Here is a 56,675-nt window from a genome sequence, read left to right as displayed (position 1 = left end):
TGGTCGACGTGCTCTACGACGCCGATCTGGAACTGTCCGTGTACGCCCGGGTTCCGCTCGCCGATATGGGTGCTGACGTGGCCCGGGTGCCCGATCTCTATCGCACGCTGAGCCGCCTGGGCGAGCTCTCGGTACCGGCGCGCGACGCGGTGGCGACGCTCGGGTGAACACGTCGACTTGATCGACGGGAACGGTTCATGTGCCGTCTACGCGGAAGGGTGCGTGCGTTGCAAGTGACTTCTTACCGTGCATTCAGGAGGCAGCACCGAACCGGAGGGGACCGATGCGAATCCGCGAGCAGGCCAAGGGCACAGCGCCTCGCCACCCGAGCATCCCCGGCGGCCGATTGCGCGTGCTGGTGGTCGCCGAATCCTTCCTTCCCCAGGTCAACGGCGTCACCAACTCGGTGCGGCGGGTGCTCGATCACCTCGCCGCCAAGGGGCACGAAGCAGTTCTGATGGCCCCGACGGGTCCGGCCAAGTACGCCGGATTCCGGGTGCACGTGGTGCGCGGGGCGCGCCTGCCGTTCTATCGTGACTTCCGGATCGGGCTGGAGACGCGGCGCCGATTGCGCAAGGTCATGCGGGAATTCGAGCCCGATGTCGTGCATATCGCCTCGCCCGCGACGCTGGGATATCAGGCGGCCCGGGTGGCCGGGGAGCTCGGCGTGCCGACGGTCGCCATCTATCAGACCGATCTTGTGGGTTTTGCCGAACGCTATGACCTGCCCGGTGGTGTGCGCACCATGACGGCGCTGACCCGGCGCATCCATCTGCAGGTCGATCGCACGCTCGCGCCGTCCACCGCAAGCCTGCGGCAACTCGAGCTGATGGGTGTGCCGGGTCTGGCGCGCTGGCCGCGCGGGGTCGATCTGGAGCAGTTCGGCCCGTTCCGGCGCTCCGCCGAGCTGCGAAAGCGGCTGGCCCCCAACGGGGAACTGCTCATCGGCTATATCGGCCGCCTGGCTCCGGAGAAGGAGCTCGAACTGCTCGCGCATCTGCTGCCGCTGCCGAATGTGCGCCTGGTCATCGTCGGCGGCGGTCCGGAGGAGAAGCGCCTGCGAAAGTTGTTGCCGGGCGCGGCTTTCCTGGGCGTGCTGCACGGCGAGGAACTCGGCGCGGCCTACGCCTCGCTGGATGTGTTCGTGCACACCGGACGTCACGAAACCTATTGCCAGGCAGCGCAGGAGGCCCTCGCCTCCGCCGTGCCGGTGGTCGCGCCGCGCTCCGGCGGCCCCATCGACGTGGTCGCGCCCGGCGCCGGATTCCTTTATCCCCCGGGCGATGCCGAGGCTTTGACAGCCCTGGTTCGCCGTCTCGTCGACGATGCCGAGTTGCGCGCGCAGACCGCGCAGACCGCTCAGCGCAGCGTGCGCGACCGCTCCTGGGCGGCCGTGAACGATCTGCTGATTCGCCACTACCGCGAAGTGATCGCGGAACGCCGCCGACTGCCAGGCGATGGCGACCTCCGCAGCCCGCTCTCCAAGGAGGCATCCTGATGCTGCGCATCTCCGTCATCGGCACCGGTTATCTCGGTGCCACGCACGCCGCGGGCATGGCCGAACTCGGCTTCGAAGTGCTCGGGGTGGACAACAATCCGGCCAAGGCGGCCGCGCTCTCGGCGGGGCGGGTGCCCTTCCACGAGCCCGGACTGCCGGAATTGCTTGCCGGACATGTGGAATCCGGCAGGCTGCGGTTCGGCACCTCGCTGGTGGCGGCCGCCCGGTTCGCCGATGTCCATTTCCTCTGTGTCGGAACGCCGCCCGGAACCAACGGCGCGGCGGACCTGTCCCAGTTGTACGGGGCCATCGAGGGTTTGGTGCCGCATCTGACCCGCAATTGCCTGATCGTGGGCAAGTCGACGGTGCCGGTCGGCACCGCCGAGGCGCTCACCGCCCGCATCGCCGAGCTGACCCCGGACGGCATCTCGGTGGATCTGGCCTGGAATCCGGAGTTCCTGCGCGAGGGTCACGCGGTGCACGACACGCTCAGCCCGAATCGGCTGGTGTTCGGCGTCACCACGCCGGACGCGGAATGGGCGCTGCGCCAGGTGTATTCGACCCCGATCGCGGGTGGCTCACCGGTGGTGATCACCAATCTGCCGACCGCCGAGTTGATCAAGGTCTCCGCGAATGCCTTTCTGGCGACCAAGATCTCGTTCATCAATGCCATGGCCGAACTGTGCGAGCTCACCGGCGCGGATGTGACGCTGCTGGCGGACGCGCTCGGGCACGACGATCGGATCGGCCGCAAATTCCTCGGCGCCGGACTGGGTTACGGCGGCGGCTGTCTGCCCAAGGATGTGCGCGCGCTCATCGCCCGCGCCGGTGAACTGGGCGCGGCCGAGACCGTGGACTTCCTGCGCGATATCGACACCATCAACCTGCGTCGTCGCGAGCGGGTGGTGCGCGAGACCCTGGATCTGCTGCACGCCACCGGTTCCCATCGGGTGGGCATCCTCGGCATCGCCTTCAAACCACTGTCCGACGATGTACGCGATTCGCCCGCGCTCGATGTGGCGGTGCGGCTGCAGGCCGCCGGTGTGCAGGTCACCGCGTTCGATCCGGCGGCCACCGTCCCGGCGCGCGCGGTCGCCCCGCAGCTGATCTACGCGGCCACCGCGGCGGCCGCGCTGCACGAGGCCGATGTGGTGCTGCACCTCACCGAGTGGAGCGAGTTCAGGGACCTTGATCCGGTCTTCCTGCGCACGGTGGCGCGCGGCTGCACCCTGATCGATGCCCGCAATACCCTCGATCCGGAACCGTGGCTGGCGGCCGGGTGGGATTTCCGGGCGCTGGGCCGTCTGGTCGAATCCCGGAATCCGGTGGCGCGACCGGAATCCCGGGCACCGCTGAGTGCCGCCGCGCCGGAGCCGTTGCGCCCGGGTGCGTTGCGCGGCTCCCGGCGGGGCGTGGAAGCACCTGCCACACTGGCGGATTCGGCGCTGACCCGATTGCGTGCCCGGGTGCGCCGTTCGGCCTGACACCCCCGTCATCCCGGCGCGCCTTTGGCCGGGATCCACACGGTCCAGGCATCACAGCCCGGTGTGGATCCCGGCCAAGAGCATGCCGGGATGACGAGGAGACCTCGGGCTCGATCGATTCAGTGCGGTTTGTTATGGGTCATAAAGCTGGTTTGTCCGGCTTGCGACCTGGGGACGTGCGGTGCGGTTGCCGAACCTCGAGCGCGAATATATTCGGGATTCGCATGTAATCGGTGTTTCGCAATTCCCCCCAACCGGACCTACCGGCATGTAACTATGTGCCTGATTTGCAGGACTCTGGTTAGGGGTACACGTGACTGGGGTGGGGACGCTGGTATCGCGGGTGATCGGCTTGATCGCCCTGCTGATGCTCGCCGTTTTCGCGCTGCGCGGCTACATCCCCGGCACCGGCGGACCGTCCGCGCCGGGTGCGCCGTCGGCGGTGACGCTGGCGCTCATGCCGGTATTGCTGCTGGTCTCGGTGGTCATCCTGGCCGCGGGTGTGATCAATAGTCAGCACCGGCTGCCACTTTCGATGCCCGAACTGGATCCGGATCGCGAGCGCGAACGCACCGGACTGCCCCGGCTCGGACTGCTGGTGCTGGTCGCGCTGGCCGCCATCGCGCTGGTCGCCACCGCGGTGCTGTCCATCTACCTGGTCGGTCCCGGCCGCAAAGAGCCAGCGGATCAGACGTTTTCGACCCAGCCGCCCACCTCCGGCGCGACCCAGCCGGTCGACACCCTGTCGCCGCCACCGGAAGCGCTGTCCGATCCGCCGCTCAGCGGCACCGTGCTGGTGCTGGTGGCCGTCGGCGCGGTCGCGCTGGTGCTGGTCGCCATGACCGGTCTGGTGGTGGTCGCGGTCGGCTCCACGCGCCGCCCGGAACCGAAGATCGCCGGTATCGCGCCCAGTACGCCGGAAGAGGCGGTCTCACTGGCCAAGGTGGCGGAAATGGGCCTGGCGGCCATGATCGCGCCCGGTCAGGATCCGCGCACCGCCATCATCGCCTGCTATGTCGCCATGGAACGCGGTCTGGCACAGGCGCGGGAGGTGGCGCCGCTGGCCTCGGACACCCCCTCGGAGGTGCTGGCGCGCGCCTTCGATCGCGGCTTCCTGCACGATGCCTCCGCACGAGAGTTGGTGGCGCTCTTCGAGGAAGCCCGGTTCAGTCCGCACTCCATGCTGGAGTGGCAGCGCATGCGGGCCGAACAGCTGCTGCGCATCGTCTTGGCCGATCTACAGGGACAGGCGGAAACCGCATGAACCGGATAGCGATAGTGGTCGGCGGCCTGCTGCTGGCGGGCCTGTTCGAAATGCTCGCGCTGCACAACGATCGCACCACCGTGCTCCCGATAGCCGCCATTCCGGTGGCCGGGGCGCTGGGACTGCTGGTCTGGTCGCTGCTGGACCGGGCCCGCCGGTACCAGCCGGCCAGTCCGGAAGATCACGAGATCGACAATGGCCCAGCGGAAATGCTCAATCGCTGGCAGGCTCGGGCACAGATGCTGGCCGATCGGTCCGAGGGCAGCCGCGCGGACTGGGACCGGCATCTGCGGCCGCTGCTCGCGAAGGAGTTCGAACTGACCAGTGGCCATCGGATGGCCAAGAACCGGCGCGCCACCGAGACCGCCGGGCAGTTGCAGTTCGGACCCGAACTGTGGCGCTGGGTGGATCCCGCCAATTCGGCGCTGCGTGACCAGACGAATCCGGCACCCGGCCGACCGGCGCTGGATGAGATCCTGCGCCGCCTCCAGAACATGTGAACGGGTTTTTCGATATGCGAGTACTGATATGACCTCACCGATGGACGTGACCGTCAAGCGCACCGATGCCGTGCTGCGGGAGATGTCCCGGGTGGTGGTGGGCAAGCGGGATGAACTGCAGCTGATCATGATCGCCGTGCTGTCCGGCGGGCACATCCTCATCGAGGATCTGCCCGGACTGGGCAAGACGCTCATCGCCCGCTCGTTCGCGACGGCGCTGGGCCTGAACTTCACCCGCGTGCAGTTCACCCCGGACCTGCTGCCCGCGGACCTCATCGGCTCCACCATCTACGATATGCATTCGGGCCGGTTCACCTTCCGGCGCGGCCCGGTCTTCACCAATATGCTGCTGGCCGACGAGATCAACCGCACCCCGCCCAAGACTCAGGCCGCGCTTTTGGAGGCGATGGCCGAGGGCCAGGTGTCGATCGACGGGGAAACCTTCCCGCTGCCACAGCCTTTCGTGGTCATGGCGACCGACAATCCGATCGAGTACGAGGGCACCTATCCGCTGCCCGAAGCCCAATTGGACCGCTTCGCACTGCAATTGCGGCTCGGCTATCTCTCCGAGACCGATGAGATGCAGATGATCCGCCGCAGGCTGGAGCGCGGTTCGCAGCCCGCTCAGATCGGCCAGGTGGTCGACTCCGAGGGCCTGATGGAAATGCGCCAATCCGTGGAGTTCGTGACCGTGCACCCCGATGTGGTCGGCTACGTCGTCTCCCTGGCCGCCGCCACCCGCAGCCACCCACAGGTCGAGGTCGGCGCCAGCCCCCGAGCCGAACTCGACCTGGTCCAAATGGCCCGCGCCAGAGCCCTTCTCAACGGCCGCGACTACGTGGTACCCGAGGACGTCAAGGCCCTGGCCATCCCCGCCATGGCGCACCGCATCACGCTGCGCCCCGAAATGTGGGTCCGCCGCATCCGCGGCGAGGACGTCATCGCCGAACTGCTGCGCCGCCTCCCGGTACCCCGCGCCAACCAGGCATGAGCGATCGCGTAGGCCGAACATGAACTCCCACCCCGCATTACACACCGTGCGCCGTGCGGCACCACCCCGGACGCCGGGCCCCACGGTCGCCCCGGCAGGGCTTCCCACCCTCGTCATCCCGGCATGGCCTGGTTGGCGCGTATGAAGCATCGGGATGAGAGTGCGGCCTCCTCGACCGAATTGCGGTGGCGGCCCGCGCCGTTGGTGTTCATGCTGGCGGTGGTGTCGGTGCCCGCGCTGGTGGCGGCGATCGTATTGGGGCAGTGGCAGTTGGTGGTGTTCGCCGCGCCCATGCTCGGGGTGCTGGCGACCGCGCCGTTGCAGTTGTCGCGCACCAGGATTCAGGTGGACGGGGTCGGGGTGCTGCGCTGCTTCGAGACCGAGGAAGTGGTGTTGACCGCGGCCGCGTTCGTGGAGAGCGGACACGCGTTGCTGCGCATGCATTCTCAGCGGGTGGCCGGGATGGACACCCAGGTGGAGGAGGCGTTCGATTCCGGGGCCGCGCCCGCCGGGATGCGCATCGCGCTGTCCGCGCCGCGCTGGGGCCGGTATCCGATCCCGGTGCGGGTGACGGCATTGAGTCCGGCGGGCCTGGCGGTGGCTTCGGTGCAGCTGCCCGCGGGGGACGTGTACGTCTATCCGATCACCGATCCGCAGCGAATGCGATTGCCGCGCACCGAACTTCCGGAGCGCATCGGCACGCATCTCACCCGCAGGCACGGTCCGGGCGTTGAGTTCGCCGATGTGCGCGCGTACGCCCCGGGTGATCAGCTGCGCACCGTGAACTGGGCGGTCAGCGCCCGGCGCGGGCGCTTGTTCGTGACCGAGCGCTTCACCAACCGCGCGGCGGATGTGGTTGTGCTGGTGGACACCTCGCTACAGGCCCCGGGCCCGGCCTCGGAGTCGCTGGAGCTCTCGGTGCGCGGCGCGGCGCAGGTGGCGCAGTCGGCGCTGCAGGCCGGTGACCGGACAGCCGTTGTCTGCCTGGGCCGTTCACCGCGCTGGCTGCGCCCGGATATCGGCCGCCGCCAGTTCTATCGCATCGTCGACACCGTGCTCGATGTGGGCGATGAGCATATCGCCACCCAGGGGTCGCTGGCCCCGCACGCGGGCGTGCCGATCGGCGCGGTGGTGGTCGCCTTCTCCACGCTGCTGGACACTCAATTCGCCCTGGCGCTCATCGATCTGCGCAAGCGCGGGCACGTCGTGGTGGTGGTGGACGTGCTGCGCGGCCCGCCGTTCTCCGATGGCCTGGATTCCACCCTGGCGCGCATGTGGCAGCTGGAGCGCACCTCCATGTACCGCGATATGAGCACGGTCGGCGTGGATATCGTGCCGTGGCCCGAGGACGCGCGCCTGGATCAGATCATGCGCCTGCTGCCCCAGCAGCGCCGAACCGTGCGGGTGCGCCGATGACCAGATTCCTCGCGGTGCTGTCCGGTTTGCTGCTCGCGCTGGGTGTCGCCCTGGTGTTGCCGTGGGCGGCGATTCCGACGCTGGCGTTCGCGATCGCGGGCTGGCGGTGGCGGGTGAGCGCGGTCGGCGCGGTGCTGGCCGCGTTGGCCGTACTCGCCTTCGTCGAGACCGGCGCCCTGGTTGCCGGGGCGATCGGCCTGGTCGCCACCACCTACCTGCTCAATACCGCGACGGTATCGGCACCGGTGGGGGTGGTGCCCACCACCATCCCCTCGGTGGCGGGCGCCCTGATCTTCACGGTGGCCGCCGGAACGGCGACGTTATTGCCTGCGGGCTTGTCCTGGATTCCGATCGCGGCGCCGATAGCGGTGATCCTGCTGTACGCCTTGATCATTCGAGGACTGGTGGACGAACGTTCCGGCGGGTGAGGGTTACTGCAGGGCCGGCGGCATCCGCGTCGGCTTGATGCGTCCGGCGTCGACGAGGGCGCGGAAGGCCGCACCCTTGCGATCGCATTCGCCGACCACGCAGCGGCGGTGCTGCTGCATGGTGCGGTGCGCCTCGGTCACATCGAGTTCGTGATCGGGGGCGCCGTGCGACCAGACGGAGGTGGACAGGACGGGATCGGCGGATACGGTGTGCTCGTTGCTGATTCGCTCGCGTATCCGATCCACCGACAGTCTGTCCGGATCGCGATGCGGTTGATGCAGGCTCACGAACGTGACGGCCATGATCGTGAGCATTGCCAGGGTGGCTGTGAACACCTGCCAGCCGGCCATTGGTTCACCTTCTCCATGTCTATCGGTTGTATCGGTGTGTATCAGGGGTAGTTCGCTAGATATTCACCATAAGACCGGAGCGGTCCATCGGGCCAGTACTTCATAGGTCAGAAACAGCCGAATTTCGGCCTATAACAGCAACTTACCGACCGGTTCCGGCCCGAAGTACGCCGAGAGTTTGCGAAGATTTTCCTGTGACCGACGGCCAGGCGCAGTTGCGTTCCATAACCAGTGCGGCACTGCTGGTCGAATTCGCGTCGGGACGGGGGATACCCACGCCTGCGCTGTTGCGCGGCACCGGAATTCGCGAAGGCGACCTGCTCGACTCCACCGCCGAGATCACGCTCGGGCAGGAATTGGCCCTGATGCGCAATGTGGTGGCCGAGGTCGGCGATGAACCCGGTATGGGTTTGATGGCGGGCCTGCTGTGCCATCCGCCCAGCTTGGGGGTGCTGGGCTTCGCGCTGATGAGCTGTCCGACCGTGCGCGACGCGGTCGGTTTGGCGCTGCGGTACGCGGATCTGTCCTTCACCGTGGCCCGGCATCACCTGGTCATAGACGGCGCCGATGTCTCAATTGTCCGGGACGACAGCGGAGTTCCGCGCGAGGTGCGGCGCTTCGCGGTGGAGCGCGATGTGGCGGCCATCTGGACCATCCAGCAGGATGTACTGCCCATGCGGCCGCCCATCACCCGGGTGGCGGTGGCCTTTCCGCCGCATCCGGTCTACGAGATGTTCGGGGCCATGCTCGGGGTGGAGGACGTGGTTTTCAATGCCGCGCGCTCGGCGGTGACCGGTCCGGCCGATATTCAGAGTCTGCAACTGCCGCAGGCGAATTCGGCCACGGCGCGGTTCTACGAGCAGCAGTGCGCCGATCTCATGCAGCGCCGCCGCAGCCGGGTCGGGATCAGCGGGCGGGTGCGGCAGCTGCTCATCAGCCGCGGCGGTATCGCCGATCAATCCCGCATCGCGGCCGAACTCGATCTGAGCGTTCGCACCCTGCGCCGCCGCCTCGCCGATGAGGGCACCACCTTCCGGGAGCTGACCACCGAGACCATCGGACTGCTCGCGGAGGAGCTGCTCATCACCGGAATGACGGTGGAGCAGGCCGCGATTCGGCTCGGCTACGCCAGCGTATCCGCGTTCACCTCGGCCTTTCGCGCCTGGAAGGGGCAGTCGCCCGGGCAGTTCGCGCGCGAGAACCGCGGGCGCGTGTCCCGGGCGAGCTGACGCTGTATCGGGAGCGCCGAACGCTGTATCGGGAGAGCCGAACCCGATATCAGGGGTGAGCTGAACGCTACGGCTCGCGCGGGTGCGAATCGGGCGAAGGCCCCGGCGCCCGACCCTCGAATGCACTATGGCGATTGAAAAATTCCGATCGCCCGGAATTCTTACGGTGACCCAAATCAGCAAGGGCCGCGACCGAAAATCGGTAGCGGCCCGGCTGTTTCGGGGGGTTTACGCGGTGTGCGTCAGCACCACATCGGCCAGCACCGGGGCGTCATCGCGCTCCACCACGGTCGCGGCGATGAGCAGTTCGCCGTCGGTCTCCCAGATCCGGGTGCGCAGCGTCTCGCCCGGGTAGAGAACTCCGGCGAAACGGGCACGGAATCCGGTGACGCGGGCGGCATCCGAGCCCAGCGCGGTATCGGTCGCGGTCTTGAGGACCAGGCCGTACGTGCACAGGCCGTGCAGAATCGGGTTGGGGAATCCGGCATTTCGCGCGAACTCCGGATCCGAGTGCAGCGGATTGCGGTCACCGCACATGCGGTACAGCAGCGCCTGCTGCGGCAGCGTCGGTGTCAGCACATCGAAATCCGGTGCGCGGTCCGGGAGTTCGGCCTTGGCCGATGGGCCACGATCGCCGCCGAAGCCGCCCTCGCCCTTGGCGAAGATGGAAGAGCGCGCGGTCCACAGCAATTCGCCGTCCGAGCTGGTGGCGGTGTGCTCCTGCCAGATCACCGCGGCCGAGCCCTTGTCCCAGATCTCGCTGATCCGGCGCTCGAAAACCGCCTTGCCCGAGGCCGGAATCGGCCGGTGCACCACGATTTCCTGGCTGCCGTGCACAACCTTCGCGAGGTCGATGTCAACACCCGGGAACTGCACCTTGGGTGGCTCGGTTTCGTGGAAAAACGGTGCGACGGTTGCGAAAGAGGGCAGAACTTGCGGATTGCGGTCATCCAGGTACCGAAGTTCGGCCGGTTCCGTCCAGCGCTCGCCCGCGCCCAGCGCCAGGTTGTACAGCTGTACATCCGACGGGGTCCAGCTGAAGTCGACGGACGGCAGCACCGCGCCGAGCGCGATATTCGGATCGATGGGCATTACTACTCCTCGTGAGATCGGTGGGCATAGACCCATCGGGTCCGATACTCCGGTGCACGGGCCGCGCGCGGCAAGCGGCGCGCCCGCTCGCCGGGACAGCTACCCCGGTGACATTTCAGTGTGTGATGCCCGCCGCGCCACCGGGCAGGGGGTTCCGGCGGTGCGACGGGCAGGGGGTGGGTTGGGCGCGGGTACGACGTGACCCGACTCGCGCCCAACCCGTCCTGAACTGGGTTGGGACAGTTCAGGAGTTCTGGTCGGCCGTCACGGCCGCGCCGTTCTTCGCCTTGGCGGCGATATCGAGCGCGGCGAGATAGCCGAAGGTGATCGCGGGTCCGATGGTCGCGCCGGGACCGGCGTAGGTGTGACCCATGACGGGGGAGGAGGTATTGCCCGCCGCGTAGAGGCCCTCGATGACGGTGCTGTCCTCGCGGAGCACGCGGCCGTCGTTATCGGTGACCAGGCCGCCCTTGGTGCCGAGGTCGCCCGGGTACATGCGGACACCGTAGAACGGGCCGACCTCGAGCTTGTTCAGGCAGGGGTTCGGCTTGATGGTCGGATCGCCGTAGTACCGGTCGTAGGCGCTCTTTCCGCGCTGGAAGTCCTCGTCGACGCCGCTGTCCACGAACCCGTTGAAGCGTTCCACGGTCGCGGTCAGGCTATCGGCGGGCACGCCCAGCTTCTCGGCGAGTTCGGCCAAGGTCGGCGCCACGACGATGTTGTCGTTTTCCATCCAGCGGGACGGAAAACGCTGACCGGGCTGCAGACCAGCGAAGATGTAGCGACTCCGGTAGCGCTGGTCGAAAACCAGCCACGAGGGCACGTTCTCGCCCGGACCATCACCCTGCCCGTATTCGCCGCCGTACATGGTGTGCACAGCCTCGACGTAAGGAGCGGACTCATTACCGAATCGCTTGCCTTCGTCGTTGACGATGATGCATCCCGGCAGATTGCGCTCGGCGAGTGCGAACCACGGCTTGCCCTGGCCCTTGAGCGTGGTGGGACCCCACCAGGCGTCTTCCATGAAGTCAACGGCCGCACCGGCTTCCAGGCCCGCGCGGATGGCGTCGCCGGTATTGGCGGCCGCACCGGTGGTCCATTCGGTGGTGATGGGTTCACGCTGGTACTTGTGCCGCATATCGGCGTTGTGCTCGAAGCCGCCCGCGCCCAGGATGACGCCGTACTTGGCGTTGAAGCGGACGGTCTCGCCGTTCTGCTCGGCCTCGACGCCGGTGACGACACCGTTCTCGATGACCAGTCCGGTGAGCGGAGTGTTCAGCAGCACAGGCACATTCGCGTCCAGCAGGCCCTTGCGCATACCGGCGATGATCGCCTGGCCCATGCCGACGAGCGCCTTGCCGGTGACTTTGCCCCAGGCCCAGCGGGTTCCGACGCGCAGCACGGTGGCGAAGCCGATGGGATGGCGGCGCAGCAGGTTCAGCTTCTTGTAATCCGCCTGCAGGATAACGACATTCAGCGGAGCCTTGGAGTAGGGCGGTTCCAGGTTGAAGCGTTCGGCGCCGAGGATCTTGAGGTTCAGCGGCTTGGGTTCGCAGGAGCGGCCGTCCGCCTTGCCGCCCGGTGCCTCCGGGTAGTAGTCGGAGTAGCCCGGTACCCACTTCATCTTCAGTGCGGAGTGGTCCAGCACGAAGTCGAAAGCTTCCGCGCCGCGGTCGATATAGGTATCGATCTTGTCGGCGGGCACCACGTCGCCGATGATGCTGCGCAGGTAGGTGCGCGCTTCCTCGCGGTCGTCGGGGCGTCCCGACGCCTTGAGCGCCTTATTGCCCGGAATCCAGACACCACCGCCCGAGCGGGCGGTGGATCCGCCGTAATGCGCGGCTTTCTCGATGAGCACCACGCGCAGACCGCGGTGTGCGGCGGTGAGGGCGGCGGTCATACCGGCGGCACCGCTGCCGACCACCACCACGTCGTAATCCCGATCAGTCATGTAGAACACGTTATAGAATCAATCCTGGTTTGGTCTATGTTGGTCTGGCAGGTGGGACTGCTGAGGCGATTTACTTCACAAAAACTCGTTTCAGTTTCTAGTCTCGTAACTGCTTGGCCATCACCTGGCCCCCCTGATGGAAGGAACACAGCGTGCTGACCGACGCGCTTCGTAAGGAACTCGCGGACGAACTCGCCGTCGCAGAACGGGACCGTATCGCGCTCGACCCGCTGGTCGCGCGGCATCCCGACATCGACGTGGTCGATGCCTACGAGATCCAACTGATCAATATGCGTCGGCGGTTCGCGGGCGGGGCCAAGGTGGTGGGTCACAAGGTGGGCCTGTCCTCCAAGGCCATGCAGCAGATGATGGGCGTGGACGAACCCGACTACGGACATCTCCTCGAGGAGATGGAGGTCTTCGAAGACGTTCCGGTCGACACCGCCAAGTTCCTGTACCCGCGCGTCGAGGTCGAGGTCGGCTTCATTCTGGGCGCGGATCTGCCGGGCGAGGACTGCACCGAGGAAGACGTGCTGAAGGCCACCGTCGCCTACGCGCCCTCCATCGAGTTGATCGACACCCGCATCAAGGACTGGAAGATCGGCCTGTGTGACACCATCGCCGATAACGCCTCCTCGGCCGGATTCGTCCTCGGCAAGCAGCGCGTGGCCCCGGATCAGTTGGACATCAAGGCAATCGACGCCGTGCTGACCCGCAATGGCGAGGTCATCGCCGAGGGCCGCTCCGACGCCGTGCTCGGCGACCCCACCATCGCGGTGGCGTGGCTGGCCCGCAAGGTCGCCCAGTTCGGCGTGCGCCTCAAGGCCGGAGACATCATCCTGCCGGGCTCCTGCACCCGTGCCATCGACGCCCGTCCGGGTGACGAGTTCATCGCCGAGTTCACCGGACTCGGCTCCGTCCACCTGTCTTTCAGCTGAGCTCACCGAAGTAGGAGAAAGCCGTGACCGCAAGCAAAGTCACCGCCGCGATCGTCGGGTCCGGCAATATCAGCACCGATCTGCTGTACAAGCTGCTGCGTTCGGACAAGATCGAGCCGCGCTGGATGGTCGGCATCGACCCGGAGTCCGAGGGCCTCAAGCGCGCTCGCGGCCTGGGCCTCGAGACCTCCCCCGAGGGCGCGGATTGGCTGCTCGCCCTTGACGAGAAGCCCGATCTGCTGTTCGAGGCCACCTCGGCGTACGTGCACCGGGCTTACGCGCCGAAGTACGAGGCCGCGGGTATCCGCGCGGTCGACCTCACCCCCGCGGCCGTCGGCCCCGCCGTCATTCCGCCGGTGAACCTGGACTCGCTGCGCGATGCCATGAACGTCAACATGATCACCTGTGGTGGCCAGGCGACGATTCCGATGGTCAACGCGGTCTCCCGGGTCGTTCCGGTGTCCTACGCCGAGATCGTGGCCTCGGTTTCCTCGGTGTCGGCCGGTCCCGGCACTCGCGCGAATATCGACGAGTTCACCAAGACCACCTCCAACGGCGTGGTGAGCATCGGCGGTGCCGAGCGTGGCAAGGCGATCATCATTCTGAACCCGGCCGAGCCGCCGATGATCATGCGCGACACCATCTTCTGCGCGATTCCCGAGGACGCCGACCGCGATGCGATCAGCGAGTCGATCTTCCGCATGGAGAAGTCCATCCAGGAATACGTGCCCGGTTATCGTCTGCTCAACGATCCGCAGTTCGACGAGCCCTCGCTGGTCTCCGGTGGCCTGGCGAAGGTCTCGATCTTCGTCGAGGTCGAGGGCGCGGGCGACTTCCTGCCGCCGTACGCGGGCAACCTGGACATCATGACGGCTGCGGCCACCAAGGTCGGCGACGTGCTGGCCGATCAGATCCTCTCGGCTCGGGTGTAAGGGAGAACTCAACCATGAGCAATGTGCTGAAGCCCTTCTCGGGCGAACTCGATGTGCGCGTCACGGACACCTCGCTCCGCGACGGCTCGCATCACAAGCGCCACCAGTTCACCGTCACCGAGGTCCGCGATATCGTCGGCGCCCTCGATGCCTCCGGCGTGCCGGTCATCGAGGTCACCCACGGCGACGGCCTCGCCGGTTCCTCGTTCAACTACGGTTTCTCCAAAACCCCTGAGCAGGAACTGATCAAGGCCGCCGCGGAGACCGCCAAACAGGCCAAGATCGCCTTCCTCATGCTGCCCGGAGTGGGCGTCAAGGAAGACATCAAGATCTCGCAGGACAACGGCGCGTCCATCTGCCGCATCGCCACGCACTGCACGGAGGCCGATGTCTCCATCCAGCACTTCGGTTACGCACGGGATCTGGGTCTCGAGACCGTCGGCTTCCTCATGATGGCGCACTCCACCACCCCGGAGCTGCTCGCCAAGCAGGCGCGCATCATGGCCGATGCGGGCTGCCAGTGCGTCTACGTCGTCGACTCCGCCGGTGCCCTTGTGCTGGAACAGGTTTCGGATCGCGTGTCCGCGCTGGTCGCCGAGCTCGGCGATGACGCGCAGGTCGGTTTCCACGGCCACGAGAACCTGGGCCTGGCCGTCGCGAACTCGGTGTACGCGGTGCGCGCCGGCGCCACCCAGATCGACGGTTCGGCGCGCCGCTTCGGCGCGGGCGCGGGCAACCTGCCCGTCGAGGCCTTCATCGGCGTCTGTGACAAGCTCGGCGTCAAGACCGGCGTCGACTTCTTCGCCATCACCGACGCGGCGGAAGACGTTGTGCGCCCGGCCATGCCGAGCGAATGCCTGCTGGACCGCCAGGCCCTGATGATGGGTTACGCGGGCGTCTACTCGTCCTTCCTGCGGCACGCGGAGCGCCAGGCCGAGCGCTACGGCGTCTCCGCCGCCGAAATGCTGGTGCGCGCGGGCAAGCGCAAGCTGGTCGGCGGCCAGGAAGACCAGCTCATCGATATCGCCCTGGAACTCCAGCGCGAGCAGGCGGCGGTCACCGCCTGATCCGCTGGCATAACGAACTGGGCCGCAACCACTTTCGGTTGCGGCCCAGTTCGTCGTTCACGCACCGCTCAACCGCGCAGTCAAGGAACGGCGACCGCCAGTGTCGCGTATCCGAGCGCCGCGAATACGTCATCGGCTTCCAAATCGGGATGATCGCCGAGAATCTCCTCGACCGACACCCCCGCCGCGAGCAGCTCGAGCACCAGCTCCACGGGATAGCGCATCCCTCGAATCACCGCCCTGCCACCGCAGACGGCCGGATCGAAGGTAATCCGCTCCTGATAGGACATGCCCCGAATTCTAGGGTCGCACCCTAACCGAACTCTGTGGTTGCGGTGATCCCACCCTATGACTTGTCCTCTACTGTCAACCCATGACCGACATCGTCCTCTACGGAGCCGACTGGTGCGGCGACTGCCGCCGAGCGAAAACCTGGCTCCGCGAAAACCACATCCCCTTCACCGAGATGGACGTCGAACACGACGACACCGCCCGCGAAAAGGCCATCGCCCTCGCCAACGGCCGCAAGAACATCCCCGTAGTGGTCTTCCCCAACGGCACAGTCCTCATCGAACCCACCAACGCCGACCTCGCGGCAGCCCTCGCGGATTAGCGTCGCGGCTGGTAGCGGCCATTGGCAGGAAAGTGCCAATGCTGGCGAACCGGTGTTCCCGGGGCTGATGATGGGGGTATGCGGCAGCAGAGTGTGAATGTGCCGGGGGTTGTCCGGATTCGGCCCAGTGGGGATCTGGGTGGGGATGTGCGGCGGTTGTTGCGTGGGGTGCGGAGTGAGGCCGTGGTGGCGGTGTCGGGGTCGCTGCGGGGGGAGCGGCATTATGTGTTGGGGCACAGTGCTGTTCGGCAGTTGACCGGGGCCGGGAAGCGGGTTCGGGTGTTGTATTCGCCGGACTTCTTGGAGTCTCGGGATCGGTTGCCGTTGCTGGCGGATTCGGCGGTGGGGCCGGTTATTCGGGTGTCCAGCACCGGGTTTCGCAATGCGCTGATCATCGATCGGCGGGCGGCGGTGCTGTGGAGCGGGGTGGGGGCGGTGGATCCGTATGTGGTGCTGGTGCGGGATCCGGTGTTGATCGGGACCATTCATCAGTTCGCGACCATGACGTGGGAGGCGGCGGCCCGGGTCGAAGGGCGCAGGGAGATCGGGCAGCCGAGCTTCGACGACAGGTCGCTGGCGGTGCTGGATGCGCTCGCGCAGGGGGTCAAGGATGAGGTCGCGGCGCGGGAGTTGGGGGTGTCGCTGCGAACCTATCGGCGGGTTGTCGCGGATCTGATGGTGCGGCTCGAGGTCGGTACGCGTTTCCAGGTGGGGGTGCGGGCGGCTCAGCTGGGGCTGATCTCGCTGGACTAGGGTGAGACTTGTGGATAAATAGTCGAGATTTTCAGCTATTCATCGTCTTGTTCGATCCGCATAACGTTGTCCTCGTTCGGTTCGCCGGAGTGGCCGGAGACCAGCGGTAGAGGGAGAAGACGATGCGGGCGGTAATTCAGGAATCCTTCGGCGGACCCGAGGTGCTGAAGGTGGTCGAGATCGCGAAGCCGGAACTGCTGTCGGGTGAGGTGCTGGTCCGGGTGCGGGCCAGTGCGGTGAACCCGGTGGATGTGGCGGTACGGTCGGGGGCGTTCCCGTTGTTGGGGCAGCCGCCGTTCGGGGTGGGCTGGGATATCTCAGGGGTGGTCGAGGCCGCCGGACCGGGAGCCCGGTACGAGGTCGGTGACGAGGTGTACGGGATGCCGTTCTTCCCTCGTGCCGCGACCGGATACGCCGAATACGTGGCCACGCCTTCGCGGCAGGTGGCTCGTAAGCCCAAGTCGCTCAGTCATGTTGAGGCGGCCGCGCTGCCGTTGGCCGCGCTGACCGCGTGGCAGGGGTTGGTGGACCGGGCGGGCGTCAAGGCGGGGGATCGGGTGCTGATTCACCGGGCCGCCGGTGGCGTCGGGCATCTGGCGGTGCAGATCGCCAAGGCGCGGGGTGCGTATGTGATCGCGCTGGCCAGCGCCGAGAAGCACGATTATGTACTCGGTCTCGGTGCCGATGAGGTAATCGACTACCGCACAACCAATTTCACCGAAGCGGTCGAGGACATCGACATCGTGTTCGATTCGGTCGCCGATGGCGCGCGATCGCTGACGGTGTTGAAGCCGGGCGGGGTGCTGGTGAGTATCCTCGAGCACCCGAACGCCGAACTGGCGGCGACGGTGCAGGCGGCCGGGCGGCGCTTCGCGGGCGTCTCGGTGGAGCCGGATTACGCCGCGCTGGAAGCGATCGCGGAACTCGTCGACGCGGGCAAGCTGCGCCCCACCGTCGCCGAAACCCTGCCGCTGGCGGATGCGGGCAAGGCGCACGAGATCGTCGCCGAAGGTCGCACGGTGGGCAAGATCGTGCTCACGGTCGACTGAGGATGTCCCGGACCATCGTCCGTCGAATAATGAACCCGGAGCTCGATGCGGAATCGGGCTCCGAACCGAAGGAGAACGGCATGGATGTGCTGAGCGAGGCGCTGGCCTCCATGCGAACCGGTGCGCCGAATTCGGTGCGCACCGAGGGCCGCGCCCCGTGGGGTCTGGCTCTGCCGGAGACCGCGGGCGCGGGATTCCATGTGGTGCTGCACGGTTCGTGCTGGATCTACCCCACCGCGCACAGCACCGAACCGATCGCGCTCGGCACCGGCGATGTGGTGTTCGTGCGGGACGGTTCCGGGCATGTGCTCGCCGACCATCCCGATACCCCGGCCGCGGTATCGCGTCCCGATCAGTACACCGGCCGTCCGCCGATCGGCGCGGTGCGGATCGGCGGGGATGGTCCGGTGACCAGCCTGCTCTGCGGCAACTATCACCTGGACGGGCAGCGCCCGCATCCACTGCTGCGGCAGCTGCCCGAGTTCATCCATCTGCCCGCCCGGGACGGCCGGCACCCCGAATTGGCCGCCGCCGTAACACTTTTGCGCGCCGAGCTGGATAATCCGCGGCTCGGCTCGCACGGTATCGTGCCCGCACTCATCGATTCGCTGCTGCTGTACATCCTGCGCGCCTGGGTGGAGGAGCGGCCCCGCTCGGAAGCGGTGGGATGGGCTGCGGCCCTGCGTGATCCGGCCGTCGCCCCGGCACTGGCCGCCATGCACGACGATCCGGCCGCGGCCTGGACCGTGCAATCGCTGGCCGATGCGTCCGGCCTGTCCCGCGCCGCGTTCGCCCGCAAATTCAACACCATGGTCGGCGAGCCCCCGCTGGCCTACCTGACCCGCTGGCGGCTCACCACCGCCGCGCGCCTGCTTCGCGAGGACGATCTGCCGATGGATCGGGTCGCCGCCCGCGCGGGCTACAGCTCGGAGTTCGCCTTCGGTAAGGCGTTCAAGCGCGAATACGGTGTAGCCCCTGGGCAATACCGCCGGCAAGCGCGTGCCGCGGCGTGAATTCCCCAGCTGTGCACAACTTATCCACAATGCACAGCGCCCCTGTGGATGAATTCCACAGGGGCGCTTGCGCTGTCGACTCAGCTCACAACCAGGTATCGAGCGTGGTGGTGGTGAGGAAGTGCTCCAGGTCCGCACGCCAGGGCGCGGGCACGGTCTTCTCCGGCTCGATGGCCGTGTACTGCCCGCGGTAGAAGAGCAGGGGCCTGCCGGAATCGGTGGATTCCGACAGGGCCTGCACGCGGCCGATCACGATGTAGTGATCACCGCCGTCGACGACCTGATCCACAGTGCACTGGATCGTGGCCAGGGCGTCGTCGAGCACCGGCAGCTCCAGAGCGGAAGTGCTCCAGGGAACTCCGGCGAACTTGTCCGGTTCGCGCGAGCCGAAGCGCGCGCACACCGATTGCTGTTCCTCGGCGAGGATATTGACGCAGAACTTGCCGTTGGCCTCGATGGCCGCCCACGATTTGGACGCCTTGGTGGGGCAGAACACGATCAGGGGCGGATCCAGGGACAGTGCGGCGAACGACTGGCAGGCGAACCCGATCGGCGCGCTGTCCCCGTCGAAGGTGGTGATGACGGTGATGCCGGTGCAGAACTGCCCCAGCACATTCCGGAATTGCCGTGCGTCGATCTCGGGCTGATCGTCCGTCGTTGTCATGGCCGCCTCTTCGCTTACTTGAATCCGACGGTGAAGTCGTGACCCCACAGGCTCACCGCGGTGGATTCCCGCGCGATCCAGGACTCGTCCTCGACTTCCAAACCCTCGCAGCCGAATTCGATATCGAATCCGCCCGGTGTCTTCATATAGAACGAGAGCATCTTGTCATTGATATGCCGTCCCAGCGAGGCCGACATCTTCACCTTGCGCCGCTTGGCGCGATCCAGGCACATGCCGACGTCGTCGGAATTCTCCACCTCGACCATCAGGTGCACGATGCCGGTCGGGTTGGGCATGGGCAGGAACGCCAGCGCGTGATGGCGCGGGTTGCAGCCGTAGAACCGCAGCCAGGCCGGTTCGCCGTCGGCGGGGCGGCCGAGCATCTGCGGATGCAGCTTCATCGAGTCGCGCAGCCGGAAGCCCAGTACGTCCTGGTAGAAGACCTGCGCCGCGGCATCGTCGTCACAGGTGAGCACGACGTGGCCCAAACCCTGTTCGGCGGTGACGAACTTGTGCCCGTACGGGCTGATGAAACGCCGCGCCAGGTACTGCGAGCCGTGGAACGCCTCCAGCACATTGCCGGACGGATCCTGGAACGAGATCAGCGCCTCGACGCGACGGTCGGCGACCTCCTCCTTGGTGCCCTCGCGGAACGCCACCCCGGCCTTGGAGAGCTTCTCCCGAAGCACCTGCAGTGCGGGGCCGTCGGTCACCTCCCAGCCGGAAACCTGAAGCCGGTCAACGTCGCTCGGCACGATCACCAGGCGCGCCGGGAAATCATCCATGCGCAGGTAGAGGGCGTCCGGATCGGGTCCGGTGCCCTCCATCATGCCGAGCACCTTGAGCCCGTACTCACGCCAGGCCGCCATATCGGTGGCCCCGATGCGCATGTATCCGAGTGCTCGAATGCTCATGCTCACTTCTCCTTGACGCCGAGCAGGAAGTCGGTTGCCAGGCGGTTGAATTCGTCGAACTTCTCCAGCTGCGCCCAATGTCCGCAGCCGCCGAATACATGCAATTGCACGCGCGGCACCATCTTCAGCGCTACGAGCGCGCCGTCGATCGGGTTCACCCGATCCTCGCGGCCCCAGATCATCAGCACCGGCTGGCGCAGTTTGAACGCGTCACGCCAGATCATGCCCTTGGCGAAGTCGGCTCCGGCGAAGGAGCGTCCCATCGCGCGGGTGGCTTCCAATGATTCGGGCTTGCTGGCGGATTCGAAGCGCGCGTCGATGAGTTCCGGCGTGATCAGCTTCTGGTCGAAGACCATGATCCGCAGGAACGCCTCGAGGTTCTCGCGCGTCGGCTCGTAGTTGAACTTCGACAGCAGCTTGACGCCCTCGGTGGGGTCCGGCGCGAACAGGTTGGTGGACAACCCACCCGGACCCATCAGCACCAGTTTGCCCGCGCGATCGGGGTAGTCCAGCGCGAACCGGGTGGCCGCGCCGCCGCCGAGCGAATTGCCGAGCAGGTGCACGCGTTCGGTGATGCCGAGGGTATCGAGGAGATCCTTCAGCGCCGAGGACGAGTGCACGAAGTACTGCGGGTGCTCGGTCGGCTTATCGGACAGCCCGAAGCCGGGCTGATCGACGGCCAGCACGTGGAAGTCCCGCGCCAGCACCGGAATGTTCTTGGCGAAGTTCGACCACGACGACGCACCGGGACCACCGCCGTGCAGCAGCACGATGGTGGGGCCGTTGCCGACGCCCGCCTCGTGATAGTGCAGCTTCAGGTCGGGGCGGACCTGCGCGTACTTCGAGGTCGACTCGAAGGTGATGTCTTCAACAGTGGTCATGGACTACACCATCGTGTCGGTGATCGGCAGCCCGAACGCGTGCGTGCCGTACATGACGTAGGCGCGCTCGGCGTCATTGGCCGCGTGCACCCGCCCGGCGTGCGCGTCACGCCAGAAGCGCTGCAGCGGAGTGCCATTGGCGAGCGCGGTGGCGCCCGAGGCCTCGAACAGCTTGTCGATGGAGGCGACGGCCCGGCCGGTGGCGCGCACCTGGTCGCGACGGGCGCGAGCGCGCACATCGAACGGAACGTCTTCGCCGCGAAGCAGATACGCGTATTCGTCCGCGACATTGCCGGACAGCTGACGCCAGGCGGCGTCGATATCGCTGGCGGCCTCGGCGATGCGCACCTTGCCGAACGGATCGTCCTTGGCGTTCTCACCGGCGTAGGCCGCGCGCACGCGCTTGCCCTGATGCTCCACGTGCGCCTCGTACGCGCCGTAGGCCATGCCGACGATCGGGGTGGAGATGGTGGTGGGGTGGATGGTGCCCCACGGCATCTTGTACACCGGGTCGGTATTCTGCTCCAGGCCAGGCGATTTCAGCTCGCCCATGGCGCGGAAGCTGAGGAACCGGTGCTTGGGTACGAAGACATTCTCCACCACGATGGTGTTGGAGCCGGTACCGCGCAGGCCGACCACGTTCCAGACATCCTTGATGTCGTATTCGCTGCGCGGGATCAGGAAGCTGCCGAAGTCGACCGGCTTGCCGTTCTTGATCACCGGGCCGCCGACGACCACCCAGTCCGCGTGGCCGGAGCCGGAAGACCAAGCCCAGGAACCGTTCACGGTGTAGCCCGAGGCGTCCTCGGTGACCACGCCGGCGCCCATGGGCGCATAGGAGGAGGAGATGCGGACGTCGGTGTTCTCGCCCCAGACCTCTTCCTGCGCACGCTGATCGAACAGCGCCAGGTGCCAGTTGTGCACGCCGATGATGCCCGCGACCCAGCCGGTGGAGCCACAGGCGCTGGCGATCTTGCGGACGGTGTCGTAGAAGACGACGGGGTCGGCGGCGTAGCCGCCCCACTGCTTGGGCTGCAGCAGCTTGAAGAATCCGGCGGTCTGCAGGTCCTTGATGGACTCCTCGGGGATCTGCCGGAGATCCTCGGCCTGCTGGGCCCGCTCGCGGAGAGTGGGCAGCAGGGCTTCGACCCGCTCAACTACTTCTTGCGTCATCGCGCCAGTTGCTCCTGCCTGGTGAATCGGGCGGTTCTCGTTTGTCTCTGAGACTAGAACACGTTCTTATTTCTGTCGAGAACAGGTGGCCGCTATATGCCACGCGCGCGCGTTGTTCGCCTCACGAGGCGTTTTGTCCATTGATTGGACGAACAACTGGCGTGAAGCGCCGCATTTTTGTAACGTGTTCTAGTACTTCCAGAGGAGGATCACGATGTCAACAACCCCACCGGGGCCCCGTGGGAAGGTTCGCGAGATCGATGTGGGTGCGATGCCCACCCGCTACGCCCGGGGCTGGCATTGCCTGGGACTCGCCAGCACCTTCCGTGATGGCAAGCCGCACTCGGTTCAGGCCTTCGGTACCAAGCTGGTCGTCTTCATGGACAGCAAGGGCGATCTGAAGATCCTCGACGGCTACTGCCGGCACCTCGGCGGTGACCTGTCCATGGGTGAGGTCAAGGGCGATTCCATCGCCTGCCCGTTCCACGATTGGCGCTGGGGCGGCGACGGCAAGTGCACGGGCATTCCCTATGCCCGGCGCGTACCGCCGCTGGCTCGCACCCGTTCGTGGACCGCGCTCGAGCGCAATGGTCAGCTGTTCGTCTGGCATGACCACGAGGGCAGCAAGCCCACCGACGAGGTGACGATCCCGTACATCGACGGGCCGTTCCAGGATAAAGACGGCAATGCTCTCGAGGAGCTGTCCGGCGACTGGACCCCGTGGACCTGGCACTCGATGCTCATCGAGGGCGCCAACTGCCGCGAGATCATCGACAACGTCGTGGATATGGCGCACTTCTTCTATATCCACTACGCCTTCCCGACGTACTTCAAGAACGTCCTCGAGGGTCACGTCGCGACGCAGTTCCTGGAAACCAAGGGGCGCCCCGATATCGGCGCGGCCGCCGAGGCCGGGATCGATTCGCTGCTCAAGTCCGAGGCGTCCTACTTCGGTCCGTCGTACATGATCAATCCGCTGCTGAACAGCTACAGCGGTTTCGAGGTCAAGACGGTGCTGATCAACTGCCACTACCCGGTCACGCAGGATTCGTTCGTGCTGCAGTGGGGTGTCACGCTGGAGAAGCCCAAGGGCCTGCCCGACGAGCAGGCCGCGGGCTTCGCGCGCAAGATGACCGACGGCGTCTCCGAGGGCTTCCTGCAGGACGTCGAGATCTGGAAGCACAAGTCCAAGATCGACAATCCGCTCCTCACCGAGGAGGACGGCCCGGTCTACCAGCTGCGCCGCTGGTACGACCAGTTCTACGTGGACGTCGCGGATATCGATCCGAAGTCGCAGCAGCGCTTCGAATTCGAGGTCGACACCACCAAGGCCAATGAGGCCTGGGGCATCGAGGTCGAAGAGAACATGCGCCGCAAGCGCGAAGCCGCCGAAGCCGCAGCGGCTTCCGAGGAGGCGAGCGTCTGATGACCGCCTGGGCGAAAGCACCCGATTTCGCGGACCGTCCGGAGCGGCGGGCGCAGGTGCGCGCCCAGACGGTGCTGGACAAAGAGCATTACATGGAATCCGGGATGACACCGATCGCGTGTGCGTCCTGCGGCACCGAGGTGCTGGTGCGCAAGCACAGCAGCAACCAGAAAACCGTGCAGTGGACGGTCAATCCGGCCGAACACTGCCCGGTATTCCGCAAGATGGCCGAGGCCGGTCCGACCTTCGGCAAACCGGATTCCTGCCCGAACCTCGAGAAGACCATCGACCACGCCGTGGCCGAGGGCCTGCTCGAAATAGACGACTAGTCCAGACGGAAGTCGGCGAAGTCGAAACCCGGTGCGACGACACAACTCACCAGCACGTAGTCGTCGCCCGCCGGGCGGGCGGCCTGGCTCACGCCGCCGGGGATAACCGCCTGGGGCCGCTGCCCCTGCTCGACATCGGGTCCGAGGACGATCTCCTCGCCCCCGATGTTCAGCAGCAGCGGGCCGCCCCGATGCCAGAACCAGATCTCGTCCGAACGCACCGTATGCGGTGCGGATTTCTCACCGGGCAGCAGCAGGAAATAGATGGCCGTCGCGCTGGAGCGCGGGCCGCCATAGCCTTCGGGCTCGAATTCGACCGCGCTGCGCCAGGTCTCGCGATACCAGCCGCCCTCGGGATGCGGCGACATATCCAATTCTTCCGCCAGCTTGGGCCTTTCGATGCTCATGGCCTCCACAGTAGGTTCGGCCGCCGGGTATCGCGGACCGGCTGCGCTGACGAGGTGGTTGATTCTATCCTCGATTAGGTGAAAGGGTAGGCAAACCTTAGCCGCCGAATAGCCGTGTGAATCGAGGACGACGTTGCAGCTGTCCAGGCGTCAGATGTTCCAGGCGGGTGGAGGACTCGGTGTACTCGCACTGCTCGCGGCCTGCGGAGGGAATGACTCCGTCGGGTCCGGGGAGGCGTCCGGGCCGCCCCGGCGCGGCGGCACCCTGCGGGTCGGCGCGCTCGGCCGGACCGGGGCGATCACCCGGGATCCGCACGGGTCGCAGGCCAATGAGAGCGACTATCTGATTCTCAGCCTGCGATACGACACCCTGACCGTGCCCGGCGACAAACCCGTCACCAAACCGCGGCTGGCGGCGTCCTGGCAGTCCTCGGCCGACCTGAAGACCTGGCGGTTCACGCTCGCGCCCGGTGCGAAATTCCACGACGGCAGACCGGTCACCGCCGACGATGTCGTGTATTCGCTACGGCGGCTGCGCAATACGCCCGCCGGAGCCTCCCGGCTACCCGGCGTGCGGGCCGAGAGCATCACCGCCGACGGGCCGGGCACCGTCGTGCTCGTCTCGGACTACCCGAATGCCGACTTGCCGTTGCTGACCCGGCTCACCACCTTCGTGGTGCCCGCCGGAACCACCGATATCGAGAATGCCCCGGGCACCGGGCCTTTCAAGCTGGAATGGTTCCGCGGCGGCAATGCCCGGCTGGTCCGCAATCCCGACTGGTACGGCGGCGAGGTGTATCTCGACGCCATCGAGGTGAGCATTTTCGAGAGCCCGCAGGCCATGTCCACGGCATTGCTCGCCGGGCAGATCGACCTGGCCTCCAACGTGGGCGCGGTGGCGGCGCGGACCGCCAAGGACCGCAAGGATATTCGCACCCAGCGCCGTGCGAACGATATGGCCATGCCGATCGTCATGCGCACCGCGGCGGGCAGCCCCTACGCCGATCCCCGGGTCCGGGAGGCACTGCGCCTGGCGGTGGATCGGAAAGCCATGGTGGCACAGGCACTTTCGGGCTACGGCAGCATCGCCAACGATATTCTCGGCACCGGGGACCCGGACTACGCCCGCGATATCCCGCAACGCGCTCGCGACCTGGATCGAGCGAAATCGCTACTCGCCCAGGCGGGTTTCGACACCGGCAAGACCTACCAGCTGTACACCACCGAGGACATCTCCGGTCTGGCCGAATCCGCGGCCCTGTTCGCCACCCAGGTCCGCGAGGCGGGCGTCAAGATCGACGTGGTGAAACAGGAATCCGGCGCCTTCTGGGATTCCACCTGGCTGCACGGCGACCTCTACACCGGCTACTGGGGCACCAACGACTCCGTGCTGTTCTTCGCCAGCAAGACCATGGTCACCGGCAGCGGCCAGAACGAAACCGCCTGGAGCGAACCCGAATTCGACGCCGCCTACCAGCGCGCCGTCTCCACCGCCGACCCCGCCGCCCGCACCACCCTGCTGCATACCCTGCAACAACTCGAATACGACCGCTCCGGCTACCTCCTCTGGGGCATGGCCGACGGCATCGACCTGGCCCGCACCCCCGTCCAGGGCCTCCCCACCCTCCCCGGCTACGGCCGAGTCCAACTCGAACGCACATGGCTGGCGGGCTGAACCCCACCCGGCCGACCGCCGCCGCCGCACAGCCGTCGGACGCGGCACCAACGTCGCCACTTCCGACCGGCGACGAAGCCCTCGGCGGGACAGCGTCCGCCGCCCAGTCGGCACGCACGTCGCCAGTCACACCCGCTGATGAGATACCCGGCGGGAAGGCGTCGTTCGACGACCCGACCACCGTGAGCGGCAACCCGCCCGACGCCGTGGTTCCGGCATGGGCACCGGGCGACTCGGCCTCCGATCGACCGACAGGCCGTGACCGATCGGAGTCCGAGCACGACCAAGTCGACGGGCAGCCGTCGCGAGAGAGCGCGAGCGACGGGAGTCGGCGGCCGCTCACGCCGATCGGGCGATCGAGGCTGGCAACCACCTGGCGGCTGGTGTCGGGCTTCGCGATCGTGGTGCTGAAACGGGCTGTGCTGCTCGGGATTCTGCTCGCCGTGGTGTTCGTGGCGGTAGACCTGTTGCCCGGGGATGCGGCTCGGGCGACGGCGGCACGGGGGGAGAGTGCCGCCGATGTGGCGCGGCGACGGGTTGAGTTGGGGCTGGATCGGCCGGTGCTGGAACGGTTCTGGGAGTGGATGAGCGGGTTGCCGCGCGGGGACCTCGGGGTTTCGGCGCGAGGTGTGCCGGTGCGGGAATTGGTGTCCGGGGCGTTTCCGAACACGCTGTTGCTGGGTGGGCTGGCGCTGGCGTTGACGGCGGTGTGCTCGCTCGCGCTCGCGGGTTGGGCGGCACTGCGGCCCGGGGGATGGGTGGATCGGGTGGTATCCGGCACGGCGACAGCGGTTTTGGCATTGCCGGAGTTCGTGGTGGCCATCGCGCTGGTGGCGGTGCTGTCACTGTGGACGGGATGGCTGCCCGCCGTCACCATCGCGGGATCCGATGGCGCGCCCGCGTCCTGGGACATGCTGGTGCTGCCCGTGCTGGCGCTGGCCATTCCGCAGACGGGATGGAATGTGCGAATCGCGCGGGCCACCCTCGCCGATGAGGCTCGCGAGCCGCATGTGGAAGCCGCTGTCCTGGACGGGCTCTCACCCGGGCGGGTGCTGCTGCGGCATGTGCTGCCGGGGGCGCTGCCCGCCATCGTGGCCGGTCTCGCCACCTCGACCGGCATGCTGCTGGGCGGTGCGGTCGCCGTCGAGGTCGTCTTCAACTATCCGGGCATCGGGTCGGTGCTCGCTTCCGCCGCGACCGATCGTGACGCACCCCTGGTCGCCGGGGTGACGGCGCTGACCGGTGCGGTCATCACCGTTGTATTGCTGATCGCGGATATCACCCGCGATGTTCTGGCGGGAGGCCGTCGATGAGCGGCGGGCCACGGGCATCGGCCCGGCACGGCAGCAATCAGCCGGGCATCGGCGAGAGGTACCGGCCATGAGACGAAGACTGCTCTCCGGCACAGCGATTCGACTGTTGCCCGCGCTGCTGCTGATCGTGCTCGCGCTGGTGGGACCCGTGCTGGCCCCGCATGCCATCGATACGCCGGTAACGGGACCGTATGCCGAACCTGGTGCGGGTGCGGCGCTCGGCGGGGATCTGCTGGGGCGTGATGTGCTCAGCCGATTGCTCAGTGGCGGGCGCGAACTCGTGGTGTCCGCACTGGTGGCTGCGGCCCTGGTGACCGCGATCTCGGCGGTGCTGGGTGCGCTGGGTGCGCTGCGCCCCGGGATCGGGCGGGTGATCGACCGCACCGCCGATCTGCTCATGCTGTTGCCCGCGGTGCTCGGCCTGCTGCTCATCGCACTGGCCTGGCGAGACGGTGGCCGGTACACGATCGTGCTCGCAGCGGTCCTGCTCGGCGTGCCCTACGCGGTGCGCCTGGTCGCCGGTGCGGCCGCCCCCATCGCCGCGTCCGGCTATGTGGAAGCCGCCGCCGCGGGCGGTGAACGCCTGGGCCACCTGATCTTCCGCGAGGTGCTCCCCAACCTCCGCGCCACCCTGCTGGCCCTGTTCGGCCTCCGCTTCGTAGCCGCCACCTACCTGGTGGCCACCGCCGGATTCCTCCAAATCGGCCCGCACCCACCCGCCGCCGACTGGGCCCTGATGATCCGCGAGAACGGCCCCGGCATCATGCTCAACCCCTGGTCGGTGGTAGCCCCCGGCCTCCTGATCGGCCTGCTCGCCATGAGCGTCAACCTGGCCGCCGCCGCTCTCACACCCCAACACGGCCGAAAAGCGGTGCGCCCATGACGACTTCCCGGCTGAGTCCACAGCAGGTTTCCAAGTACGGTCGCGCGATCGGCGCCGGCCACACATCGCGGCGTGACCGCAACAGTGCGTCTGTGACCAGCGGGGGCCGGGACGCCGACCCGGGCGTGATGGTGCATCCCCGCATGGAACACCGGCCGAAGCAGTCGCCGAAAAGGGCCGCACCGGTGGTGTATCCCGGATACACGACGCCGTTCTTTCGAAAGGCGGTGCGTTGGTGACGAATTCGAGCCCCATGGTGCGGGTCGATGGCTTGTCGGTGGCGGTCGACGGGGGATTCCTGTTGCGCGAGGCGAGTTTCGAGGCCGGGGCGGGGCGATTGGTCGCGCTCGTCGGGGCGTCCGGGGCGGGCAAGACCACGTTGTTGCGCAGTCTGACCGGACTGCTGCCGCCCGGTTCGGCGCGGGTAGCGGGAACTGTCGAGGTGCTCGGTCATGACATCTTTGCCGCCGATGATCGGGGACTGCGTGAATTGCGGCGTACCCGAATGGCGTTCGTGGGGCAGGACCCGGGGTCCGGACTGAATCCGCGAATGAAGGTCCGCAGCCTCATCCGTGAGCTCGCCGTCGATCCCGCCGAACTTCCCACCTTGCTCGCCGAGGTCCAACTCCCCGCCGAACCCGTGTTCACCGCGCGGCGACCCGGTGCGCTCTCCGGTGGCCAGCAGCGCCGGGTCGCGCTCGCCCGCGCCCTGGCCCGGCACCCGGATCTGCTCCTACTGGACGAGCCGACGGCGGGGCTGCACCCGACCCTCCGTGACGAAATAGGCGACCTGCTGGTCCATCTCGCCCGGACCCGCGGCCTCACCATCGTTTTCGCCTGCCACGATCCGGAGCTGGTGGCCCGTATCGCCGACGATGTCGTCGACCTGAACCCGGGTGCATCCCAGGCCGCGCCGAGCACGCCGCTGTTGGAAACCGCATCCCTCGCCTCGCTATCCGCGAGTGGTCCGGAACCGTCGGATCCCGGACCTGCGACGGCAGCGGGGGCCACGCCGACCGACGGGCGGATATACGCCGTGCGAGCGGGTATGTTCGCGGACGCGGAACCCGTTGTGGCGGAGCGGGAGCCGCTGCTCTCGGTGCGTGGGGTGGTAGTCGAGTTCCCGGGAGGCCCGCGTGTGCTGCACGATGTCGACCTGGTGGTTGCGGCAGGGTCCGCGGTTGGTGTCGTGGGTCCTTCCGGGTCGGGGAAGACCAGCTTGGCGCGGGCCGTCGTGGGGTTGCAGGGAGCGAGTTCGGGAAGCATCGCTTTGGACGGCCTCGCCCTTCGGCCGCAGTGGCAGCGGCGGAATCGGGAGCAGCGCAGGCGGATTCAGTTGGTACCGCAGAATCCTCTGGGTGCGTTGAATCCGAGTCGCACCGTGGGGGAGACGCTGGCGCGGCCCTTGCGGTTGCATCGGCGCTCCGGGTCGGTGGCGGCGCGGGTGGCCGAATTGCTGGAGCAGGTCGAGCTGGAATCCGGTTTCGCGCAACGGTATCCGCATGAATTGTCCGGTGGGCAGCGGCAGCGGGTGTCCATCGCGCGGGCGTTGGCGGCGGAGCCGGAGGTGCTGATCTGCGATGAGATCACCTCCGCGCTGGACCGCAACACCGCCGCCGCGATCATGGACTTGCTGGCCGGGCTGCGCGAAGAGCGCGGTGTGGCGCTGGTGCTCATCGCGCACGACCTGGAGTTGATAGCCGAACGCACCGAGTCGGTTACCGTGCTGGATAGCGGTCGGGTCGTGGAATCGGGCAGCACCGCAACGGTTTTCGCTGCGCCCGCGCATGCGGCCACCAGGGCGCTATTCGGGGGCGCGACGGTCGCGGGCCGCTGAGCTGTCACGGGCGCCCGCAGCGTGCCGGGGCGCTCGGATCGGTTGCCGGTTTCCCGTCAGCTGAAAGGGGATTCGGGTCGTTCCTCGCGGACGCCGTCCACCCAGATGTCGACCTTCTCGTTGTAGAAGCTGGCGAAGCCCGCGATCTTCTGGCTCTCCGCGGTGGGGGTGCGGTAGATCCAGACGATGTCGCGGTAGATGTCCTCGCCGAGTTTCACGCTCCAGTATTCGGCGTTGCCCTTGTACGGGCAGAGCGTTTCGGTGTCGGAGTCCTCGAGTAGATCCAGGCGAATATCGGTGAGCGGCAGGTAGTAGCGCGCGGGGAGGCCGGTCTCGAAGAGGATGCGCGGGTTGCGGGATTCGGCCACGGTCTGCCCGTCGATCTCGACGCGGATATGCCGGGAGCTGGAGAGGATGTCCACCCGGTGGAAGGGGTCGCGGGGATGGCCGTAGATGGGCTCGTCCTCTTCGAACCAGGCATCCATGGCCGTCGGTTCGAGCCGGACCAGGTCCTGTAGCTCGGGGGTGGGGGAGTCGAGGTAGCGCACGGCCGCGCCCGGGGCGGTATGACCGTCGGCGATGACATCGAAGCCGACAGGTGTACCGAGGTGGTTCGCGGTGCGGGTGTCGCCGGTCGGCTCGAGCTTGACCCGCAGTTCATCGGCCGGGAAGTAGTAGGTGGGGAAGTAATTGTGCTCCCACACCAGCCTGGACTCGATGGTGTCGACGGCCAGCTGACCGCCCAGATAGACGCGTACTCGTTTGGCACACGGCAGCACGCGCACCTGATCCGTCTTCGTTTCGGACATACCTCCCGACGGTACTCCGGGGCGGAAGGAGCAGGCCCGCTATGGTGTTCGGGCAACATTCGAGCAATAACCTGAAGGCGGCCAGATGTCGGAAACGCTCAGCACCGAGCAGCAGGGACTGCGGACCGGGCTGCGCCGCCGCCACATGACCATGCTCGCCATCGGCGGCGCGATCGGCGCGGGCCTGTTCGTCGGTAGCGGTTCGGTGATCGGCACCGCCGGCCCGGCCGCCATCCTGTCCTACGCCGCCGCCGGACTGCTCGTGCTCTGCGTCATGCGGGCCCTCGGCGAAATGGTGGTCGTCCGCCCGGTCGCGGGCTCGCTCGCCGAATACGCGCGCATGTCGATGGGCCCGTTCGCCGGATTCACCATCGGCTGGCTGTACTGGTACCTCTACGTCATCCTGGTCGGCGCGGAAGCCGTCGCGGGCGCGGCCATCCTCGCGAACTGGATCGATCTGCCGCAGTGGGTGCTCTCGGCCGCACTGCTGACCCTGATGACCGCCGTCAATCTGGTCTCGGTGAAATCGTTCGGCGAGTTCGAATTCTGGTTCGCCTCGATCAAGGTCGTGGCCATCGTGCTGTTCCTGGTGATCGGCGCGGCCTGGGTCTTCGGCCTCTGGCCGGACGCCGAGAGCGGTTTCGGCAACCTCACCGCATTCGGCGGTTTCGCACCCAATGGCATTACCGGCATCTTCTCCGCCATCGTCATCGTCATGTTCGCCTTCGGCGGCACCGAGATCGTGACGGTCGCGGCCGCCGAATCGAAGGAGCCCGGCCAGGCCGTGGCGCGGGCCACCAATAACGTGCTGTGGCGCGTCGGCCTCTTCTACGTGGCCTCGATCTTCCTGGTCGTGACCATCCTGCCGTGGAACGACGCCCACGTACTACAGAGCCCGTTCGTCAGCGCCCTGGACCATATGGGCATTCCCGCCGCGGGCACCATCATGCAGGTCGTCATCCTGACAGCCGTTCTCTCCGTTCTGAATTCGGCCATCTACGTTTCCTCCCGGATGCTGTATGTCCTCACCCGCGACGGTGACGCCCCCGCCGCCCTGGTCAAGGTCAACAGCCGCGGCGTCCCTTCGCGGGCAGTGCTGCTCGGCACGGTCGCGGCGTGGGGCGCGGTCATCGCCTCCTACGTCTCGCCCGACCAGGTCTTCACGTTCCTGGTGAACTCCATCGGCGTCGTCCTGGCCTTCGTCTACGTGGCGATCATGCTCTCCCAGTTGCGTTTACGCGCCCGCCTGCGCCGCGAGGACCCCTCCGCGCTCACCTATCGCATGTGGGGCTACCCCTACATCTCCTGGGCCGTGATCGTCGCCATCCTGGCGGTCTTCGTCGCTATGGCCACCAATCCGGATCAGCGAAACCAATTGCTGGCCTCCACAATCAGCCTCCTGGCGGTGGCCGCCCTGTACCCGCTCCGCAAACGCTTCGGCAAGAAGCCGCCCGTTCACGAAGTGGAAGTGCTGCGGCACTGAGTATTCCGGGGCCTACTCGATGGGCTCCAGCAGCACGGCCGTGCCGTAGGCCGCCACCTCGCTCATGGTGTTGGCGATCTCATTGCAGTCGAAGCGCATGGCGATCACCGCGTTCGCGCCGAAGTACATGGCGTGCTGGCACATTCGCATGACCGCCTCGTGGCGCGACTGATAGAGCAGCTGCGTGTATTCGTGGATCTCGCCGCCGCCCAGCGCGCGGAATCCCGCGCTGAAGTTCGCGCCCAAACCACGACTGCGAACGGTCAGGCCCGCCACCTCGCCGAAGACCCGCACGACTTTGCTGCCGGGTACGTCGTTCATGGTGGAGACCAGGATCGGGAACTGCGGCGCGGGCTGCTGCTGCGGCGGTTGCTGCATGCCCTGCTGGTACGGCTGCTGACCCTGCTGCGGGTGGGGAAACTGCTGTTGGGGCGGCATGGGCTGATTCATGATCGGATCGTACGACGGCCGCGCGCGCTCCCGGAGGGTGCGAGATGAAAGGTTCACCTGGCGGCAAGAAAAAGGGGAGCACGCGGTCGAGCGTGCTCCCCGTGGCGTTCGCGCCGACTACGCCGGGCGGGCCAGCGGACGGGCCGGGGTGCCGAAGAGCTGGGCGTCACCGTGGGCGCGCTTGAAGAACAGGTGCGCGTCGTGCTCCCAGGTGATGGCGATGCCGCCGTGCAGCTGAACGGTTTCCGACACCACCGAGTTGAGCGTGGTGGTGGCGTGGATGCGGGCCGAGGCGACGTCGATGGCTTCGGCGGTGCCGTTCGCCAGCTCCGATATGGCCAGGTAGGCGACCGAGCGGGTGGATTCCACCAGCACGTACATATCGGCCATGCGGTGCTTGAGGGCCTGGAAGCTGCCGATCGGGCGGCCGAACTGCACGCGGGATTTGCTGTACTCGACCGTCATGTCGAGGCAGCGCTCGGCCGCGCCGAGCTGTTCTGCGGTGACCGCGGCCCAGGCGATTTCGCGCAGGCGCGGCAGATCGACCGTGCCCAGCGCACGCGCCGGGGCAGAGGCGAACTCGATGGTCGTCAGGCGGCGGGTCGGGTCCATGGTGGGGACGACCGTGCGGGTGACGCCCTCGGCGGCGCCGTCGACCTCGTAGAGGCCGTCGGCGGTGAGCACCAGCAGGGTCTCCGCGTATGCGCCGTCCAGCACGTAATGCGCGGTGCCGGAGACGGTTTCGCCCTCGGCACGGACGCCGAAGGCGTCCCAGCCGGACGGTCCGGCCCAGCACAGCGCCAGGGTGCGCACACCCTCGGCGACCTCGGGCAGCAGCCGCTCATTGGCCTCGGCGTCGCCCGCCAGCAGCAGCGCCTGTACACCGAGCACGGCGGAACCGAGCATCGGCGGCGCGGACAGCGTACGACCCAATTCCTCGACCACCAGCAGGGATTCGACCAGGCCGACGCCGACGCCGCCGAACTCCTCCGGAATGGCGAGCGCCGCGACGCCCACCTGCTCGCACAGCAGCTTCCACAGCTGCTCGTCATAGCCACGCTCGGCCTCCAGCCCGCGCCGCATGGCCGCGCTGTCACCGTGCTTGGCCAGCACCGCGCGCACGGTCCCGGCGAGTTCCTGCTGCTCAGCCGTAATGCTCATGCGTCGGCTCCCATCGTGTCGAGCTGTCGTTGAAGGTGATTCACGCCGCCGCACCGTCGCGCAAGGCGGTCGCGATGCGGGTGCGGTGGAAAGCCGGTGTGCCCCAGGCGGAACGGAGCGCGGTGACCTTGGTCAACCACAGCGACAGATCGCATTCGGCGGTGTAACCGATCGCGCCGTGCACCTGGAGGGCGATGCGGGCCGCCTGGTACGCCGCCTCACCGCAGGCCAGTTTGGCCGCGGAGATATCGCGAGCGCGCACGGTGGCGTCCGCTCCGGCCTCCAGGGTGAGGGCGGCACGGTAGAGCAGCGGCTGCGCCATCTCCAGCCCGATCGAGACATTGGCCAGGTGATGCTTGATGGCCTGGTACTGGCCGATCGGCTTGCCGAACTGCTGGCGCTGCTTGACGTACTCGACGCTGGTGTCGAGCAGTGCGCGACCCGCGCCGAGCAACTGCGCGGCAGTGGCCAGCGCGGCGGTGTCGAAGGCCAGATCGATTGCGGCGCCGACGCCTTCGCCCTCGGCGAGCACCGTGTCGGCGGTCACCGGGAAGAGGCGGCGGGCGGCGTCGACGGATTTGGCCTGCTCGCCCGCGACGGCGATGGAAACCCGATCACCCTCGGCGAGCAGCACCAGATCGGCGATATCGGCGTCGAGCGCCACCGGGGTGCCGGATGCGGCGAGCGCGCTGGCTCCCGACGTGGATCCCGTGCCGGGGGCGATGGCGAGGGTGCCCAGCTTCGCGCCCTCGGCGAACTGCGGCAGCCATTCCGCCGCCGCGGCCGCATCCGGAAGCGCCTGCAGCAGTGCGGGAATCGCGGCGGCGGTCTCCACCAGCGGTCCCGGCGCGGCGGCCCGGCCGATCTCGGTGAAGGCCACGATCAACTCGACCGGCCCCGCGCCGAAGCCGCCGTTGTCCTCGGTGATGGTCAGGCCCAGCGCACCGGCTTCGGCGAGCTGTCCGAGCAGCGCCTTCCCGGACGCGGAATCGCCCGCGCCCCAGGCGCGTACGACGCCGGGCGTCTTGGCCGCCTCGCCCATTTTGCGCAGGCTGGCGGCGAAATCGATCTGTTCAGCGGTAAGTGCGAATCGCATGTCGTCCTCCGGGTGACTAGCGCGGCAGCCCGAGCAGGCGTTCGGCGATGATATTGCGCTGGATCTCGTTGGTACCGGCGTAGATCGGGCCCGCCAGCGAGAACAGGAACCCGTCGGTCCAGGCCGATTCCTGTTCGGCGGCCGCGCCGTGCAGTTCCAATGCGGTCTCGTGCATGGCGATATCGAGGTCGGACCAGAAGACCTTGTTCACCGAGGATTCCGCGCCCAGCTGACCGCCGTCGGCGAGCCGGGTGACGGTGGCCCAGGTGTTCAGGCGGTACGCCTCCGCGCCGACCCAGGCGTCGACGACCTGATCGCGCAGGGCGGTATCGGATTCGTCGGCGACGGTGCGCCACAGGTCGATCAGCTTATCTGCGGTGGCATTGAACCGGCCGGGGGAGCGCAGTGACAGCCCGCGCTCATTGCTGGAGGTCGCCATGGCGACCTTCCAGCCGTTATTGGCCTCACCGATCACATCGGCGTCCGGCACGAACACATTGTCGAGGAAGATCTCCGCGAACCCGGGCTCGCCGTCCAGCTGCGGAATCGGCCGCACCGTAATGCCTTCGGCGGTCAGCGGGAACATCAGATAGGTGAGTCCCTTGTGCCGCTGCGCTTCCGGATCGGAGCGGAACAACCCGAATCCCCAGTCCGCGAACGAGGCCCGCGAACTCCAGGTCTTCTGGCCGTTGAGAATCCAGCCGCCCTCGGTGCGCTTGGCACTGGAGCGGATGCCCGCCAGATCGCTACCGGCCTCCGGCTCCGACCAGGCCTGCGCCCAGATGTCATCCGCGCGAGCCATTCTCGGCAGGATTCGGGCCAGCTGCTCCGGCGAACCGTGCTCGAACAGCGTCGGCGCGAGCAGGAAGATGCCGTTCTGCGAAACGCGGCCGGGTGCTCCGGAGGCGTAGTACTCCTCCTCGAAGACCACCCATTCGGTCAGCGACGCGTCCCGGCCGCCGTATTCGGCGGGCCAGGCGACACAGGACAACCGGGCCTGCGCCAGCTTGGCCTCCCACGCCCGGTGCGCCTCGAAGCCCTCCTTGGTGTCCATCGACGGCAGTGGCGTCGCGGGCACGTTGGCGGCCAGGAACTCCCGCACCTCGGCGCGGAATACCTCTGTCTTGGCGTCGAATTCGAGATCCACTTACTTCGCCCCGTTCTTCTCTGCGGCATCTGTGGTTGTGGCGGTGGCCTTCATGGACTTGGCGTTCATCCCGCCGAGTGAGTCCGCGCCGACCTCGGCATTGTGTGCGTGCGCGAAGTGATGCAGCCCGAACACCGAATCCATGCCCGCGCGCATACCCATCAGGTCCTCGCACTGGTTGACGGCCTTCTTGGTCAGCGCCAGCCCGAATTGCGGCATGGCCGAGATCTTCTCGGCCAGCGCGAAGGTCTCGGTCTCCAGATCCTCGCGCGCCACAACGCGATTCACCATGCCCCACTCGTAAGCCTGTGCGGCGGTGAAGCGGTCGCCGGTGAACAGGATCTCCTTGGCCCGGCGCGGGCCGAGCACCCACGGATGCGCGAAGTACTCGACACCCGGAATACCCATGCGCACCACCGGATCGGAGAAGAACGCGTCCTCCGAGGCGACGATCATGTCGCATGACCAGGCCAGCATCAGCGCACCCGCGATGCACGCGCCCTGCACCATGGCGATGGTCGGCTTGGGGATCTCCCGCCAGCGCCGGCACATACCCAGGTAGACCTCGGACTCGCGGGCGAACCGCTGATCGCCGCCGGGCCGGTCGGTGTGGTCCCACCACAGCGCGGCCTGGTTCTCGTACTTGATGTGGTGATCGCGCCCCGGCGTGCCGATATCGTGTCCGGCGCTGAAATGCTTTCCGGCCCCGGCCAATACGATCACCTTGACCTCGGCGTCCTCGACCGCGCGCACGAAGGCGGCATCGAGCGCGTAGGTCATGACCGAGTTCTGCGCGTTGCGGTAGTCCGGTCGATTCAGCGTGACGACCGCGACCGGCCCCCGCTTCTCGTAGAGGACGACCTCGCCCTCATCGGGAATGGGCCCCGGATCAACACTGTCGTGGGCGCTCACGCCTTCTCCTCACGTAGTTGCCGCTTGAGGACCTTGCCCGCGGCGCTGTAGGGCAGCTGATCGCGGAACTCGACGAACCGCGGAACCTTGAAATTGGCGAGCAGCGTCCTGGCATGCGCCAGTACGTCTTCGACGCTCAGCTCGGCCCCGGGCTTGCGCACCACATAGACCTTGCCGACCTCGCCCATGCGCTCGTCCGGCACACCGATGACCGCGGTCTCGGCGACCCCGTTCAACCGCGCCATGGCCTGCTCCACCTCGGCGGGATACACATTGAAGCCGCCGGAGATGTACATGTCCTTGAGCCGGTCGGTGATCTTCACGTAGCCGCGCTCGTCGATCACCGCGACATCGCCGGTGTGCAGCCAGCCGTCCCGGTCGATGGTGTCCGCGGTGGCCTGCGCGTCATCGAGGTAGCCGACCATGATCTGCGAACTGCGCAGCAGCAGTTCGCCATTGTCGGCGAGGTTGACCTCGAAGCCGTCGATGGCGCGACCGCAGGTATTGGCGATGGTCTCGGCCGAATCCTCCGGACGGCACATGAGGCCGAAGCCGCCGGATTCGGTCTGCCCGTACGCGGTCAGCACCACATCGAAACGCAGTTCATCGCGCATCCGCTCGATGAGCACGACCGGCACGGTGGCCGCGCCGGTGACCGCGACCCGCAGCGTGGACAGCTCCGCATCGGCGCGCGCCGGATGCTCGAGAATGGTCTGGAAGATGGTCGGCGGCCCGGTCAGCACGCTGATCCGCTCATCGTGGATCAACCGCATGGTCTCGGGCACATCGAAGGTGGCCTGCGGAATGATGTGCGCGCCGGTGACCAGCGCGGCGAGAATGCCCGCCTTGTAACCGAAGCTGTGGAAGAACGGCGGCACCACGAGGTAGTTGTCCGCGCTGTTCAGGGTGGCGCAGTCGGCCCAGGCCCGGGCGCTGGTGAGCGCCTTACCGTGCGAGATCAGCACGCCCTTGCTGCGCCCGGTGGTGCCGGAGGTGAACAGGATGTCCGAAAGATCCTCCGCCCGAATCGATTCCGCGCGCGCGATGGCGTCCTCGAGGCTGACCGCCTCGGCCAGCTTCGGCAGTTCGGACCAGGCGATGGCGTTCTCGACGGTCTCTTCCCGCTCAGCGGGAATGACTATGACGGTCTCGATGGCCAATTCCGGTGCGTCCGCGCGCAGTTCGGCGAGCCGGTCGCGACCCAGGAAGGTACCCACGATGAACAGCGCCTTGGCCTCCACCCGGCCGAGCACATCGGCGGCCTCATCGGCCACGTACCGCGTGTTCAGCGGCACGATCACCGCGCCCACATAGTGGGTGGCCAGCACCGCGGTCACCCAGTGATGCGTGTTCGGAGCCCAGATGCCGATCTTGTCGCCGCGCTGCACACCGCGTGCGATCAGTACGCGCGCGGTCTCACGGACCGAGTCGAGCAGTTGTGCCCAGCTCAATCGCACGGCACCGTCGGACACGGCGGGTGCGGAACCGTGTGCGTTCGCGGCGGCGTGCAGCGCGAGCGGAGTGGTCTGCGGTGGGGATGTCACGGCGTCTCCGAGCGTCCGGGAATGGGTCTAACAAAGCAAGTGCTTGGTAGGTTACTCTACGGAGGTGAGCATGATCCAGACCCCCGAACCGGCCAGTGGGAACACCTCCCGCGAGGACGCCGCATTCCGCACCGAAGTGCGGGAATGGCTGGCCGAGAACCTGAACGGACAGTTCCGCGAACTGCGCGGTCTGGGTGGTCCCGGGCGCGAGCACGAGGCTTTCGAGGAGCGTCTCGAATGGGACCGCGCCCTCGCCGCCGCCGGACTGACCTGCCTGGGCTGGCCCAAGGAATGGGGCGGCCGCGACGCCACCCTCGCGCAGCAGGTCATCTTCCACGAGGAATACGCCAAAGCGGACGCACCCAGCCGCGTCTCGCACCTGGGTGAGGAACTGCTCGGCCCGACCGTGCTGGCCTTCGGCACCGAGGAGCAGAAGCGCCGCTTCCTGCCCGGTATTCGCAATGTCACCGAACTCTGGTGCCAGGGCTACTCCGAACCCGGCGCGGGCTCCGATCTCGCCGCGGTGAGCACCTCGGCGTACCTGGACGGCGACGAATGGTCCATCACCGGACAGAAGGTGTGGACCTCGCTCGCGCACCTGTCCGACTGGTGCTTCGTGGTCGCGCGCACCGAGAAGGGTTCGACCCGCCATCACGGCCTGTCCTACCTCCTGGTGCCGATGAAGCAGCCCGGCGTCGAGGTGCGACCGATCATCCAGCTCACCGGGACCGCGGAATTCAACGAGGTCTACTTCGACAATGCCCGCACCGCCGCCGATCTGGTGGTGGGCGCGCCCGGCGACGGCTGGAAGGTCGCCATGGGCACGCTCACCTTCGAGCGCGGCATCTCCACGGTCGGTCAGCAGATCCGGTACGCCCGCGAACTCGCCGACCTCGAGGCCGTCGCCCGTAAGAACGGCGCACTCGAAAACGCCGTCATCGCAGACCGTTTCGACAGGGCGTGGGTCGGACTGCGGGTGCTGCGCGCGCACGTGCTGCGCACCCTGGAGTCGGGTCACGACGGCGCGACCGTCGATGCCCGCACCGCCGCCGGATCGGCCTCGGTGACCAAACTGCTGTGGGCCAACTGGCATCGCGATCTCGGTGAGCTCGCCATGGACGTACTCGGTGCGCCCGGCCTGATCGCCGATGCCGAGGGCGATGACCTCAATGCCTGGCAGCGGCTCTTCCTCTTCACTCGCGCGGACACCATTTACGGCGGTTCGAACGAGGTGCAGCGCAACATCATCTCCGAGCGTGTGCTCGGACTTCCCCGAGAGGCTCGTCCGTGACCGACCTGTCCATCGCTCCTGAAATCACCCCGGGCCACAACCTGCTGGCCGGGAAGGTCGCGGTCGTGACCGCCGCCGCCGGAACCGGCATCGGTTCGGCCACTGCGCGCCGCCTGCTGTCCGAGGGCGCGGACGTCGTGGTCTCCGACTGGCACGAGCGTCGCCTGAAGGAGACCGAGGAAGCGCTCCAGGCCGAATTCCCGGACCGCCGAGTCGCTTCCGTGCCCTGCGATGTCAGCTCGACCGAACAGGTCGATCAGCTCATCACCGGTGCGGTCGCCGCGTTCGGGCGCATCGACGTGATGGTCAACAATGCCGGACTAGGTGGTGAGACCCCCGTCGTCGATATGACCGACGAGCAGTGGGACAAGGTCATCGACATCACCCTGAACGGCACGTTCCGCGCTACTCGGGCCGCGCTCAAGTACTTCCGCGAAGCGGGCCACGGCGGCGTCATCGTGAACAACGCCAGCGTGCTCGGCTGGCGCGCCCAGCACGGGCAGGCGCACTACGCCGCCGCCAAGGCGGGCGTGATGGCGCTGACCCGCTGCTCGGCCGTCGAGGCCGCCGAATACGGCGTGCGCATCAATGCCGTCGCGCCGAGCATCGCCCGGCACGCGTTCCTGGACAAGGTCACCTCGGGTGATCTGCTCGATCGCCTGGCCGCCGGTGAGGCCTTCGGCCGCGCGGCGGAGCCGTGGGAGGTGGCCGCCACCATCGCCATGCTGGCCAGCGATTACACCACCTACCTGACGGGTGAAGTGGTTTCCATTTCCAGCCAGCGTGCCTGATTAGGCGCGGTGCTTCCGATTTCGGTTGAACGCAACCAATTCGGATATCCGGGGTGATGTGGAAAGCCGTGTCACCCGGTTGCGGTATTTCTCCCCGGCGCGCCCAGGTATGGGCGCGCCGGTGCGTTTTTCGGGGTCTGAACGCTGCCCGAATTATCGGCGGCGCAAAATGGCTGGGGCGCAGATGGTGTCGTTGTGCAATCCTGGTTTAGGCCGGTTCCGCATAGTCGAAGGGCGCGACCCATGGGTCCGGATCGCCGACAACAACAAGCCACAGAAGAACCCAATCCCGAGGAACTCGAGTTGGTGCGCGAGGTGGTTCTCGCGCGCCGCCGACTCGACAATGTGGTTATGGCCGCGCTCACCCTGGGCGCGGAATTACTCGACCACGATTCCGAACGCGCCACCGCCATGCGCGCGGCGCAGATACTCGAACAGCATGCCGTCGACGAGGGCGAGATCCTGCGGGATCCACGAGCCGCCCTGCGCCGGGACCTGATCCGCGATCGGGAGCGAGCCCGCCGCATCGGCCTGGCCCGCGAATCCTGGCATCCGCTGTCCGAGGCCGAACAACACCGCCGAAAACAGACCGAGCTCCTGCGCGAAGTGCGCTCCGACCTACTCGAGGTGGTGCGCACCTGCGGCCGCGTGCACTACGACCGCACCACCTTCGCCGACGGCATAGCCAAGGGCCTGTGCGCCGCCACCGACAAACTCGTCGAACACGCGGATATGGAGACATACCGCGCCTGGCAACGCGGCATGGTCCTGAAAATCACCGAGGAACCCGCCCACGACGACATACCGGCCCGCGTCATGGCAACTGTGGACGCGGGTCCGGGCCTCGAACCCCTCACCGTCGAATGGGACAGCCCCGAACGAAGATTGGCCCTCGTAGCCCGCATGGCCCGCGCCGGAATCTCCCCGATAATCATCTGCGACCGATTATTGGCCGACCTGTCGGTCTCCTCGCCGCTGCGATACTCCGTGAGATAAACCCGGACTCGACCAAGCAAATGCTTGGTTGTATATTGGGGATCGTGACCCCACCCCAGGAGCCTTCGAAGTCGGCACGTCGTAGCGAGTTGCTCGGCCTGGCGGCCAGCCTGTTCGCCGAACGAGGTCTGCGCGCCACCACGGTTCGCGATATCGCCGACGCCGCGGGGATTCTATCCGGGAGTCTCTACCACCACTTCGATTCCAAAGAAGCGATGGTGGACGAAATTCTGCGCGGGTTCCTCGACGACCTCTTCGGCCGCTACCGCGAGATCGTCGGTTCCGGCCTGAGCGCGCGCGACACCCTCGAAGCCCTGGTGATCGCGTCCTACGAATCGTTCGACCAGTGGCACGCCGCCGTCGCCATTTACCAGGCCGAGGCCAAACGACTCAGCGGCACACCACGATTCGAATATATCGACGAGTACAACCGCGAGTTCCGCGAACTCTGGTACCAGGTACTCACCAATGGCGTTGCCGACGGCAGTTTCCGCCCGGAAATGGATATCGAACTGGCCTACCGGTTCCTGCGCGACACCGTATGGGTCTCGGTGCGCTGGTACCAGCCCGGCGGCCGGATCACCGTCGACAACCTCGCCAAGCAATACCTGACCATCGTGCTCGACGGGCTCACCAGCCCCGACGCGCGGTAGTCCCACCGCCACAGGCTTTCCCCGAGCCACAGCACAGCCCGCAGTCAGCAGTAGGAGCAGATCATGTCAGCACCGTCCCGCCGCCAGTATTCGCCCATGCGTGAGGCGTATGTGATCGATTCCGTGCGTACCCCGGTGGGCAAGCGGGGCGGTTCGCTCGCCGCCGTGCACCCGGCCGATCTGGGTGCGGCGGCGCTGCGCGGACTGATGGGCCGCACCGATCTCGATCCGGTGGCCGTGGACGATGTGGTGTTCGGCTGCTGCGACACCGTCGGCCCGCAGGCCGGAAATATCGCTCGCACTTCATGGTTGGCGGCGGGTTACCCCGAATCGGTGCCCGGTGTGACCGTGGACCGGCAGTGCGGTTCCTCGCAGCAGGCCATCACCTTCGGCGCGCAGGCCATCATGTCCGGCACGTCGGAAATCATTGTGGCGGGCGGCATTCAGAATATGAGCGCCATCCCGATCTCGGCGGCCATGCTCGCGGGCCAGGCCTACGGCTTCGAATCCCCGTTCGTGGGCGCGCAGGGCTGGGATCACCGCTACGGCACCGGTGAAGTGTCGCAGTTCAATTCGGCGCACATGATCGCCGAGAAGTGGGACATCTCCCGGGTGGACATGGAGGAGTGGGCGCTGCGCAGCAATGAGCGCGCCCGCAAGGCCATCGTCGACGGCCGCTTCGATCGCGAGATCGTGCCGGTCGGCGATTTCTGGATCGACGAGTGCCCGCGCGAGACCACCATGGAGAAGATGGCCGGGCTCAAGCCGCTCGCCGAGGGCAGCCGCGTCACCGCCGCGCTCGCCAGCCAGATCTCCGACGGCGCGGCCGCCACCCTGCTCGCCTCGGATTGGGCGGTGCAGGAGTACGGGCTCACCCCGCGCGCCCGCATCCACCATGTCAGCGCGCGCGGAGCCGATCCGATCTACATGCTCACCGCGCCGATCCCGGCCACCAAGTGGGCGCTGGAGAAGACCGGCCTGACCATCGACGATATGGACGTCATCGAGATCAACGAGGCGTTCGCCTCGGTGGTGCTGGCCTGGATCAAGGAGACCGGCGCCAACCCGGACAAGGTCAATGTCAACGGCGGCGCGATCGCCCTTGGGCATCCGCTCGGCGCGACCGGCGCGAAACTGTTCGCCTCGCTGCTCAATGAGCTGGAGCGGGTGAACGGGCGCTACGGCCTGCTCACCATCTGCGAGGGTGGCGGCACCGCCAATGTCACCATCATCGAACGCCTGAGCTGACACATCCGCCCGGGCTCGATCGATAGTCCTGTTGCGTAACGAAAGCGATGCGGACGCGGCATTCTCGAGGATTCACACCGGAGAATCGGGATAGTCGAAGAACGAGCCCGGCGCACCCGCCGGGCCGGGCGGATCGGCGCGGATATGAACGAGAACCTGCCGAGACGGGGGTTCCTACTCGGGACTCTCGGTGCGGTGGGTTTCGGCCTGATGGCGAAGGCGGCGGCCGCGCCGTCGCCGCTGCCACCGCCGCCCGTTCCGATTCCACCGTTGCCCGCACCGGTTTTCACACCGCTCAACTATCACTCGCCCGTGTTGCAACCGTTCGTGGACGAGCTGCCGATACCCGAGACGCGAGCGGCCGCAGGGGAATTGGCGGCCGTCTCCGGAATTCATCGGTACCACCGGGATCTACCGGAAACGCGCAGTTGGGGTTTCGGGCGGGAGGTGCTCGGGCCGAATCTGGAGGCCCGACGGGATCGGTTGGCGCGCATCGCGTTCCGCAATGAACTCGGCACCCATGTGCTTGCCCCGCATGTGGATCTGACCATGCACGGGGTCACCGAGCTGGATCGCACCGATCCGCGATTCACCGTACATCTGCACGGCGGGGCGAACGCGCCCGATGACGACGGGCATCCGCTCATCGCCTGGCGCAATGGCGGCGGACCCACCTTCAGCTACGCGAATCGGCAAGAGGCCGCCACACTCTGGTACCACGATCACGCGATGGGCATCACGCGATTGAACATTCAGGCCGGACTGGCCGGAATGTATTACCTGCGGGACGAATTCGATACCGGTCGCGCGGACAATCCGCTCGGGTTGCCCAGCGGTGAGTTCGAGCTGCCGCTGATCGTGCAGGACCGGACCTTCAATGCCGACGGCAGTCTGCAACCCATGGTCGGCACCTATATTCCGCAGGGGTTCAATCAATCCGGGCAGGTCGGGGATGTGGCCTGCGTGAACGGAATGGCGTGGCCGCGGCTTCGGGTGCGGCGCACGCTGTATCGATTCCGGCTGTTGAACGGATCCAATTCGCGCCCATACATTTTCGAATTCTCCAACGGCATGCCGTGCTGGGTGATCGGCACGGATCTGGGGCTGCTGGACGCGCCCGTGCCGACACCGTCCGTTCGGGTGAGCCCGGGGGAGCGGGTGGATCTGCTGGTCGATTTCAGTGCCTTCGGTGACGGGGCGACCGTCGACCTGATCAATACCGCCCGAAATGACTTGGGCAACACCGTTTTCATGGTGCCGGAGCTGAAGCCCATCATGCGGTTCGCCGCGGACGGTGCCGGGCCGGCCGCCGCGATCCCGGCGCGACTGCGCGGCGGTGTGGGGCTGCCCGATCCGCTGCCGCCGCCGGGGCCACCGGAATCCGTCCGCACGGTGACCCTCATCGGGCTCAATGACGATGCGCGGGCGGCGGCGGTGTTCCCGACCCTGATGTCGCTCAATAATCTCGCGTTCCTGAGCGACGATGTCGATACGGCCATGGCGGGGGCGGTCGAACAGTGGGACATCGTCAATACGACACCGTTCGACCATCCCATCCACCTGCATCTGGCGCGGATGCGGGTGATCGGCCGCCAGCCCATCCTGACCTCGGCCTACTGGTTCGCCAATCTGCCGCCCGCGTTCGGCACCCGATGGGCCCCATCGGCCGATGCCTACGCCATCGGACCGCAACAGGGGCCGCCGCCTTGGGAATTCGGCTGGAAGGACACCGTCGAATGCCCCACCGACACCATCACCAGGGTGCTGGTGCACTGGCCCGCGGTGGATGAACTGGGCTTCGACCCGGACGTCGCGCTGACCGTCCCGCCCGGGGCCGAAGCCATCGCGCCCATGGAAATGACCGGCATGGACCATGTTTCGGATGCCGCCGAGATTCGCGGCTATGTCTGGCACTGCCACAATCTCGACCACGCCGATCACGACATGATGCAGCGCATTCGCGTCATGCCGTGACGGTGCGCCGCCGCTCGGCGATATCGCGCTGCGTCTTCGCCTTTATCTCCGTGAGCAATTCGAGCTCGGGCAGGTCGGACCATTCCGCGCCGAACAGGCGCGGCAGATCGTGATAGTGCACCACGCATTCGTCGACACCGGCCGCGCGGCAGGCGTCGATCAGCTCGGCCGAAAGGTATCCGGCCACCGACAGTTCCACGCCGCGCCGCTCGGTTACCTTGCGTGCCAATGTGATCGCGGACATCAGGCCGCCGGTGGGTGCTACGCCCCGGGCGCGCAGCCGGGCGTCGACGAGCGAGGACAGATCGTTCACCCCGATCAGCGCGTGCTGTACGCCCGCGTCGATGAGGCGATCCAATTGCAATAGCGCCGAAGGGGTTTCGATCATGGAGCCGATGCGCAACCCGGCCGCGCGTTCGCGGATCTCCGCCACCGCCCACTCCACCTCTTCGGGATCGGTCACGAAGGGCAGCAGCACCCCGAGACCGTCGTCCGCCGCGGCCACCCCGGTGATCTCCGCGCGGAAGTGCTCCGGAAACCGCCGCGCCCGCCGGATGCCGCGCATGCCGAGCAGCGGGAAGGTCTCATCGTCGACGACCTCCTCCACCCCCGCGAGCACATTCGCCTCGATCGTGGTGACCTCGGTGAACCGATACCAAACCGGTTGTCCCGCAGCTTGATCCACCACCTCGCGCAGATACGGAGTCAACAGCTCGCGCACCGATTCCATCCCCGGATACCGACCCGCCCGCCGGAACACGTACTCCCCGCGCACCAGACCCACCCCGGCGAACTTCCCCGTCAGCCGCGAGTCCAGCCGCTCCCCACTCAATGCCACGCTGATTCGCATCCGAAAAACCCTACGGCGTGTTGGGGTGCGAAGCTCGCCGAGCCGATGCGCACCGCCCCTTCCCGGCCTACCGTGGTGATCATGTCCAGGTCAGGGGAGGGCCGCTTCGAGGAGATAGCGCGCAAGGCCCGGCGCGTACAACAGTCCGTCGAACTCATCCGCGCCACCGCATCCACACCGGATGTGCGCATCGAGGTCACCGCCGACGGCCGCATCACCGCCCTGCGCCTAGCCGATCAAGCCCTGGCCCAAGCCATTTCGGCCACGCACGATCTAGCGCACCGGAAAGCGTTGGCGCAGGCGGCCGAACAGCGTGGCGAACTGATCCACGATCCGGCCGTAGCCGCCCTGCTGCGCCGAATCCTCCAGGCCGCGCCGCCCGTCGCTGCCGGTTGTGCTGAGTCGGCGGGAGTGAGTCCCGAAGCCGTCGGGTACTTGCCGCCCGGCGCATTGAAAGGGGCTGACGGGCAAGGGAACCGCGGCAGTGCGTGGGCGTGGTCCGATCCGGGTGCAGCGGGGGCCGGCACCTTCGCGCGCAATGGCGGCCCCGACCTCGACTCGGCGCGCAGGCAGGACGACTCAGCGGCCGGGGGCGGCCGGGGCGACCGTCCGGTGGATGAGCGGCCGGATGCCAATCCCTACGCCCTGCCCCGGGCGGTGGCGCGGCGATACGGGCTGAGATAGGGCTGCGGTGGGACCGCGCGCGGGCGCGTGTGGTGTCAGCTGGGGATTTGCTCGGATTACTATTTGCCCGAATTGGTTTCCGGCCTCGGTAGAAAGCGGGCTGTTCATGGATTTGGGTGTCCGCTGGCGCGTGCACGGGGACGGGCGCACGCCCGCGCCGGGTGCGGTGGTCCGGCCCGATGAGCGTTTGTCCTGGCCGCGGACCTTGGGGCTGGGCGCACAGCATGTGGTCGCCATGTTCGGGGCCAGTTTCGTGGCCCCGATCCTGATGGGGCTGGACCCGAATCTCGCGATCATGATGTCCGGGGTGGCCACGGCGATCTTCCTGCTGGCCACCAAGGGGCGGGTGCCGAGTTATCTCGGATGCTCGCTGTCGTTCGTGGGTGTGGCGGCGGTCATTCGGGCGCAGGGCGGCGATAGCGCGACGGTTACCGGGGCCTGCCTCGCGGTCGGCGCGGTGCTGTTTCTCATCGGTCTGGCGGTGCAGCGGTTCGGGGCGCGCATCATTCACGCGGCCATGCCGCCGGTGGTCACCGGCGCGGTGGTCATGCTCATCGGTTTCAATCTCGCGCCGGTGACCGCGTCCACCTACTGGCCGCAGGATCAGTGGACGGCGCTGCTGGTCATGCTGTTCACCGGGCTCGCGGTGGTGGCGCTGCGCGGATTCTTCTCGCGCATCGCGATTTTCCTGGGCCTGGTGTTCGGCTACGTCTTCTCCTGGCTGCTGGACCGGGTGTTCGGCAAGATCCACTCCGCCGACGGCACCGGCGCGGTCACCGATCACTGGCGACTGGACCTATCCGGTGTCGCGCACGCGGATTGGATCGGCCTGCCGCAGCTGCACGCGCCCTCGTTCGAATGGTCGGCCGTGCTGGTCGCGCTACCCGTGATGATCGCGCTGGTCGCGGAGAACGCCGGGCATGTGAAGGCCGTCGGCGAGATGACCGGCGATAACTTGGACGACAAGCTGGGTACCGCCATCGCCGCCGACGGTGCGGCCTCGATGCTGTCCACCGCGGTCGGCGGACCGCCCAACACCACCTATTCGGAGAATATCGGCGTCATGGCCGCCACCCGCGTTTACTCGACCGCCGCCTATTGGGCCGCTGCCGGTTTCGCGCTGCTGTTCGGCCTGTGCCCGAAATTCGGTGCGGTGGTCGCGGCCATTCCGGGCGGTGTGCTGGGCGGCATCACCGTCATCCTGTACGGCATGATCGGCCTGCTGGGCGCACAGATCTGGACCAATGCCGGTGTGGATCTTCGCAATCCGCTCAATCTGGTGCCCGCGGCCGCCGGTCTCATCATCGGCATCGGCAATGTGAGCATGAAATTCACCGATACCTTCACGCTCAGCGGCATCGCCCTGGGCACGCTCGTGGTGATCACCGGGTATCACGTGCTGCGCCTGCTCGCCCCCGCGCATTACAAGCAGGAGCCGCTATTGGACGAGGGCACCTCGTCCTACGACGAATAACTCACTGCGCCTTACCCAGCCACCGTCGCGACACATGCTGGGTCTGCGCCTCGGCGATCGCCACCGCGGGCCGGGGCGCGGGCGGCGGCGGAGCCGTGCGCGCATCATGCGAGATCCGGATCAGTAGCGCCACGATGATGTAGTTCGCCAGCAGCGACGATCCGCCATACGACATGAACGGCGTGGTCAGACCGGTCAGCGGAATCAGTTTGGTCACCCCGCCCACCACCACGAACAACTGCCAGCCGATGGAGAACGCCAGCCCGCCGCCGAGCAGTTTGCCGAACGCGTCCCTCGTGGCGAGCGCCGCCACGAAACCGCGCACGGTCAGGATCGCGAAAACCGAGATGACCGCGGCCAATCCGATCAGCCCGAGTTCCTCGCCGATGGTCGAGATGATGAAGTCGGTCTTGGCGAACGGCACCTCCTGCGGCCGCCCCGCCCCGATCCCGGTGCCGAGCAGTCCGCCGGTCGCCATGCCGAACAGCGCCTGCGAAATCTGATATCCGGAGGTGTAATACGTGGCGAACGGGTCCTGCCACACCTCCACGCGCACCCGCACGTGCGGGAACGCCATATACGCGATGGTCGCGCCCACCGCGAACATGCTGAACCCGATGACCAGCCAGGACACCCGATCGGTGGCGATATAGATCATGGCCAGCACGGTCCCGAACACCAGCAGCGAGAAGCCCAGATTCTTCTCGTACATGAGCACCAGCAGTGACATGGCCGTCACCAGCAGCAGCGGGCCCAGATCGCGCAGTCGCGGGAAGGTCATGCCCAGGAATTGATGCCCCGCCGTGGTGAACAGCTCCCGATTCGCGACCAGGAACGAGGCCACGAAGATCAGCAGCAGCACCTTCGCGAACTCACCGGGCTGAATCGAGAAGCCGTGCAGCAGAATCCAGCTCTTACCGCCGTTGACCTCGCTGTACTGCGAGGGCAGCAGCGCCGGGATGAGCAGCGCGCCCAGGCCCGCGAGCCCGCAGGTGTAGCCGTATTCGGCGGGCCGGGTGTGATCGCGCACCACCAGCAGTACCCCCGCGAAGAGCACGATTCCGATTCCGGTCCAGATCAATTGGTGCGCGGCATCGCTGGATTGCGCACCGTTCTCCAGCGGATTCTCATGGTCGAGCCGATCGATGAGCACCAGGCCCAGCCCGTTCAACAGCACCACGCAGGGCAGCAGCACCGGATCTGCGCTGGGCGCCCAACGGCGCACCGCCAGATGCGCTGCCAGGGTGAGCCCGGCGAAGATGCCGAGCGTGCTGATGGTGGTCGCGCCGCTTCCGGCCGAGGCCGACAGGATCAATGCCGCGAGTGCGGTAATGGCTACCGCACCGGCGCAGAGCGCCGCTTCCGCGCCCCGGAAGGCACGCCCGGGCGAGCCGGCCGCATGCGAACTCTGCCGAAACCTGTTCACGCCCAACAGTAACGCGGTCGGTCAGGTGCGCGCAGCGAGTAGGTCGTTCCGGGCGGCGTCCGCGCCGACTCCGGCGCGGGTGCGGTAGCGGATGAGCAACCAGAGCAGCAGTGCCTCGGCCAGCGCGGTGAAAACGGTCAGGAACTGACTGAAATAACTGGCCATTACATTGACCACGGTCAGCGAGATGACACTGGACCAGATGCCCAGGCGCACACCGAGTTCCTCGCGTCCGCGCAGCCACAGCACCGCGCCCACCGCGCAGCCGACACCGACCAGTATTTCGGCCACCGCGGCAATACCCAGGCCGGACAGCGACTTCCAGCCGCGATGCTGCGAAACGTCCAGCAGATGATCGAGTTCGGTCCACGGCATATGGCGGCCGGAGATGATGACGACCGCGAGCACCAGGTGCACCAGCGTCCACACCGCGTGGCCGAGCAGCACGACGATCAAGACGATGCGGAGCAGCGGTAGCGGCAGCAGATGGCGTTCCAGCCATTCCAGCCTGGCCTCGCGGCGAATCTGTGGTTCGGGCCGGGTGTCCGGATGCGCGGTGTTCAGATAGCTGGTCAGCGCGTCCGCGAGCTTGCACAGATCGGGGCTGAAACCGGTGCGGTCCACGGACTTCAGCTCGGTGAGCAGGGTGGTGCGCTCATCGGGGCTCATCCGGCCGCCGGTGAGCTGGCCGATCGCCACCGTCACCTCGCCGAGTACGAGCAGCGGCGGGCGATGGCGGTGCCGCGCGGCGAACAGGGCCACCGCGGTGATCAGCAGAAACGCCAGGTAGATGATGGGCGCGGCGAGCGGGAAGAAGTAGTTGTTGTCGGTGGTGATGAACTTGCCGACCTCGTCGATGAACAGTCCCAGCCCGACGCCCGCCAGCGCAGCCGCGGTGGTCAGGGACGATCTCGAGGAGGTGAGCAGCAGCATCAGGCAGGCGATCACCAGCAGCAACCCGCCGAACAGCGCGTGCGCGATGTGATAGGTGCTGCCACCGATCTTCGGATAGCCCGCCGCCATCAGATACAGCCGGGTGATCACCACCGTCACGCCGAAGCAGACGGCCATGACGGTCACCAACCGGCCTGCCTCGGGACGCCATCGTATTCTTGTCACCCGCGTGCCGAACACCCGAACAACGATGGCACAGAACGCGGTTGTGCGTTCAGCGTCGGCGGAACCGCTGACTCAATTGCGGATCGTTCTCCCACCACAGGCCGGTGCTCGGCGGTGCGTCCGCCGGTTGCCCGGGTGCATCGGTGCGGTTCGCGGGTGCTTCGGCCTGTGCGGCGACCGCATCGAGTTCGGCGTCGACCTGGTCGGCCTTGCGTTTCTCGTCATCGGACCAGGCCCGCATGAGCATGAGCGCGAACGGGATGCCGAGCACATCGCCGAGCAGCCACAGAATGCCCGCGCCCGCGGTCTGATCCATGCGTTGACTCGGCCCCCAGGTGCGGCCGACCTCCGCGTAATAACCGGCCGCGAGAATCGGACCCAGCCACACCACGATGCCGAGAATGCCGTCCGCGAGCGATTCGACCACCGTGATCAGCAGCGATACCGCCTGCGAGTACCGGCGCGGCACCGGGTCCGCCTGTAGGCGCGAATAGAAATACAGGAACCCGATGCCCACCAAGGCGATTCGCGTCACCGCGTCGAGCACGCCGTTCCGCAGCACCGCCTCGTACCAGGGGGAGAAGTACAGCAGCCACGGCGTCAACAGCATCGCGGCCGACGGGACCAGCGGAAACGTCAGCCCGGTCACCAAGCGGCTGTTCAGGATTCGATCCATTCGCGCTCGCCCGGTGTCCCCGAGCGCGCCGCGCAGCACCGTCAACGGCGTCCCCGCCGCCAAACCGAATGCCACCAGATAGAGCAGCAGCAGGGTCTGCAACGCCCGCACCCAGAACAGGGTGTCCGAGTACACCCCGAGCGCGCCGACCCCGGTGTACAGCCACAGCGCGAGCCCGACGACACCGAAACAGATGGCCCGCCCCCGAACCGGAAGCTCCGCGCCTTTACGCCGTGCCGCCATCCAAGCCAGCAGATACCCGGCCCCGATGACCGCGGTGATCACCACCGTCGAGGTATCCCACCGCCAAGCCGTCAGCAGTGAACTCACGGTCAGCGGCGTTTCGATACCAAGCACGATCGCCAGTATCCGCTTGCTCGGAAATCACACCACCCCGGTGCCCCGGGACGGCTCAGCGCAGGGTCTTGTGGGTTTCGCCGTGTGACTGTTCGCAGTGCGATTCGGTATCGCGGCCCAGGGTGAGCAGACCCGACTGGGCGTGGTCGACCTGGAGGGTGGCGTGGTCGATGTGGTACTCGTGCGACAGGAAGTGGGCGAGGTCCTCGCGGACGGCGTGGCAGTCGTGGCCGGGTTCCACCAGGACGTGCGCGGACAGCGCGGGGGAGCCCGAGGTGATCTCCCAGATGTGCAGGTCGTGCACCTCGACCACGTGATCGCGTCCGGCCATGGCCGCGCCGATCACGGTGGGGTCCAGGTTCTCCGGTGCGGCCTCGAGGAAGATGCGGCTGGAGGCGCGGACCAGGCTGATACCGGCCTTCACCATGAGCACGACCACGATCAGGGTGGCGATGACGTCGGCCTGCACCCAGCCGGTGAACATGATGATCGCGCCCGCGATGGCGGTGGCGATGAAACCGTAGAGGTCGGTGAGCAGGTGCTGGAACGCGCCTTCGACATTCAGGCTGGTGCGATTGGCCCGGCTGATCATGACCGTGGCGATCAGATTCACCACCACACCGATGAGCGCGGTGACGAGCACCAATCCGCCGGTGACCTCGGGCGGATCCAGCAGTCGCCGAATCGCCTCGAAGGTGAGCCAGGCCGCCAGCACCAGCAGCGTCGCGCCGTTGGCCATGGCGGACAGGATCTCGACCCGTTTCCAGCCGAAGGTCATGCGCCCGGCGGCGGGCCGGGCGGCGAGTTGAATTGCCCAGAGCGCCAGCACGATCGCGGCGGCATCGGTCAGCATGTGCGCCGCGTCCGAGAGCAGGGCCAGCGATCCGGAGATCACGCCGACCACGACCTCACCGGCCATATAGGCGACGATCAGTGCGAGCGCGCCGGCGAGCCAGCGTTTATCGCTGTCCGCGGTCGCTCCGTGCGTATGTCCGGCGCCGTGGGAATGGCCGTGCTCATGCCCGTGGTTGTGCCCTGCACCCATGTCGATCTCCCTTCATCCTGACCGCAGGCGATCATATGCACGCATCACTATGTATGCAAGATTAACGATCTCCAACTTCGGCGATACCCGCCGTCATCAGGTGTATTCGGTGACCAGGGTTACCCGGCGGCGGCGGATTCGGGCAGTGCCGCGGCGGCGGTGTGCGGCAGGCGCAGCACACTCCAGGAATCGTCCGGCGTGTACGCGGGATGCCGCGAGGCCTCCGGATCGGCGGCCAATCCCTCGACCCGGGTCAGCTGCTCCGGCCCCGCCGGAATGATCTCGGTGTACCGATAGTGCAGATGTCCATGGAAGAGCACGGCGGGCCGCAATCGCTCCACCACCCGCTGAATCCGGTCCTGATTGGGAAAGCATTCCGGCTTGTTCTTGCGATTGAACTTCGGTTGCGTGGCTCGCGGCTTATCGTGCGTCAGCAGTACGTCCACGGTTGAATCATGTTCGGCGAGAAGCGATTCCAACTCATCGTCGGTCATCTCCTCTTCCGGGAACCAGAGCGATCCGGCCGTCAGCGGCCGCCTGCTCGACCCGTAGGCCCGCCGTTTGGCCGCCTGCTCCTCCTTGCGGCCCTCCCGGGCCAGCCGCCACCCCTTATCGGTGGACCGGGCCCCGCCGAACGCCGCGAAAACGGTGTCCTCCCACACCCATCTATGCCCCCGGGGCGCGTACCGCACATGCTTGCGGCACACCAGAAAACCGTCCTCATCGCGCCGATCCCCGTACAGCTCCAGCACCAGCGACGACTTGTCGTGATTCCCGTCCAGGAAGTAGACGGTCACCCCCGCCCGCTTGGCCGCCTTGTTCACCACATCGAAATACCGCCGCCCCGACGGCATATGCTCCCAGGCTCCGAAATCCCCGACCCCGAACACCTTCGAGCACCCCAACTCCACCGCCATCCGCACGACAGTCAGCGCATGCGCCGTGTTCCCATGCAAATCACCGACAATCAGGACATTCCCCATCGCCCCATAGTCCCAGCCCACCCCCCATCCGGCACTCCCATTTCCCCGCGCGCCGCCCGGACGCAACAGGGCCGCCCCTGGGCGAGAGGTTCCAGGGACGGCCCGTGCGCGCGGTGGGTAAACCGCGCTACGGATCCGAGGTCGATCGGATCCGTGAGGTGCGCGGCCGATCGTGTCGGGCCGCGCAGTATGCGGCGCCGCGGCTGACAGGCCGCGGCGCTGGTGGGGGAACGGTGATCAGGCGGAGGTTTCCGCCTCGGTGACGCGGAAGGCGGCGAGCGCGTCGATGCGGGTGATCGCGTCGGCGACGATGCGGTCGATCAGTTCCTGGACCGTGGGCAGGTCCTCGATGATGCCCGCCACCTGACCGGAGGCCAGCACACCGGCGTGGGTGTTGCCTTCCACCAGACCGGCTTTGAGCAGCATCGGCGTATTGGCGGCCATGATCACCTGGGACCAGGTGAGGTCCTTGTGCTTGCGCATGGCGAGACCGTCTTTGACGATGGTCGACCATTTCATGCCGGTCATGCCCTTGAACTTCAACGCGTTCGACGCGGCTGCGGCGAAACCGCGCGCCTTGCCGGAGTGCTCCAGCTTCTGCACCAGTTCGGTATTGAGCACGCGGTGCGGCATGCCGTCCACCTTCGTGGAAACGACCGTGTCCTGGAGGCCGCGGGTCAGGTACTCGCGCTTGACCGCCTCGGGCACGCTGCTCTCCTGGGTGAGCAGGAAGCGGGTGCCCATGGCGACACCGGCCGCACCGTACGAGAGCGCGGCGGCCAGACCGCGACCGTCGAAGAAGCCGCCACCGGCGATGACCGGAATGTCGACGGCGTCCAGGACGGACGGCAGCAGCAGCGTGGTCGCGACCGAGCCGGTGTGGCCACCGCCCTCACCGCCCTGCACGATCACCGCGTCCGCGCCCCAGGAGGCGACCTTCACCGCGTGCTTGGCCGCGCCGATGGACGGAACCACCACCACGCCATTGTCTTTGAGCCGCGCGATGAGTTCCTTCTTGGGCGCGAGCGCGAAGGAGGCGACCTTCACGCCCTCGCGGATCATCAGTTCGCAGCGTTCGGCGGCATCGAAGCCATCGGCGCGGATGTTCACGCCGAACGGCTTGTCGGTCTGCGATTTGGTCTTGGCGATGGCCACTTCGAGTTCTTCGAAGGTCATGGTGGCCGAGGCCAGAATGCCCAGCCCGCCCGCATTGGCGGTGGCCGAGACCAGGCTCGGTCCGGCGACCCAGCCCATACCGGTCTGCACGATCGGATGCTCGATGCCGACCAACTCGGTCAGCGGCGTCTTCAACCGAGCGGTCATGCCGTCACTTCCTTCTCGCGGAAGCCTTTGGGGTCCAGCACGGTTCGAATGATCCGCAGCTCTTCCTCGGTGGGCAGGCGGGTTTCGCCCGCCTCGGCCAGACCCGCGATCTCGAACGAGGTGTTCTCGGCGACCTCATCGGCGGTGACGCCGGGGTGCAGCGAGAGCGCGCGCAGGGTGTGATCCGGGCCGTTGAAGTCGAAGACGCCGAGGTTCGAGACCACGCGGTGCAGGTGGTGGAACCGGTAGGCCGGATTCTCGGGATCGATCTTGTCGTAACCGATTCCGGAGACGATATCGACGGCGTCCACGAACACCCGCTTATTGTGCTTGGGCACGAAGTAGCTGGTGGCGTGGTTGATGGTGTTGCCCGGTGCACCGCGCACACCGAACATCTGCCGCGAAGGCTGTTGCAGCGGACCGAAAGCCGACAGGTTCTGATTGCCGTGCTTGTCGATCTGGTTCGCGCCCATCACCACATGGCGACGGCCGGAGGCGACGACGTCGAAGACCTTGGAGAACGGAATCCAGCCCTCGATCGGGGCCTTGCCGCCGATCGGCGGAACCTCGGCGAAGAACAGCGCCTCACCGTCGGACAGCAGCAGATCCGGCTCGAAGGTGAGCCGCGCCAGCCGCGCGCCGATGGTGGTGACGGTGGACATCGGGCTGGCCATGATCTCGCCCGCGCCGCGGAAGATTTCGGCGGAGGCGACGACGCAGATCTCGGCCCGAGTGATCGTGGTGGTGTCGGTCATTACTTCTGCTCCTCGGCGAAAGCACGGACGGCGGCCTGGTATTCGTCCTCGGACACATCCAGGTAGGTCGCCTTGAACTCCGCCCACGATTCGGGCGTCTTGGCGGCCTCGACATAGTGCCGCTGGAACTTCTCATCGCGGCCGTAGCTGCCGGAGAAGGTGAAGTGCGCGCCACCGGGGGCCTCGACCACACCGTCGACCATCATGCGATTGAGGATGATCGACTGCTGCGGAACGGCTTTCACCAGTTCATCGGTCTCGACGAGGCGATCCACCGACAGGTAGCGGCGCTCGGCCGCGAGGGAGTACAGATCGTCGAAGTACGGGTCGACGCCGGTGTACGCGGCATTGCCGTGC

At 67.0% G+C, this 56,675-nt stretch carries 56 protein-coding genes (2 of these 56 running past the window's edge); 31 read left to right on the top strand and 25 right to left on the bottom strand.

Features of this window, described 5'->3' with window-relative positions; translation table 11 throughout:
* The 8 genes from zapE to ACFVUS_RS18805 all read left to right on the top strand — a co-directional run.
* Positions 1–167, top strand: partial view of a cell division protein ZapE gene (zapE, locus tag ACFVUS_RS18840; RefSeq protein WP_387767491.1) — the 3' end only. It extends 793 nt beyond the left edge of the window; the window shows 167 of its 960 coding nt (coding positions 794–960); the start codon falls outside the window, past its left edge; its stop codon occupies positions 165–167.
* A 179-nt stretch (positions 168–346) separates the two neighbouring features.
* Positions 347–1,498 (top strand): glycosyltransferase family 4 protein, encoded by a 1,152-nt coding sequence (locus ACFVUS_RS18835; RefSeq protein WP_387769984.1) that lies wholly within the window; start codon positions 347–349, stop codon positions 1,496–1,498.
* A gap of 2 nt (positions 1,499–1,500) precedes the next feature.
* Positions 1,501–2,982: a UDP-glucose dehydrogenase family protein gene (locus ACFVUS_RS18830; protein ID WP_387769981.1), complete on the top strand. Its 1,482-nt coding sequence runs from the start codon at positions 1,501–1,503 to the stop codon at positions 2,980–2,982.
* A 313-nt stretch (positions 2,983–3,295) separates the two neighbouring features.
* Entirely contained in the window at positions 3,296–4,246 is a 951-nt protein-coding gene (locus ACFVUS_RS18825) for a DUF4129 domain-containing protein (protein WP_387767488.1), read from the top strand.
* Complete coding sequence (locus ACFVUS_RS18820) at positions 4,243–4,746, top strand: hypothetical protein (RefSeq protein ID WP_387767485.1); 504 nt, start codon at positions 4,243–4,245, stop codon at positions 4,744–4,746. The genes ACFVUS_RS18825 and ACFVUS_RS18820 overlap by 4 nt, the downstream gene beginning before the upstream one ends.
* A gap of 28 nt (positions 4,747–4,774) precedes the next feature.
* A complete protein-coding gene (locus ACFVUS_RS18815; protein WP_387767482.1) occupies positions 4,775–5,737 on the top strand; it encodes an AAA family ATPase in 963 nt (320 codons plus the stop codon).
* Positions 5,738–5,878: 141 nt separating this feature from the next.
* Entirely contained in the window at positions 5,879–7,153 is a 1,275-nt protein-coding gene (locus tag ACFVUS_RS18810; RefSeq protein ID WP_387767479.1) for a DUF58 domain-containing protein, read from the top strand.
* Entirely contained in the window at positions 7,150–7,581 is a 432-nt protein-coding gene (locus ACFVUS_RS18805) for a hypothetical protein (RefSeq protein WP_387767476.1), read from the top strand. The genes ACFVUS_RS18810 and ACFVUS_RS18805 overlap by 4 nt, the downstream gene beginning before the upstream one ends.
* Before the next feature lie 3 nt (positions 7,582–7,584).
* Here ACFVUS_RS18805 and ACFVUS_RS18800 read toward each other — a convergent pair whose 3' ends face one another.
* Entirely contained in the window at positions 7,585–7,932 is a 348-nt protein-coding gene (locus ACFVUS_RS18800) for a hypothetical protein (RefSeq protein WP_387767473.1), read from the bottom strand.
* A 194-nt stretch (positions 7,933–8,126) separates the two neighbouring features.
* Between ACFVUS_RS18800 and ACFVUS_RS18795 the strand changes: the two genes are divergently transcribed.
* A complete protein-coding gene (locus ACFVUS_RS18795) occupies positions 8,127–9,161 on the top strand; it encodes an AraC family transcriptional regulator (RefSeq protein WP_387767470.1) in 1,035 nt (344 codons plus the stop codon).
* Between the two features lie 228 nt (positions 9,162–9,389).
* Here ACFVUS_RS18795 and ACFVUS_RS18790 read toward each other — a convergent pair whose 3' ends face one another.
* Complete coding sequence (locus ACFVUS_RS18790) at positions 9,390–10,253, bottom strand: MaoC/PaaZ C-terminal domain-containing protein (protein ID WP_387767467.1); 864 nt, start codon at positions 10,251–10,253, stop codon at positions 9,390–9,392.
* Between the two features lie 244 nt (positions 10,254–10,497).
* Entirely contained in the window at positions 10,498–12,204 is a 1,707-nt protein-coding gene (kstD, locus tag ACFVUS_RS18785) for a 3-oxosteroid 1-dehydrogenase (protein WP_387767464.1), read from the bottom strand.
* A gap of 152 nt (positions 12,205–12,356) precedes the next feature.
* Here kstD and ACFVUS_RS18780 point away from each other — a divergent pair, with 152 nt between their 5' ends.
* The 3 genes from ACFVUS_RS18780 to dmpG are packed head-to-tail and all read left to right on the top strand — an operon-like array spanning position 12,357 to position 15,141.
* A complete protein-coding gene (locus ACFVUS_RS18780; RefSeq protein ID WP_387767461.1) occupies positions 12,357–13,142 on the top strand; it encodes a 2-keto-4-pentenoate hydratase in 786 nt (261 codons plus the stop codon).
* A gap of 23 nt (positions 13,143–13,165) precedes the next feature.
* Complete coding sequence (locus ACFVUS_RS18775; protein ID WP_354989731.1) at positions 13,166–14,074, top strand: acetaldehyde dehydrogenase (acetylating); 909 nt, start codon at positions 13,166–13,168, stop codon at positions 14,072–14,074.
* A gap of 14 nt (positions 14,075–14,088) precedes the next feature.
* Positions 14,089–15,141, top strand: a complete 1,053-nt coding sequence (dmpG, locus tag ACFVUS_RS18770) for a 4-hydroxy-2-oxovalerate aldolase (RefSeq protein ID WP_364637752.1) — start codon at positions 14,089–14,091, stop codon at positions 15,139–15,141.
* An 80-nt stretch (positions 15,142–15,221) separates the two neighbouring features.
* On the opposite strand, the gene ACFVUS_RS18765 is transcribed toward dmpG, so the two are convergent.
* Positions 15,222–15,431 (bottom strand): DUF433 domain-containing protein, encoded by a 210-nt coding sequence (locus ACFVUS_RS18765; RefSeq protein ID WP_364637754.1) that lies wholly within the window; start codon positions 15,429–15,431, stop codon positions 15,222–15,224.
* 83 nt (positions 15,432–15,514) lie between these two features.
* Between ACFVUS_RS18765 and ACFVUS_RS18760 the strand changes: the two genes are divergently transcribed.
* From ACFVUS_RS18760 to ACFVUS_RS18745, 4 genes are all read left to right on the top strand, one after another.
* Positions 15,515–15,754 (top strand): glutaredoxin family protein, encoded by a 240-nt coding sequence (locus ACFVUS_RS18760; protein ID WP_387767456.1) that lies wholly within the window; start codon positions 15,515–15,517, stop codon positions 15,752–15,754.
* A gap of 78 nt (positions 15,755–15,832) precedes the next feature.
* Entirely contained in the window at positions 15,833–16,507 is a 675-nt protein-coding gene (locus ACFVUS_RS18755) for a hypothetical protein (protein WP_387767453.1), read from the top strand.
* A gap of 122 nt (positions 16,508–16,629) precedes the next feature.
* Positions 16,630–17,556 (top strand): NADP-dependent oxidoreductase, encoded by a 927-nt coding sequence (locus ACFVUS_RS18750; RefSeq protein WP_387767450.1) that lies wholly within the window; start codon positions 16,630–16,632, stop codon positions 17,554–17,556.
* Positions 17,557–17,636: 80 nt separating this feature from the next.
* Positions 17,637–18,569, top strand: a complete 933-nt coding sequence (locus ACFVUS_RS18745; RefSeq protein WP_387767447.1) for an AraC family transcriptional regulator — start codon at positions 17,637–17,639, stop codon at positions 18,567–18,569.
* Between the two features lie 85 nt (positions 18,570–18,654).
* Here ACFVUS_RS18745 and hsaB read toward each other — a convergent pair whose 3' ends face one another.
* From hsaB to hsaA, 4 genes are read right to left on the bottom strand one after another with little or no spacing between them, the layout of a single operon-like run.
* A complete protein-coding gene (gene hsaB / locus ACFVUS_RS18740) occupies positions 18,655–19,233 on the bottom strand; it encodes a 3-hydroxy-9,10-secoandrosta-1,3,5(10)-triene-9,17-dione monooxygenase reductase subunit (protein WP_387767444.1) in 579 nt (192 codons plus the stop codon).
* 14 nt (positions 19,234–19,247) lie between these two features.
* Complete coding sequence (hsaC, locus tag ACFVUS_RS18735; RefSeq protein WP_387767441.1) at positions 19,248–20,147, bottom strand: iron-dependent extradiol dioxygenase HsaC; 900 nt, start codon at positions 20,145–20,147, stop codon at positions 19,248–19,250.
* Positions 20,148–20,149: 2 nt separating this feature from the next.
* Positions 20,150–21,028 (bottom strand): 4,5:9,10-diseco-3-hydroxy-5,9,17-trioxoandrosta-1(10),2-diene-4-oate hydrolase, encoded by an 879-nt coding sequence (gene hsaD, locus ACFVUS_RS18730; RefSeq protein WP_364637768.1) that lies wholly within the window; start codon positions 21,026–21,028, stop codon positions 20,150–20,152.
* A gap of 3 nt (positions 21,029–21,031) precedes the next feature.
* Complete coding sequence (gene hsaA / locus ACFVUS_RS18725; protein WP_387767437.1) at positions 21,032–22,201, bottom strand: 3-hydroxy-9,10-secoandrosta-1,3,5(10)-triene-9,17-dione monooxygenase oxygenase subunit; 1,170 nt, start codon at positions 22,199–22,201, stop codon at positions 21,032–21,034.
* A gap of 214 nt (positions 22,202–22,415) precedes the next feature.
* Here hsaA and ACFVUS_RS18720 point away from each other — a divergent pair, with 214 nt between their 5' ends.
* The gene (locus ACFVUS_RS18720; RefSeq protein WP_387767434.1) at positions 22,416–23,627 is read left to right on the top strand and encodes a Rieske 2Fe-2S domain-containing protein; all 1,212 of its coding nucleotides are present in this window, start codon (positions 22,416–22,418) and stop codon (positions 23,625–23,627) included.
* Entirely contained in the window at positions 23,627–23,956 is a 330-nt protein-coding gene (locus ACFVUS_RS18715; protein ID WP_364637774.1) for a hypothetical protein, read from the top strand. The genes ACFVUS_RS18720 and ACFVUS_RS18715 overlap by 1 nt, the downstream gene beginning before the upstream one ends.
* Here the strand turns inward: ACFVUS_RS18715 and ACFVUS_RS18710 are convergent.
* A complete protein-coding gene (locus ACFVUS_RS18710) occupies positions 23,953–24,363 on the bottom strand; it encodes a cupin domain-containing protein (RefSeq protein WP_387767430.1) in 411 nt (136 codons plus the stop codon). The two genes, ACFVUS_RS18715 and ACFVUS_RS18710, sit on opposite strands and share 4 nt — an antisense overlap.
* A gap of 133 nt (positions 24,364–24,496) precedes the next feature.
* Between ACFVUS_RS18710 and ACFVUS_RS18705 the strand changes: the two genes are divergently transcribed.
* From ACFVUS_RS18705 to ACFVUS_RS18690, 4 genes are all read left to right on the top strand, one after another.
* Entirely contained in the window at positions 24,497–26,038 is a 1,542-nt protein-coding gene (locus ACFVUS_RS18705; RefSeq protein ID WP_387767427.1) for an ABC transporter substrate-binding protein, read from the top strand.
* Positions 26,039–26,421: 383 nt separating this feature from the next.
* Positions 26,422–27,351, top strand: a complete 930-nt coding sequence (locus tag ACFVUS_RS18700; protein WP_387767424.1) for an ABC transporter permease — start codon at positions 26,422–26,424, stop codon at positions 27,349–27,351.
* A 67-nt stretch (positions 27,352–27,418) separates the two neighbouring features.
* Positions 27,419–28,234, top strand: a complete 816-nt coding sequence (locus ACFVUS_RS18695; RefSeq protein ID WP_387767421.1) for an ABC transporter permease — start codon at positions 27,419–27,421, stop codon at positions 28,232–28,234.
* A gap of 235 nt (positions 28,235–28,469) precedes the next feature.
* Complete coding sequence (locus tag ACFVUS_RS18690) at positions 28,470–30,071, top strand: ABC transporter ATP-binding protein (RefSeq protein ID WP_387767418.1); 1,602 nt, start codon at positions 28,470–28,472, stop codon at positions 30,069–30,071.
* 56 nt (positions 30,072–30,127) lie between these two features.
* On the opposite strand, the gene ACFVUS_RS18685 is transcribed toward ACFVUS_RS18690, so the two are convergent.
* Positions 30,128–30,880: a DUF427 domain-containing protein gene (locus ACFVUS_RS18685; protein WP_387767415.1), complete on the bottom strand. Its 753-nt coding sequence runs from the start codon at positions 30,878–30,880 to the stop codon at positions 30,128–30,130.
* A gap of 85 nt (positions 30,881–30,965) precedes the next feature.
* On the opposite strand from ACFVUS_RS18685, the gene ACFVUS_RS18680 reads away from it, so the two are divergent.
* The gene (locus ACFVUS_RS18680; protein ID WP_387767412.1) at positions 30,966–32,363 is read left to right on the top strand and encodes an amino acid permease; all 1,398 of its coding nucleotides are present in this window, start codon (positions 30,966–30,968) and stop codon (positions 32,361–32,363) included.
* A gap of 12 nt (positions 32,364–32,375) precedes the next feature.
* Here ACFVUS_RS18680 and ACFVUS_RS18675 read toward each other — a convergent pair whose 3' ends face one another.
* From ACFVUS_RS18675 to ACFVUS_RS18650, 6 genes are all read right to left on the bottom strand, one after another.
* On the bottom strand, positions 32,376–32,699 hold the full coding sequence (locus ACFVUS_RS18675) for a heavy metal-binding domain-containing protein (protein WP_375963870.1): 324 nt from the start codon (positions 32,697–32,699) through the stop codon (positions 32,376–32,378).
* Positions 32,700–32,930: 231 nt separating this feature from the next.
* Complete coding sequence (locus ACFVUS_RS18670) at positions 32,931–33,974, bottom strand: acyl-CoA dehydrogenase family protein (protein WP_387767409.1); 1,044 nt, start codon at positions 33,972–33,974, stop codon at positions 32,931–32,933.
* A gap of 40 nt (positions 33,975–34,014) precedes the next feature.
* Positions 34,015–35,070, bottom strand: coding sequence for an acyl-CoA dehydrogenase family protein (locus ACFVUS_RS18665; protein WP_387767406.1), 1,056 nt, complete (start codon positions 35,068–35,070; stop codon positions 34,015–34,017).
* A gap of 16 nt (positions 35,071–35,086) precedes the next feature.
* Positions 35,087–36,217 carry an acyl-CoA dehydrogenase family protein gene (locus tag ACFVUS_RS18660; RefSeq protein WP_387767403.1) on the bottom strand — a complete coding sequence of 377 codons (1,131 nt, stop codon included), beginning with the start codon at positions 36,215–36,217 and terminating at the stop codon, positions 35,087–35,089.
* A complete protein-coding gene (locus ACFVUS_RS18655; RefSeq protein WP_387767400.1) occupies positions 36,218–37,129 on the bottom strand; it encodes an enoyl-CoA hydratase in 912 nt (303 codons plus the stop codon).
* The gene (locus ACFVUS_RS18650; protein ID WP_387767397.1) at positions 37,126–38,673 is read right to left on the bottom strand and encodes a FadD3 family acyl-CoA ligase; all 1,548 of its coding nucleotides are present in this window, start codon (positions 38,671–38,673) and stop codon (positions 37,126–37,128) included. Before ACFVUS_RS18650 ends, ACFVUS_RS18655 begins: the two co-directional genes overlap by 4 nt.
* Positions 38,674–38,743: 70 nt before the next feature.
* Here ACFVUS_RS18650 and ACFVUS_RS18645 point away from each other — a divergent pair, with 70 nt between their 5' ends.
* The 6 genes from ACFVUS_RS18645 to ACFVUS_RS18620 all read left to right on the top strand — a co-directional run bounded on the left by ACFVUS_RS18645 (position 38,744) and on the right by ACFVUS_RS18620 (position 45,626).
* The gene (locus ACFVUS_RS18645; protein ID WP_387769976.1) at positions 38,744–39,964 is read left to right on the top strand and encodes an acyl-CoA dehydrogenase family protein; all 1,221 of its coding nucleotides are present in this window, start codon (positions 38,744–38,746) and stop codon (positions 39,962–39,964) included.
* Entirely contained in the window at positions 39,961–40,755 is a 795-nt protein-coding gene (locus tag ACFVUS_RS18640) for an SDR family oxidoreductase (RefSeq protein WP_364637800.1), read from the top strand. The genes ACFVUS_RS18645 and ACFVUS_RS18640 overlap by 4 nt, the downstream gene beginning before the upstream one ends.
* A 306-nt stretch (positions 40,756–41,061) precedes the next feature.
* A complete protein-coding gene (locus ACFVUS_RS18635) occupies positions 41,062–41,751 on the top strand; it encodes a hypothetical protein (RefSeq protein WP_387767394.1) in 690 nt (229 codons plus the stop codon).
* 44 nt (positions 41,752–41,795) lie between these two features.
* Positions 41,796–42,404: a TetR/AcrR family transcriptional regulator gene (locus ACFVUS_RS18630; protein WP_375962493.1), complete on the top strand. Its 609-nt coding sequence runs from the start codon at positions 41,796–41,798 to the stop codon at positions 42,402–42,404.
* Positions 42,405–42,500: 96 nt separating this feature from the next.
* Entirely contained in the window at positions 42,501–43,652 is a 1,152-nt protein-coding gene (locus tag ACFVUS_RS18625; protein WP_387769973.1) for an acetyl-CoA C-acetyltransferase, read from the top strand.
* Positions 43,653–43,796: 144 nt separating this feature from the next.
* A complete protein-coding gene (locus ACFVUS_RS18620) occupies positions 43,797–45,626 on the top strand; it encodes a multicopper oxidase family protein (RefSeq protein WP_387767391.1) in 1,830 nt (609 codons plus the stop codon).
* On the opposite strand, the gene ACFVUS_RS18615 is transcribed toward ACFVUS_RS18620, so the two are convergent.
* A complete protein-coding gene (locus ACFVUS_RS18615) occupies positions 45,616–46,476 on the bottom strand; it encodes a putative PEP-binding protein (protein ID WP_387767388.1) in 861 nt (286 codons plus the stop codon). The genes ACFVUS_RS18620 and ACFVUS_RS18615 overlap by 11 nt on opposite strands.
* 81 nt (positions 46,477–46,557) lie before the next feature.
* On the opposite strand from ACFVUS_RS18615, the gene ACFVUS_RS18610 reads away from it, so the two are divergent.
* Together ACFVUS_RS18610 and ACFVUS_RS18605 are read left to right on the top strand one after the other, a co-directional pair.
* Positions 46,558–47,160: a YbaB/EbfC family nucleoid-associated protein gene (locus ACFVUS_RS18610; protein ID WP_387767383.1), complete on the top strand. Its 603-nt coding sequence runs from the start codon at positions 46,558–46,560 to the stop codon at positions 47,158–47,160.
* A 106-nt stretch (positions 47,161–47,266) separates the two neighbouring features.
* Positions 47,267–48,634, top strand: a complete 1,368-nt coding sequence (locus ACFVUS_RS18605) for a uracil-xanthine permease family protein (protein ID WP_387767380.1) — start codon at positions 47,267–47,269, stop codon at positions 48,632–48,634.
* Between the two features lies 1 nt (position 48,635).
* Here ACFVUS_RS18605 and ACFVUS_RS18600 read toward each other — a convergent pair whose 3' ends face one another.
* From ACFVUS_RS18600 to ACFVUS_RS18565, 8 genes are all read right to left on the bottom strand, one after another.
* Entirely contained in the window at positions 48,636–50,066 is a 1,431-nt protein-coding gene (locus tag ACFVUS_RS18600; protein WP_387767377.1) for an FtsW/RodA/SpoVE family cell cycle protein, read from the bottom strand.
* Positions 50,067–50,081: 15 nt separating this feature from the next.
* Positions 50,082–51,131 carry a hypothetical protein gene (locus ACFVUS_RS18595; protein ID WP_387767374.1) on the bottom strand — a complete coding sequence of 350 codons (1,050 nt, stop codon included), beginning with the start codon at positions 51,129–51,131 and terminating at the stop codon, positions 50,082–50,084.
* Positions 51,132–51,228: 97 nt separating this feature from the next.
* The gene (locus ACFVUS_RS18590; RefSeq protein ID WP_387767371.1) at positions 51,229–52,212 is read right to left on the bottom strand and encodes a cytochrome c oxidase assembly protein; all 984 of its coding nucleotides are present in this window, start codon (positions 52,210–52,212) and stop codon (positions 51,229–51,231) included.
* 55 nt (positions 52,213–52,267) lie between these two features.
* Entirely contained in the window at positions 52,268–53,257 is a 990-nt protein-coding gene (locus tag ACFVUS_RS18585; RefSeq protein WP_387767368.1) for a cation diffusion facilitator family transporter, read from the bottom strand.
* Between the two features lie 119 nt (positions 53,258–53,376).
* On the bottom strand, positions 53,377–54,240 hold the full coding sequence (locus ACFVUS_RS18580; protein ID WP_387767365.1) for a metallophosphoesterase: 864 nt from the start codon (positions 54,238–54,240) through the stop codon (positions 53,377–53,379).
* A 237-nt stretch (positions 54,241–54,477) separates the two neighbouring features.
* Positions 54,478–55,563 carry an NAD(P)H-dependent flavin oxidoreductase gene (locus ACFVUS_RS18575; RefSeq protein WP_387767362.1) on the bottom strand — a complete coding sequence of 362 codons (1,086 nt, stop codon included), beginning with the start codon at positions 55,561–55,563 and terminating at the stop codon, positions 54,478–54,480.
* Positions 55,560–56,318, bottom strand: a complete 759-nt coding sequence (locus ACFVUS_RS18570; RefSeq protein WP_387767359.1) for a CoA-transferase subunit beta — start codon at positions 56,316–56,318, stop codon at positions 55,560–55,562. The genes ACFVUS_RS18575 and ACFVUS_RS18570 overlap by 4 nt, the downstream gene beginning before the upstream one ends.
* Positions 56,318–56,675, bottom strand: the 3' end of a protein-coding gene (locus tag ACFVUS_RS18565) for a CoA-transferase (RefSeq protein WP_364637826.1). It continues 521 nt past the right edge of the window; only the last 358 of its 879 coding nucleotides appear in the window; its start codon lies beyond the right edge, outside the window; the stop codon is at positions 56,318–56,320. Before ACFVUS_RS18565 ends, ACFVUS_RS18570 begins: the two co-directional genes overlap by 1 nt.

It is taken from the genome of Nocardia sp. NPDC058058 (genome assembly GCF_042885355.1).
Classification (GTDB): Bacteria; Actinomycetota; Actinomycetes; order Mycobacteriales; family Mycobacteriaceae; genus Nocardia.
Note: the sequence above shows the minus strand (reverse complement) of the source record. Positions and strands in the feature narration are given on the sequence as shown.

What these genes read in the sequence shown, in the direction of transcription:
- ACFVUS_RS18820 (WP_387767485.1), top strand. Translation starts at nt 4,243, where the DNA reads ATGAACCGGATAGCGATAGTGGTCGGCGGCCTGCTGCTGGCGGGCCTG.
- ACFVUS_RS18815 (WP_387767482.1), top strand. Translation starts at nt 4,775, where the DNA reads ATGACCTCACCGATGGACGTGACCGTCAAGCGCACCGATGCCGTGCTG.
- ACFVUS_RS18810 (WP_387767479.1), top strand. Translation starts at nt 5,879, where the DNA reads ATGAAGCATCGGGATGAGAGTGCGGCCTCCTCGACCGAATTGCGGTGG.
- ACFVUS_RS18805 (WP_387767476.1), top strand. Translation starts at nt 7,150, where the DNA reads ATGACCAGATTCCTCGCGGTGCTGTCCGGTTTGCTGCTCGCGCTGGGT.
- ACFVUS_RS18800 (WP_387767473.1), bottom strand. Translation starts at nt 7,932, where the DNA reads ATGGCCGGCTGGCAGGTGTTCACAGCCACCCTGGCAATGCTCACGATC.
- ACFVUS_RS18790 (WP_387767467.1), bottom strand. Translation starts at nt 10,253, where the DNA reads ATGCCCATCGATCCGAATATCGCGCTCGGCGCGGTGCTGCCGTCCGTC.
- kstD (WP_387767464.1), bottom strand. Translation starts at nt 12,204, where the DNA reads ATGACTGATCGGGATTACGACGTGGTGGTGGTCGGCAGCGGTGCCGCC.
- dmpG (WP_364637752.1), top strand. Translation starts at nt 14,089, where the DNA reads ATGAGCAATGTGCTGAAGCCCTTCTCGGGCGAACTCGATGTGCGCGTC.
- ACFVUS_RS18765 (WP_364637754.1), bottom strand. Translation starts at nt 15,431, where the DNA reads ATGTCCTATCAGGAGCGGATTACCTTCGATCCGGCCGTCTGCGGTGGC.
- ACFVUS_RS18760 (WP_387767456.1), top strand. Translation starts at nt 15,515, where the DNA reads ATGACCGACATCGTCCTCTACGGAGCCGACTGGTGCGGCGACTGCCGC.
- ACFVUS_RS18755 (WP_387767453.1), top strand. Translation starts at nt 15,833, where the DNA reads ATGCGGCAGCAGAGTGTGAATGTGCCGGGGGTTGTCCGGATTCGGCCC.
- ACFVUS_RS18750 (WP_387767450.1), top strand. Translation starts at nt 16,630, where the DNA reads ATGCGGGCGGTAATTCAGGAATCCTTCGGCGGACCCGAGGTGCTGAAG.
- ACFVUS_RS18745 (WP_387767447.1), top strand. Translation starts at nt 17,637, where the DNA reads ATGGATGTGCTGAGCGAGGCGCTGGCCTCCATGCGAACCGGTGCGCCG.
- hsaB (WP_387767444.1), bottom strand. Translation starts at nt 19,233, where the DNA reads ATGACAACGACGGACGATCAGCCCGAGATCGACGCACGGCAATTCCGG.
- hsaC (WP_387767441.1), bottom strand. Translation starts at nt 20,147, where the DNA reads ATGAGCATTCGAGCACTCGGATACATGCGCATCGGGGCCACCGATATG.
- hsaD (WP_364637768.1), bottom strand. Translation starts at nt 21,028, where the DNA reads ATGACCACTGTTGAAGACATCACCTTCGAGTCGACCTCGAAGTACGCG.
- hsaA (WP_387767437.1), bottom strand. Translation starts at nt 22,201, where the DNA reads ATGACGCAAGAAGTAGTTGAGCGGGTCGAAGCCCTGCTGCCCACTCTC.
- ACFVUS_RS18720 (WP_387767434.1), top strand. Translation starts at nt 22,416, where the DNA reads ATGTCAACAACCCCACCGGGGCCCCGTGGGAAGGTTCGCGAGATCGAT.
- ACFVUS_RS18715 (WP_364637774.1), top strand. Translation starts at nt 23,627, where the DNA reads ATGACCGCCTGGGCGAAAGCACCCGATTTCGCGGACCGTCCGGAGCGG.
- ACFVUS_RS18710 (WP_387767430.1), bottom strand. Translation starts at nt 24,363, where the DNA reads ATGAGCATCGAAAGGCCCAAGCTGGCGGAAGAATTGGATATGTCGCCG.
- ACFVUS_RS18695 (WP_387767421.1), top strand. Translation starts at nt 27,419, where the DNA reads ATGAGACGAAGACTGCTCTCCGGCACAGCGATTCGACTGTTGCCCGCG.
- ACFVUS_RS18685 (WP_387767415.1), bottom strand. Translation starts at nt 30,880, where the DNA reads ATGTCCGAAACGAAGACGGATCAGGTGCGCGTGCTGCCGTGTGCCAAA.
- ACFVUS_RS18680 (WP_387767412.1), top strand. Translation starts at nt 30,966, where the DNA reads ATGTCGGAAACGCTCAGCACCGAGCAGCAGGGACTGCGGACCGGGCTG.
- ACFVUS_RS18670 (WP_387767409.1), bottom strand. Translation starts at nt 33,974, where the DNA reads ATGAGCATTACGGCTGAGCAGCAGGAACTCGCCGGGACCGTGCGCGCG.
- ACFVUS_RS18665 (WP_387767406.1), bottom strand. Translation starts at nt 35,070, where the DNA reads ATGCGATTCGCACTTACCGCTGAACAGATCGATTTCGCCGCCAGCCTG.
- ACFVUS_RS18645 (WP_387769976.1), top strand. Translation starts at nt 38,744, where the DNA reads ATGATCCAGACCCCCGAACCGGCCAGTGGGAACACCTCCCGCGAGGAC.
- ACFVUS_RS18625 (WP_387769973.1), top strand. Translation starts at nt 42,501, where the DNA reads ATGCGTGAGGCGTATGTGATCGATTCCGTGCGTACCCCGGTGGGCAAG.
- ACFVUS_RS18620 (WP_387767391.1), top strand. Translation starts at nt 43,797, where the DNA reads ATGAACGAGAACCTGCCGAGACGGGGGTTCCTACTCGGGACTCTCGGT.
- ACFVUS_RS18615 (WP_387767388.1), bottom strand. Translation starts at nt 46,476, where the DNA reads ATGCGAATCAGCGTGGCATTGAGTGGGGAGCGGCTGGACTCGCGGCTG.
- ACFVUS_RS18610 (WP_387767383.1), top strand. Translation starts at nt 46,558, where the DNA reads ATGTCCAGGTCAGGGGAGGGCCGCTTCGAGGAGATAGCGCGCAAGGCC.
- ACFVUS_RS18605 (WP_387767380.1), top strand. Translation starts at nt 47,267, where the DNA reads ATGGATTTGGGTGTCCGCTGGCGCGTGCACGGGGACGGGCGCACGCCC.
- ACFVUS_RS18595 (WP_387767374.1), bottom strand. Translation starts at nt 51,131, where the DNA reads ATGGCCGTCTGCTTCGGCGTGACGGTGGTGATCACCCGGCTGTATCTG.
- ACFVUS_RS18585 (WP_387767368.1), bottom strand. Translation starts at nt 53,257, where the DNA reads ATGGGTGCAGGGCACAACCACGGGCATGAGCACGGCCATTCCCACGGC.
- ACFVUS_RS18580 (WP_387767365.1), bottom strand. Translation starts at nt 54,240, where the DNA reads ATGGGGAATGTCCTGATTGTCGGTGATTTGCATGGGAACACGGCGCAT.
- ACFVUS_RS18575 (WP_387767362.1), bottom strand. Translation starts at nt 55,563, where the DNA reads ATGACCGCTCGGTTGAAGACGCCGCTGACCGAGTTGGTCGGCATCGAG.
- ACFVUS_RS18570 (WP_387767359.1), bottom strand. Translation starts at nt 56,318, where the DNA reads ATGACCGACACCACCACGATCACTCGGGCCGAGATCTGCGTCGTCGCC.